Source organism: Magnetococcales bacterium (genome assembly GCA_015228815.1).
In the GTDB taxonomy this organism is placed as follows: domain Bacteria; phylum Pseudomonadota; class Magnetococcia; order Magnetococcales; family UBA8363; genus UBA8363.
In genome coordinates this window covers 1-57,671 of record JADGCV010000003.1, presented here as the reverse complement: position 1 = coordinate 57,671, position 57,671 = coordinate 1, and the positions used below count along the sequence as shown (strand labels likewise).

Annotated in this window: 34 protein-coding genes (1 of these 34 running past the window's edge); 2 read left to right on the top strand and 32 right to left on the bottom strand. The window is 55.1% G+C overall.

Features of this window, described 5'->3' with window-relative positions; all coding sequences use genetic code 11:
* The 32 genes from HQL76_01945 to HQL76_01790 form a co-directional block, all read right to left on the bottom strand.
* Positions 1 to 33, bottom strand: partial view of a response regulator gene (locus tag HQL76_01945; GenBank protein ID MBF0107926.1) — the 5' end (the start) only. 1,902 nt of this gene lie to the left of the window's left edge; 33 of the gene's 1,935 nt are visible here — the first part of the coding sequence; it begins with the start codon at positions 31 to 33; the stop codon falls past the left edge of the window.
* A 169-nt stretch (positions 34 to 202) separates the two neighbouring features.
* On the bottom strand, positions 203 to 622 hold the full coding sequence (locus HQL76_01940) for a cyclic nucleotide-binding domain-containing protein (protein MBF0107925.1): 420 nt from the start codon (positions 620 to 622) through the stop codon (positions 203 to 205).
* A gap of 36 nt (positions 623 to 658) precedes the next feature.
* Entirely contained in the window at positions 659 to 2,002 is a 1,344-nt protein-coding gene (locus HQL76_01935) for a hypothetical protein (protein ID MBF0107924.1), read from the bottom strand.
* Positions 1,999 to 2,961 (bottom strand): MBL fold metallo-hydrolase, encoded by a 963-nt coding sequence (locus tag HQL76_01930; protein ID MBF0107923.1) that lies wholly within the window; start codon positions 2,959 to 2,961, stop codon positions 1,999 to 2,001. Before HQL76_01930 ends, HQL76_01935 begins: the two co-directional genes overlap by 4 nt.
* 22 nt (positions 2,962 to 2,983) lie before the next feature.
* Positions 2,984 to 4,795 (bottom strand): DNA helicase RecQ, encoded by a 1,812-nt coding sequence (gene recQ / locus HQL76_01925; protein ID MBF0107922.1) that lies wholly within the window; start codon positions 4,793 to 4,795, stop codon positions 2,984 to 2,986.
* A 499-nt stretch (positions 4,796 to 5,294) separates the two neighbouring features.
* On the bottom strand, positions 5,295 to 6,401 hold the full coding sequence (locus HQL76_01920) for a hypothetical protein (GenBank protein MBF0107921.1): 1,107 nt from the start codon (positions 6,399 to 6,401) through the stop codon (positions 5,295 to 5,297).
* Positions 6,402 to 6,428: 27 nt separating this feature from the next.
* The gene (locus HQL76_01915) at positions 6,429 to 8,420 is read right to left on the bottom strand and encodes a hypothetical protein (protein ID MBF0107920.1); all 1,992 of its coding nucleotides are present in this window, start codon (positions 8,418 to 8,420) and stop codon (positions 6,429 to 6,431) included.
* 4 nt (positions 8,421 to 8,424) lie between these two features.
* Positions 8,425 to 8,985, bottom strand: coding sequence for a hypothetical protein (locus HQL76_01910; GenBank protein MBF0107919.1), 561 nt, complete (start codon positions 8,983 to 8,985; stop codon positions 8,425 to 8,427).
* Between the two features lie 59 nt (positions 8,986 to 9,044).
* Positions 9,045 to 9,686, bottom strand: coding sequence for a hypothetical protein (locus tag HQL76_01905; GenBank protein MBF0107918.1), 642 nt, complete (start codon positions 9,684 to 9,686; stop codon positions 9,045 to 9,047).
* On the bottom strand, positions 9,683 to 10,246 hold the full coding sequence (locus tag HQL76_01900; GenBank protein MBF0107917.1) for a hypothetical protein: 564 nt from the start codon (positions 10,244 to 10,246) through the stop codon (positions 9,683 to 9,685). The genes HQL76_01905 and HQL76_01900 overlap by 4 nt, the downstream gene beginning before the upstream one ends.
* Positions 10,247 to 10,340: 94 nt before the next feature.
* Positions 10,341 to 10,937 (bottom strand): hypothetical protein, encoded by a 597-nt coding sequence (locus HQL76_01895; GenBank protein MBF0107916.1) that lies wholly within the window; start codon positions 10,935 to 10,937, stop codon positions 10,341 to 10,343.
* A 109-nt stretch (positions 10,938 to 11,046) separates the two neighbouring features.
* Positions 11,047 to 14,526 carry a hypothetical protein gene (locus HQL76_01890; GenBank protein ID MBF0107915.1) on the bottom strand — a complete coding sequence of 1,160 codons (3,480 nt, stop codon included), beginning with the start codon at positions 14,524 to 14,526 and terminating at the stop codon, positions 11,047 to 11,049.
* Positions 14,523 to 15,566 carry a type II secretion system F family protein gene (locus HQL76_01885; GenBank protein MBF0107914.1) on the bottom strand — a complete coding sequence of 348 codons (1,044 nt, stop codon included), beginning with the start codon at positions 15,564 to 15,566 and terminating at the stop codon, positions 14,523 to 14,525. The genes HQL76_01890 and HQL76_01885 overlap by 4 nt, the downstream gene beginning before the upstream one ends.
* A 4-nt stretch (positions 15,567 to 15,570) precedes the next feature.
* Positions 15,571 to 18,084, bottom strand: a complete 2,514-nt coding sequence (locus tag HQL76_01880) for a type II/IV secretion system protein (protein MBF0107913.1) — start codon at positions 18,082 to 18,084, stop codon at positions 15,571 to 15,573.
* A 35-nt stretch (positions 18,085 to 18,119) separates the two neighbouring features.
* Entirely contained in the window at positions 18,120 to 18,695 is a 576-nt protein-coding gene (locus HQL76_01875) for a prepilin-type N-terminal cleavage/methylation domain-containing protein (GenBank protein ID MBF0107912.1), read from the bottom strand.
* 26 nt (positions 18,696 to 18,721) lie between these two features.
* Entirely contained in the window at positions 18,722 to 19,576 is an 855-nt protein-coding gene (locus HQL76_01870; GenBank protein ID MBF0107911.1) for a hypothetical protein, read from the bottom strand.
* Positions 19,569 to 21,938: a type II and III secretion system protein gene (locus HQL76_01865; GenBank protein ID MBF0107910.1), complete on the bottom strand. Its 2,370-nt coding sequence runs from the start codon at positions 21,936 to 21,938 to the stop codon at positions 19,569 to 19,571. The genes HQL76_01870 and HQL76_01865 overlap by 8 nt, the downstream gene beginning before the upstream one ends.
* Before the next feature lie 680 nt (positions 21,939 to 22,618).
* Positions 22,619 to 23,920 carry a phosphopyruvate hydratase gene (eno, locus tag HQL76_01860; GenBank protein MBF0107909.1) on the bottom strand — a complete coding sequence of 434 codons (1,302 nt, stop codon included), beginning with the start codon at positions 23,918 to 23,920 and terminating at the stop codon, positions 22,619 to 22,621.
* On the bottom strand, positions 23,913 to 25,424 hold the full coding sequence (gcvPB, locus tag HQL76_01855) for an aminomethyl-transferring glycine dehydrogenase subunit GcvPB (protein MBF0107908.1): 1,512 nt from the start codon (positions 25,422 to 25,424) through the stop codon (positions 23,913 to 23,915). Before gcvPB ends, eno begins: the two co-directional genes overlap by 8 nt.
* Positions 25,421 to 26,776, bottom strand: a complete 1,356-nt coding sequence (gcvPA, locus tag HQL76_01850) for an aminomethyl-transferring glycine dehydrogenase subunit GcvPA (protein ID MBF0107907.1) — start codon at positions 26,774 to 26,776, stop codon at positions 25,421 to 25,423. The genes gcvPB and gcvPA overlap by 4 nt, the downstream gene beginning before the upstream one ends.
* 112 nt (positions 26,777 to 26,888) lie before the next feature.
* A complete protein-coding gene (locus HQL76_01845) occupies positions 26,889 to 28,061 on the bottom strand; it encodes a response regulator (GenBank protein MBF0107906.1) in 1,173 nt (390 codons plus the stop codon).
* Positions 28,062 to 28,065: 4 nt separating this feature from the next.
* Complete coding sequence (locus HQL76_01840; GenBank protein ID MBF0107905.1) at positions 28,066 to 32,133, bottom strand: response regulator; 4,068 nt, start codon at positions 32,131 to 32,133, stop codon at positions 28,066 to 28,068.
* A 23-nt stretch (positions 32,134 to 32,156) separates the two neighbouring features.
* Complete coding sequence (locus tag HQL76_01835; protein MBF0107904.1) at positions 32,157 to 34,289, bottom strand: DctP family TRAP transporter solute-binding subunit; 2,133 nt, start codon at positions 34,287 to 34,289, stop codon at positions 32,157 to 32,159.
* Position 34,290: 1 nt separating this feature from the next.
* On the bottom strand, positions 34,291 to 36,618 hold the full coding sequence (locus tag HQL76_01830) for a cytochrome c3 family protein (protein MBF0107903.1): 2,328 nt from the start codon (positions 36,616 to 36,618) through the stop codon (positions 34,291 to 34,293).
* Positions 36,615 to 37,436, bottom strand: coding sequence for a hypothetical protein (locus HQL76_01825; protein ID MBF0107902.1), 822 nt, complete (start codon positions 37,434 to 37,436; stop codon positions 36,615 to 36,617). Before HQL76_01825 ends, HQL76_01830 begins: the two co-directional genes overlap by 4 nt.
* Positions 37,433 to 39,193, bottom strand: a complete 1,761-nt coding sequence (locus tag HQL76_01820; protein ID MBF0107901.1) for a cyclic nucleotide-binding domain-containing protein — start codon at positions 39,191 to 39,193, stop codon at positions 37,433 to 37,435. The genes HQL76_01825 and HQL76_01820 overlap by 4 nt, the downstream gene beginning before the upstream one ends.
* A 1-nt stretch (position 39,194) precedes the next feature.
* Entirely contained in the window at positions 39,195 to 40,460 is a 1,266-nt protein-coding gene (locus HQL76_01815) for a 2Fe-2S iron-sulfur cluster binding domain-containing protein (protein ID MBF0107900.1), read from the bottom strand.
* A gap of 219 nt (positions 40,461 to 40,679) precedes the next feature.
* Positions 40,680 to 40,916, bottom strand: coding sequence for a hypothetical protein (locus HQL76_01810; GenBank protein ID MBF0107899.1), 237 nt, complete (start codon positions 40,914 to 40,916; stop codon positions 40,680 to 40,682).
* Between the two features lie 2 nt (positions 40,917 to 40,918).
* The gene (locus HQL76_01805) at positions 40,919 to 41,155 is read right to left on the bottom strand and encodes a hypothetical protein (GenBank protein MBF0107898.1); all 237 of its coding nucleotides are present in this window, start codon (positions 41,153 to 41,155) and stop codon (positions 40,919 to 40,921) included.
* Between the two features lie 121 nt (positions 41,156 to 41,276).
* Positions 41,277 to 41,585, bottom strand: coding sequence for a DUF1640 domain-containing protein (locus HQL76_01800; GenBank protein ID MBF0107897.1), 309 nt, complete (start codon positions 41,583 to 41,585; stop codon positions 41,277 to 41,279).
* 55 nt (positions 41,586 to 41,640) lie between these two features.
* Positions 41,641 to 42,654 (bottom strand): hypothetical protein, encoded by a 1,014-nt coding sequence (locus tag HQL76_01795; GenBank protein ID MBF0107896.1) that lies wholly within the window; start codon positions 42,652 to 42,654, stop codon positions 41,641 to 41,643.
* A gap of 106 nt (positions 42,655 to 42,760) precedes the next feature.
* Entirely contained in the window at positions 42,761 to 43,897 is a 1,137-nt protein-coding gene (locus HQL76_01790) for a hypothetical protein (protein MBF0107895.1), read from the bottom strand.
* A 342-nt stretch (positions 43,898 to 44,239) separates the two neighbouring features.
* Here HQL76_01790 and HQL76_01785 point away from each other — a divergent pair, with 342 nt between their 5' ends.
* Positions 44,240 to 50,755: a FecR domain-containing protein gene (locus tag HQL76_01785; GenBank protein ID MBF0107894.1), complete on the top strand. Its 6,516-nt coding sequence runs from the start codon at positions 44,240 to 44,242 to the stop codon at positions 50,753 to 50,755.
* Between the two features lie 180 nt (positions 50,756 to 50,935).
* Positions 50,936 to 57,671, top strand: a 6,736-nt coding sequence (locus HQL76_01780) for a pre-peptidase C-terminal domain-containing protein (GenBank protein ID MBF0107893.1), incomplete at its 3' end; no start/stop codon positions are given.

The following is a 57,671-nucleotide window of genomic DNA, read 5'->3' as shown; positions in this document are numbered from 1 at the left end:
ATCGACGATCAAGACGCGAAGTTCGGTTTCCATGTCACAACTGCCTTCGTTGCCCGATCCCCCATTGAGAAAAACGCATCGACACGGCAGCAACGCCGCAGCCCAAAAAAACGATCGATCCCGATAAAACACAAAAACAAAACCAGGGCCTGTCCCCGGCGAACCGCAGTATACCGTCAAAGTTTCGGTAGTGCCATGAGCCTCAACGGATTCTCGCCACCTTCTGCCTGAGTTCCCGCACCTCCCGCCGCAACGAGACCAATTGCCCGATCAGGGTCCGGATCCGTTCGGACATTTTCAGCAGAATCCGCAAAGCAAAGGTCGGATCTTCCCCCAACCATTGCAAAAAGCCCCGCTTGTCCACTGAAAGGAGACGCACCCGTCCGAGAGCACGAGCGGTGGAAATCCTTGGCGAATTATCGTAGAGCGAAATTCCACCAAAAACGTTATCCTTCTCCAGGACCGCCACCAAAAAAGGTTCCTTGTCGCCGTCATCGACCCATATTTCGACGCGGCCTTCCAGGATGATGAACATCGAACCGGGAGGATCGTGCTGTTTGACGATGATCTCCCCGTTCTGAAAGGTCTTGCCCAGAGAAGGTTTGTTTCTGTTGAACAACATGCGCCGTTCACCTTCGATTGGAGTCGCGACCCCCGGTCACACCTTCATCCGTGCCCCGCGTCCCGACAATCGCCGCAGGAAGGACACGACAAACCGCCTGACAACCCCAGGATCGATTACACTGGTAATAATAGTACGATACGAAGCGCTGCCGGTGAAGGTATCCCACAGGGCGCCGCTGAGTTTTTTTGGATTTTCCGGATCGCTCTGTTCCTGGCGGACACAGTCCAGGAGGGTATCCTGGATGATGGCCACGGGACGCAAGAGTCGGTCCAGGGCGAACATGATGCGTCCGAGAAAGTTGTCATGATCCAGTTCCCGGCAGGCGGGAGCGAAATACCGTTGGAAGGCCTGTCGTGAAATTCCATGGACAACGGCGGTATAGGCACACGCCTTGGCCAGTTTGTACGCAGCGCCGATACCATCCTTGAAAAGGCGCGATGAACTGCAATCACCCACCAGGACAATCCGGTCGGCAAAGGGGTGACGCGGGGGACCGATGTGAATCCGCGGCTGACAATGACAGGTCTGAACCGGAATCCGCCATCCCGGAGGCAGACACCGGGCCACCTCGGGGGCCTGGAAAATCCGGTCGAGCATTTCCTTGTCGATCTCATCGCCCAGGACCACCAGTGTGGCATAGGGACCCTTGGGGGTCAGGGCGAGAAATTTCAGCCGGGGAATATTCAGGAGGAAGATGTGCATCGACTTGCCCAGGAGCCGTCCCACCTCCCGCGATCCCAGATAGAGTTCGGCAATGTAGGCACGGGTATGTCGCGGCGGTTTGTAGCCGAACCCCAGTGCCTCGAACAACGACATTCCCGAACCATTCAATCCCACTGCCCCCACCACCAGGTCGTAGGTTCGGCATTCTCCGTCACCCCAGGTCACCCGGGGCCGGTCTCCATCCCAATCCAGTTGTTTGACCCGCGCGGAAATATGGTTGACCCCGTGTTGCCGCGCCAGTTCCAGAAGATAATGATCGAACGCACGCCAGGGCAGCGGTTTTTGGTGTTCCGCCCCTCGGGGACCGCCGCCGCGAAAGATACAGGCGATGCGCATTTCCTCGCGGTTGGCCCGGATGCGGGCGTTGCCATGATCGGTATGCAACGTATAGGCATCGATGGTATCCATCAGGACATCGTTGGGCAGATGAATCCCCGAGATGGCCAACTTCTGAACCAGCGATTCCGAGACCACCCCACCGCACATGTTGCATCCCGGCGGTCCGGTCTGGGTAAAATCCCGGGGTTCGAACACGTCCACATCGATCCGAAGGTCGATTCTCCGTGCCAGATCCATGAGGAAATAGGCAGTCATCGAACCCGCCGGTCCGCCACCGATGATCCCAACCCGCGAATGGGGTACAAGTTCGATCATTCAAGGTCGTCCTCGACCCGGTCAAGCCAGTTGTTCAATCCCTGGACATTGATTTCCCAATCCATCGCCAGGACATCCGCCTGTTGTTCCCTGCTCAAGGGACAACCGATGGCCTCCAACCGTTCCCGACTCAAGGAGCGAATCTCTTCGAGCAATCGGGATTCCTTGTCGGGCAAGAGATCGGCACGAATGCTCCACGCCCGTTCGGTGTATTCCTGCAACTGCTGTTTCAGGTCCGTCATCAGGGACCCTTCGAAAGGGATGGAATCAAAATGGGTCAGGTGCAGACGTTCGGGCTTCAAGGCAATCATCCGGTCGATCGATTCCAGATTCGCCCTGGGATCGAGTTGCACCGGAGTCGTCGCCGGAAACAGAAACCGCCCGCCCGGTCCATCGAGTTCCCGATAGGAAATGCCCAGGGCATCCCCCGAGAAAATACCACGGCTCGTCGGATCCCAGACCACCAGGTGATGGTTGGCATGTCCAGGTGTATGCAGGAACACCATCTCCCGCCCCGAGAGGAAAAAACGTTCTCCATCGGCAGGCGTCACTGTCCGAGCGGCGGGAGCAGGGGTCAATCCGCCAAGGATCATGGAAAACCGTTCCTCGCCATAGACCGTTCTGGCGCTGGCCAGGAGCCTGGAAGGATCGATCAGATGCCGCGCCCCCTTGGGATGAACGTAGAGACGTGCGTTGGGCAGATGTTGCAGCAACAATCCCGCCCCCCCGGCATGATCGAGGTGGACATGCGTCACCATGACCGCCTCGACGTTTTCCCTGGAAATTCCCTTTCGGGCAAGGGCATCGAGTATTCGCGGGACGGCCAGTTCGGGACCCGTCTCGATCAGGGCGGCCCGACCATTCTCGATCACCAGCCAGGAACCGGCGAGGCCTGGACGGATATAATGGGTATCGATACGGGTGATTCCGTGACCAAAATCCTTGATGTCGCCAGTCATGAATTTCATCCTTTTCTTAAAATCATAAATGCTCCATCACGAGACGCAGCACGCGCTCGCCATAATTTTTCAGCTTTCGCGATCCCACGCCCTGGACCCGGCCCAGCTCCTCCAGTGTCGTGGGCATTGCCTCGATGATCTGGCGCAGCGTCGCATCATGAAAGATGACGTAGGGTGGAATGTTTTGTTCCTTGGCCAGTTCACTGCGCATCGACCGCAGCGCCTCGAACAATTCCCCCTGCCGCACCGTGGCAAACCCTTCCGTTCGCGAACGTTCACGCTCCAACGGTTTGACCTTTTCCCTGGCGGCCAGTTTTGGCGAAATGACATCCTTGCGAAATACGATTGGCTGCGCTCCGCGCAAAATAGGACGGCTCGATTCACACAGACGCAACGATCCATGTCCCTCGAAATCGATTTCAAGATACTTTCCCGCCAGCAACTGGCGAAAGACCGAACGCCACTGACTGGCGTTCAATTCCTTGCCAATACCGAAGGTACTCACCTTGTCATGACCGAACCGCAGCACCTTTTCGTTCTTCTTGCCGGTCAGGACATCGACCAGATGCGATACGCCAAACTTCTGTCCCGTCCGAAAGACACACGACAAGGCCTTCTGGGCCACCACCAGTCCATCCCAGGTTGCTACCGGATCAAGGCAGGTATCACAATTGTTGCAGTTTTCCGGAGCGTCGTCCCCGAAATATCCGAGAACCACCCGGCGGCGGCAATGGACCGTTTCACAGTAACCGATCATCGACTCCAGTTTGCGCAGGGCGATTCGTTTGATCCGGTCCTCCGCCTGGGATCCTTCGATGAATTGCCGCAACAGGACGACATCTTCAAGCCCATAGGTCAGAAAGGCGTTGGCGGGAAGGCCATCGCGTCCCGCCCGTCCTGTTTCCTGATAATAGGCTTCGAGGCTTTTGGGCATATCAAGATGGGCGACGAAGCGGACATCGGGTTTGTCGATTCCCATGCCAAAGGCGATGGTCGCCACCATGATCGTGCCGTTTTCGAAAAGGAACCGCTGCTGGTTCCGGCGGCGTACCTCGTTGTCCAGGCCCGCATGATAGGGAAGCGCGGGAAAACCGTTATCCACCAACCAATCGGCAGTCTCCTCGACCCGGGCCCGGGAAAGACAATAAACGATTCCGGCATCGAGGGGATGTTCCTTTTCCAGGAAGCGCAATAATTGCCGCTTGGGATCGTTTTTGACCGTGACCCGATAGCGAATGTTGGGTCGGTCGAACCGGGCGATGAACGGGCGCGCCCCTTCCATCCGCAGTCGCGCCAGGATCTCGGAACGGGTTGGCGGATCGGCGGTAGCCGTCAAGGCCAGGCGAGGAACTCCCGGGAAACGATCCGCCAGGATGTCAAGTCCCAGGTAATGGGGACGAAAATCATGTCCCCACTGGGAAACGCAGTGGGCCTCGTCGATGGCGAACAGGGCCAGGGGGATGCGGCCCAGGAGGTCGAGAGAAGATTCAAGGAGGATCCGTTCCGGGGCCATGTACAGGAGATCCAGTTCTCCTCCCCGAACCTGATTGACGACCTCGAAAACCTCCGCCCCACTGAGGCTCGAATTGACGAACGCCGCCCGGATTCCATTCTGGCGCAACGCCCCCACCTGGTCCTGCATGAGGGCAATCAATGGGGAAATCACCACCCCCACCCCAGGTCGAAGCAGCGCTGGAATCTGGAAACAAAGCGATTTCCCGCCGCCCGTGGGCATGATCACCAGCGCATCGCCCCCCTGCATCACATGCTTGATGATCTCCCGCTGAAACCCGCGAAACCGCTCATAGCCGAAATAGCGCCGCAGCACCGCCATGGCGGGATCGGAATCGTCACCGGAAATCTCTGGTTCCGTCAAAGTCAAACAGGCCCCTCCCGCAGTTTCACCTTGATGCGCTCGACGCGGTCAAGGGATCGGTTCACCCAGCGTCCGATCATAAACCAAACCCGAGGCGCGATCATCCACCCGATGTAAAAATCGGATCCCCTCCGGTAAATAACGATCGCCATAAACCATCAGTAACAATAACACCACCCCCCCAATGACCAGTCTACGCACCCCCGACCACAGCGCATGAATCATCGCCCTTCTCCCACGACAGCCCGATTTCACCAAGAGACGAACCCACCTCACCCCTCGCCTCCACCACCCATGGTGGCGGCAACTGTTGATGAAAGCGCAGAAAGCGTGCCAAGGATTGAGTGATTATAAATTATTGTTTATTTATATCATTCGACACTCCGACGTTAAAAATATTTTACATGTGTAAATATTATCAAAAAACCATTCCTCTAAATCTTTTACATGACATCACTTATAGCACATCAAGGGGAGGAAGCAGCAGATAATCGGGATAAACATTATCCTGGCGAAAAAGAACATGTCCTTTCGGATCTATGGAATAAACCAGAAGGGAACCCAGGTTTGAAAAGGCGGTTCCATTCTTGTGGAAGGCATTTCGTGGGAACCGTTCACCGGTGCGGTAGGTCACACCATTGATGTCAACCTGACCTTTATCATCAATGATTTCCAACCGATCTAATTTATAATAACCAGGAATTTTCAGGTAATTCTCGCCCATATACCTGATATATTCGTGAAATGGATTCCTGAACTCTACAGGGACGTCTGACCGTTTTTCCTCGGAGCTGCCTGCAATTGAAGCGTAGAATTTCTTCTGGCTCTTATTGAATGTTGCAACCTTGGCCAATTCAGAGAATAGAGTACCAAATACGCTTGGCACACTGCCCTTTGGAAAGGAACCATCTGCATACTTTAATTTTTCAAGGTCAAACGTGCATTTTTCACTTGTATACTGAGGGAGAAAGCCTTTCTCTATATTTTCAGCCGAAGGATCAATGAATTCACGTAAATCATTTGGAACTTTTTCGAAATCGTCTCGGATGTGAAATGTGGGGAAATTGGCCCGTTGCAATGAAAATTTTATCGCAAGTGCGTCGATATTACCCTCTTCGTTAACCAACTCAAGCGATGCATCGGAAAGTTGATGGCCTGAGCGTTCCAACTCTTTCACCATCAGGAAAAATTTTTCAAATGTTCCAATATAGTTTACCTCAATCATCTCCTTGTTTTTTCCCTTAACGAAAACCCTAAGATTCTTTAATTCATTGATACGCGCGCTATTCGCCGCCGTCTTTACACTTTGGATCAGCAGGGTTGTTTGATCATCTTGGGACGAATCTTTCTGGTCCTTCATAAAGATAAAACCATACTGAGTCCCAGAACAAAGTTCCCTATCAAGCGATTCCCTTATGGAGTCAATTTTGAAAAAGTTCGTAAGCAAAGAAATCCCGCATATCCAAATAATGAATAACATAACAACAAATGCAGGGACTGTATTTAATTCAAAAAACCTCCTTGGATGCTTGACGTGCATCTTTACATCATCAATCGAAATCATAGAAAGGGTCTCCTTGATTAATATATTTTATAGATCGATTCTTTTGTGAATATTACTCTCTATAATCGTAACGATAAAACCATATCCCTTATGATCCTGCTCCACGATTTTCAACTCATCGATCGTATAGTTCACAAACTCTGTGGACATAAATAGGCGGCGCAAATATTCTTTGAAACTTCCACTCCAGGTTTTCGCGTCCTCGTTTTTATCTGGTTTCATACTAATTCCGTTAAATTCTTTTTTTGTTCCATCGCCTTGAAGCTCATTGAGAAAAGTTCCTTCCAAAGTCATCTTGTACTTTCCCTTCTCCAATTTTTTGACATGGAGGCGCTTAAGATTGATCCGTTCATCTCCTCCAATCAGGCGAAACAATCGACTGCTCAAAGATGATCCATAATAAGATCTGTATTCATTAAGTTCATCAGAATGCTTTTCATTAACTTTTGATGCTTCTTTGTATGTATTATATATTTCATCATAGACACTATTATAGTGCCAACGAAATAATAAAAACATGACAACCGACACCACTACAAGACCACCGAACAATAAATTTTTCTGTATCGACATGGGAAACTTCTCTGGACCAGAAACAGCCGGGGGTGGCTTGGGAGTAGTCTGAATACTTATGAAAGATTCCGGGAATGCAGTGGCAATTCTCAACGGGGTATGATTAGCCGGGGTGTTCCCAGAATAATATAAATCTTTTTCAGAGTAATATTTCTCTATTTCTTCATCATCGTCCTTCCCAGGAACCTGCCGGAGGTCAGGTTTGGCAAAATAAATTCCACCAATTCTTTGCATCTCTTTCGCGGAGAAAGAAAACGGATTCGTAACGCCATCAACGAAAGGAAGCACTTCCGGATCGAATCCGAGAATCTGAACCACCCTCTTCCCCAACTCTAAAAAAAATTTCCAATCTTTATCGGTATTTCCCCCCATGGAGAGGGAAAAACCTCCGGCAAGGAAGAACTTTGTCTCTTTAGGAAGAGACCTTCCTTCTTGCAGGCTATACTGTTCCAGAACAAGACGTAGTGATCCCAACAGATTGGAAAAGAATCTTTGTATCGCCAATCTGGGAACCGGGTAAGAGTGCATCAGCCGCAACAACTCGTCCTGGTCGATGGGCAACAGGCTCTTGACACACTCCTCAAGATTATCAAGGCATCCCAAATCCAAGACAATATCCATAACACCAAATGTAACATCAAAAGCAATGCATTCCAATTTTCCATGTTCAATCAAAAATATACGGGTTCTTCGCCCTTCCAGATTTAAAATCACGACTGGAAACTTATCGCTTAATCGTTCTTTAACATTTTTGTGATGCACAAGGAGGTTATCCATGGGGAAAACCCCGGCAATCTTCCTACTGAATAACTCCATGAAACCCAGGCCCGCGCTGGAATAAAAATCGTCGAAAACTTTTTTCCGCACACAGGCGTAAGAGCCAGGGAAATCGGTGGCCAACGGGCAGGAAAGGGCCTTGGGAATTCGATAATTCGTTCGGATCCAATTCCCGCGGCGAACAAAATTGTTCTCTACAGGCATTGTAATAATACTGCTTATATCACCCAACACCAAATATAGATTATTAAAATTTTGAGAATTTTCGTTGGTGCCAGGATGATTCCACCAATCAGAAAGGGCCTTACGAATAGCTTGCAATTGGACAGCCTCATTCTGTTGCCGCGATCGCTCGACAGATTTCTGAAAGATATTTCCACCTTTCTCATTTTTATGTTCTTTTAATTTATTAATATCACTTATGGTAAAAACATTCTTTTCTACACGATCCCCTGGACCAAACTGCAACCAACCCCAGGAATTCAGTATCAGAATCACATCCCCACTTGCGAGCCTTGGTGAGGGATTCGTATTTCTTGATAGAATTAAAATAAATTTCTTCTGGAAATGAGCCATTCTCTCCCGTAACTGATTATTATAACCATATGACGGCGCCCCCCGTAGCCCTTCTTGCTGTTTTTTCTCAGTAGCGTTCACTTGTTGTGACATGCCATCATTCCCGAAATTCCGTCAATCGAACCGATGCAGATTGTCCATTGGCACCATCCAGTGCAAAAGACACCTGCAACCCGTTGCCTGCGATCAGTCGAGACTGTAAAATTGGCCCATTGTCGCCTGCCGCACCTTGCGCCAGGGAAAAAAGTATGTCGCCCACGCCGTTCCCTCTTGAAACCTGGATTGGAAGTCGATATCCCGGTCCATAATCCCAGACAAGAATATTTTGCGCCTCATATGGAGCCACTTCATCCCATATACAGCGAATGATCATAGCAGCATCAATGGCAGTTGCACACTCCGAAGGAACCTGTTGATCAAAATCAAACGTTGCCAAAGCAGTTTGAACGGCTGAAAATTGAGGAGTGCTCGCTTCGTCAAGTGTTCCGACGCGCCATTTCAGACGGCTCAGAAAATAATTTCCCTGTCCCGCCATGGCCCAATAGATCCGCACTCGGGCCAAAGACGTCTCAACGGCCATGGTCTCCAAATAGAGCAGATGATCAAATAAATAGGCGATCAATCCGATCGTCGCGGTTATGACGACCAGTATCATCATAAGCACACCTCCCGCATTCCTCCCGGCGATCTTATGGGCATGCACAGGTACATGACTTATCATGGGCTACCCGGAGCTTGAGCAAGCATCAGACCCACGGAAGTCCAGAACCGTACCATATAATCAGGTTGATGATAGGAATCATAGATTCCACGGGGTACCAGATTGGGTTCGAATATCCGGTAGGAGACATCAACAGTCCGGCCACGAACCGCCAAAGATTGCGATGTATTGAAATCAAGGACCATCCCTTCACCCACGATATGTTCACCTCCCGCTAAACATTGTGGTAGAGGATCACCTTCCTTCTGGCAAACAATGTCGTAGGGGGTGACCCCACCTTCAAATATTCCGGTTCCATTTCCCCAATTTCCCAGCCAGATACGCCCTCCGACATGACTCAGGTCCCTGCCCGTAGGATCACTTTCATGACCGTGAATGCCTGGAAAATAGAGAACGCCTTCCCTGCCCCCTGAAAGAAGAAGAAAAAATATTTCACGCGCTTCCTGATTCATCCGGGTGGTCGCCAAAAACAAGGTAACCATCTTTTCGATTTGAAAAACGGTCTGAATCACGACCATGCCAATCAGCAAAGAAATGAAAGAGGCGACCATCAACTCCACCAGTGTAGACCCGGATTGCCGCAGGCCAAATCCAGACGACCTGTACACAATTAACCTTCCAGACACAACGCCGCTCATGACCACTGTCCAATCAGTGTGTCAAGACGCAACGTATCGATACCGTCCGGGGAGGGACGCAGTTGTAAAACCGGTCCGGTTGTTTCGACCCAATAGGGATAGTCTAAAAATAATTGCAACTTCTGACAATTCACTCCGGGAAAACAGTTGGCCTGACCAACATTGGTCAGCACCCAGCTCACAGTGCCTGCCACGCCATGCTCCTGATCAATCCAGACCACATTTCGATCCGAGGAGGATCGACCGGGCACCCCCATATCCAAATAAAAGACAACTCCCAATATAAAGTCGTTCACTTGATCTGTAACCAGTTCGTTATCACTGTCGGTCAAAATGGAATGCTCCGAATCGGGATGATGGGCATTGTAGCCGGTAGTCCCACCATAAGTCCGATAAGTTCCATCGTCCTCCCGGTAAATAGCGGTTAAACGTTCCATCTGGCCATGAAGGACAAACACAGCCTGCTGGCGAATGCTGTTTCGAACAAGCCGTCCCTTCAATACCGACCAAAACTCCGATACTCCGATGACAAAAAAAGAAAGCAGGACGGTCCCCATCATCACTTCCACCAAGGAAAAACCACATTGCCCCCTCCGCAACCAATGTCCCTCGGGTCTGGACCGACGGTCACCCCCATGCTTTCTCCAATACATGTCAGAACAGGGCGTCATGAAAGGTAACTCCGTTTTCCCAATGCAAATCAGTGCTACGCCCGGCCCGTTTGGCAGGATCCAATCCGAACGCCGGTTGGGGATAGCGAAGCGAAAGAATTCGGCCTTCCCCCCCGACATCACCACCATCGACGCCGACAAATCCAGTGGCGTGAATTTTTTCATCGGCGGTGATGCAAGAAACTCCCGCCATGTTGAAGGAAGTCACACTGTCGTTTTCCGGCGTCAGTCCAGAATAGGAATCATCCCGCAGAAGCGCCCACACCTCAAATTTTGCCCTCCCCTCCTCACCGCTCGCGCTATCTCCCGAAGAACTGATATAATTTCCATCACCCACTCGAACCAGAAAACAGAAATCGCCAGCCCCACTCAGGTCTACACCCAGGGTATCCTCCAGGTCCTGCTCATCATTATTCGGTGAGAGATAATAGGATCCATTCATCTGGTAAAAGGATCGCTCCTTGGCGGAAATCTCCATCAGGTAGGGAAGCGCCGATTGAAGATTTCCACGTAAAATATATGGTCTTAGATTTGGAAGGCTCAGAAGACCCAAAATCCCGATAATCACGACCACCATCATCAATTCGACCAATGTAAATCCGTTCCCGGAACCGCTCTTCACATAAACCTCACTCAGATTATCTCTTATGTTAACTGTGAAACTGAAACAAACAAGATAAATAAACTTATTATTTTATCCTTTCAATCACATAAACCTTGATTCCATCCGTTAACTGCTCAGGATCAACTCTTACCCCCTTTCCGACTTTCTCAGATTCACCATTAGAATACTGATCCGCAACAAGAGAGAACTGGTTTCCCGATCGGTCTACAGAGGCAATGAGAACAGCGGAATAATTTTCCACGAATTCCTTGCGTTGCTTGAGGAGGTCCACAACCACATCGCTGGCCAAAATAACCGCTCCCTTGTGGAGTTCCATGATCCGGGCCGTCAAGCCAACATTCACCCCGAAGATGTCTTTAATTTCGGTATCGATAAAAATCGGACCATTATGTAACGATGCCCGAATTTTTATTCCAGAGTCACCAGTCTTTTGTTGGAGTTGATAACTATAGTTAAGCGCATCATAAGCATCGGCAAACAGCAGAATAAATCCATCACCCATATTCTTGACCATATACCCATGATTTGGCTGGACCAAGGCATTAGCCTGTGCAAAATGCTTTTTCAATGCCTGGTACCACCCAGCCTCCTTCCGCTCCTTCAGGAGATTCATCGAACCTTTAATATCAGTAAATACCACCGTCAACTGATCGCACTGAGGATAATCGAAAGCGAAATTTGTATCACTCATCAACCAAGTAAAGAAATCAGGCCCACCATTACCAAGTTCGGCTTTGGAATCTTCTCGAAGGATAGTCTTCTCGAATTCTTCAATATTTTCAATAAGATCCAATCGAATCGATGCACCACAGCCACACTTTGCCCGCAAATTATTTTTCTCACGAAGATCTTTAGCTTTACCACGATCCAACCCCTCGGAACTACAGTCTCTGTTTGTACAGAAAAATCTTGCAACACGTCGAGCGATACTCCCTCCATTTGCTTCCACGTCACTCATAGAATCGTAAACCCAACGGCGAAGCAGTGTCTCGACCTTTTCCTGGAACTGCTGCCACATGGAAGGTGGTATGTTCTCATCCATGCAAAATAAGTTGAGTTCGACAAGACCTCCATTTTGTTCCTCACAATATTCGCGCCGTCTTTGATATGTGCCGAAGTAAAACCCAACAGTCCGCTTTTCACCACCAGGTGTGGTAAACATCAGACCTCTCTGCCAGAGGGCATCAATCTTGTTAATAGTAAAAGATCTTTTCATCGCAAAAACAAGATGATGAAAGAGGTCATCTTCAGATGCAGAAAAATAATAGGTCACTTGAGGCGCAGGCAGGTATCCCCCTGGAGGAAATGTGTGCCCACTGGCCAAGGAGGGAAAGACGAACTTTTTGGGGTGGAGCAACGTCTCATTTTCCTTGACCTCCTCAAACGTCGCGGCCACCTTTTCCCGTTCACACAAACTCCAGACCCAATCCTGCAGTGCCAAGTGATACGCTTGTGAAACAAGTCCATCAGAGTCCCGCTCGAGACTCTCCAACCATTCGTTCCAAAGTACAGTACCATCCTTATGTCTATTGTCTACTGCGCTCTTCAAAAGATGCACCAACATCGCATCAAGTACACACCGATTGATCAATATTTGATCTTTGTCTGGCGCTGTTGCCATCCATCCGCTTTGAGTGGCAGGAAGGCGAAAACTTTTAAAATGTTTTGTCAGTTCATTGATTCTAAACTGCTCCGTCCCAGGTGTTATTCTGCTGGCCTCCATTATAAATTCCTCGGTTGAAAAAATTCGTCTTCCAGAATGGAATTTTTCTCTCATGAGACCCCGAAAAATGGGAAATGAACTATTTCTAACCCTGATATTTTCTGTAGTCGAAGCCCTCAAGGAAGTAACAATCTTTTCCCTTACTGTTTGCATACTCCAATCGGAATGCTTATGGAAGTCAACGTTTACCACACCCTGGCATCCCCAGGATGAAAGCAAATCATTCGCCCCAGAATTTCCACCTTCCTTCGTCACCAATAACCAGGGTATCTTTGCATTAGATTCATCATTTTTATTGCCCCTTCTTGGAGCCGCATTTTTAAGCAATCTGACCCAACGTTGCAAGTTTCTGGAAACGCTACCGGCTCCAGTCTGGATCTGGTCAGATATTGGAGTATCGGTCACGTAGACCAGCAAATCGGTGTTCTGCATGTAAACATTCAGAAGTAACTCCCCGATAGAACCATGGGAAGAAGTTTTATCCAATTTTGGAAGTCGGCAAAGAAATATTTCACGCCACACATCTGCATCCTTGCCCCACCTGGAGAACAATTCTTTCCAATGATCGTCTGTATTCTCGATTCTAATTATATTAACATTTCCAAGACTATCTCCTGAATCATTAGATGATGAATTTCCGGATTTCATGAATTTATTAAATAGTGTTGACGTCAAAGACTCCATGCCGATAAAGAGTACCTTAAAGGTTTGCAACTTGGTAAACTTTTTCCTGGATGCAATATCATTTAAATCAATCAAGAAATGGCTGATTTTGTATTCTTCCACATGATGCGCGACCAGACAGGGATCCTTGGGATGAAAGGCCATCCTACCTATCTGTTCTCCAGCAGCATAGCTGACAACCCAATAAGCGTCATAGTCCGGTCTCGCTTTCGCAGAAGAACGATCCGTACCTCGATTCCAAAGGCATAGAGATCGATTATCAGAAGAGGAAACCATATACTTCTCTTCACAAAAAAAATGGATTCCATGGACCCTTCCAGCCCCCACACCATATCGTTCTGTTTTTCTAACCCACCCATCTTTATCGTTGACAAATGTTATAATCCGGTGATTGGTTCCCCCAACATACAAAACGGTCGCATCCCCATTAAACACCAGACAGGATACGGAAAAACCATAACCTAAATTCAGATCCTTTTGACATATGACACCATTCACCCACCATTCCTCCCCATCATCAAAGGGAATGGGCAAAACAAAGACCCTGGAACCATTATCGAAGGTCTGAGAGTAGGCCAACCATTTTTTATTCGGGGAGATGACCGCCTGTTCAAACGGTCTATTAGGCTCTGGCAACAGTTTCCAATCCGTCTCTGATCCATAGGGAAAATAAAGGCCAATACCACCACCATCGGCAGGAGCGACCAATAGTTTTGCATCATCGGAAAAACTCGGCAGCCAACTTCCTCCCGAATTCCACATCAACGCCTTGCCAACCTGAATCTTCAGGTCATCGAGAACCAGGCAGGGAAGAATCATCCCCCGGCGATCTACCAGGATGAGGCGATTGTCATTACCAAAAACAATGGTACTAAAGGTCCCAGAAAGGACCGGTTTCCACGACGGGTCATCCGAGCTAGAAGAATTCGCACAACCAGTCTCTACTTTTTTTAGGAAAAGACCTTCATCAGTAGCAACAGCCAGCAAAGTTCCTTCACGATTCCAGGACAGGCAATGTACCACGCCGACCACCCCATCCCTGATTATAGGTATTTCCTCGGATTTAAACGGCTCTGGATCGAAAAACAGCCCCCAACCAGGCAAAGTCCAAGGATTTCGTTTCGGTAGAAGGGTCATGACTGCAATCCTCCCAACTCGAATACGGGCAAAAAGGCAGCAACAAGCATCCCGGTAATGATCATCCCAAGAATGATGGTCAAAATTGGTGTCACCAATTCGGTAATGATTTGCAATCGGCTCTGAAGCAATTCGTTAAAATGCTCCGCGGTTGAAAGCAACGGATCGGCCATCGAGTCACTTTCCTCGGCTGCGCGAATCATTTGAAGGGCAACCCCTTGAAAAATAGCGTGGGGAGAAAAAGACTCCGTTACTGAAGCACCGTTTTGGATACTTTCTTGCACCCGACGAGAAATACTCTCCAGGAAAAGATTATTGGCAGCACTCCCGGCAAGAGGAACCGCATCCACGATAAGTATGCCATTTTTTACCTGAACGCCAAGGCTGCTTAAAAAACGGTGCAGCGCCGACAGTCGCCACAGAGATCCCAGTAAAAGCCAATTCAGTTTGTGCATGTCCCACCACATTCGCACCCCCGGGCTCATCCGGGTAGTAAAAAACATTAGGACGGGAAGAGCTAATACCGTCATGATAATTCCAAAATGTTCAAGATAGAAATTGCTGAACGCGAGAACCCACTGGGTCAGTTTCGGCAGTGGTTTATCAAATTCCTTGAAAATATGATCAAATCTTGGAAGGATAAATAGTACCATAATATGAAACATGCTTATAAATATAACAAAGATAAACATAGGATAGGAGATGGCGGTAAGAAGCCTGCTGCGATTTTGATGCGCATTATAAAGGTACTTTGTCAGATGCTCCAGGGCCACACCTAACTGCCCGGACTGCACTCCAGAGCGAATAATGGAAATATAATCCCTATTAAAGACCTCGCCATGTTTTTCCATTGCCCGATCCAGATCCATGCCCCGATCCAGGTCATCGTACAGACATTTCAAAATTGGCCTCATTTTCTTGTCAGTGCTCAGGTCCTTGGCCATGGTTTCCAGAATCTGCCGCAAACTAAGATGACTGTTGACCATTGAGGAAAACTGCCGGGTAAAGAACAACAAAGATCGAGGACTGATGTCGGCCATGGTCCTATAGTCCCATGATCCGGATGATTTCTTCAAATGTCGTCACCCCTTGCCGCATCAATAAATGCCGCGCATGTGCCCAAAGGGTCTTTTCCCGCCATTTCGCTCCGCGCGCAGCCAGCCACAAATCCTCGGAATCGGTTACGTTGGCGTGGATACGATCGCGTACCTCCCGGCTCATATTGAAGGTTTCGAAAATGGCCATGCGGCCCCGGTAGCCACGATTGAAACACTGGGAACAACCATTCGGATCCGCAGTATAAAAATGATCATTTTGCGGGATTTCCATTCCAAGGGTCTGGGTAAAACGGCGATAGTCAAAACCATCACCTTCAATTTTTTTCCTGATTTCCGCGCCGGAGATCAATTTGCGGCAGGAAGGGCACACCCGGCGCACCAATCTTTGCGACACTGTAAGATTCAAGGCAGAGGTGATCATGTAGGGTTCCACACCCATTTCCAGCAGCCTGCCAACCGCCTGTGGCGCAGAGTTGGTATGAATGGTGGAAAGCACAAGATGCCCGGTCATGGCCGCCTGAATGGCCGTTCTTGCCGTGTTCTGATCGCGGATTTCCCCTACCATGATGATGTCGGGATCCTGCCTGAGAATGGTCCGTAAACCCTTCTCAAAGGTCAGATCAATATCGGTTCTCACCTGCATCTGGTTGATTCCATGCAGCCGGTATTCCACCGGTTCCTCAATGGTCATGATATTGCTGTCGGTCTTGTTCAACTCTGAAAGGCAGGCATAGAGGGTCGTTGTCTTCCCCGAACCCGTGGGACCACAGATAAGGATCAAACCATTGGGACCGTGGATGTTGGTTCGCAGAAGCTGCAAATCAAACGGGAGCATGCCCAGACGGTCGGTGGACGTGACAATGCTCTCCTGATCCAACAACCTCAGAACAAATTTCTCTCCCTTGACGGTCGGATAGGTGGAGGCACGAATGTCGGTCCCAGACAAATTCAAACGCCCATCCTGGGGCCGACGCTTCTCGGTGACATCCATCTGGGTCCGGACCTTGAAATGGGAAATAATGGCGTTGTGAGTCTCCTTGCTGTAGTCGGCATAGTTGTGCAATACGCCATCAACCCGAAAACGAACAATGCTCTTGTCCTCGTCCGCCTCAATGTGGATATCGGAGGCCCTTTGATCCTGGGCATCTTGCAACATTTTTTGCATTCGGGCCGGGATGGCTTCGTACTGCACCGCCTGGCTTCCATCATCCACCGATACCTCATTCTCCGGAGCTCGCCGTTCATTCTGACGTGTGCCCATATCCTTCATGAAACGATCGTAATCAACGATATCGATCATATTCAAATACTCCGATTCATTGGGCTGCCGCAACGCATCCAGGAAAACCCGCCACCCCAGATCAAACGGGTCCAGAACCGCCCAATAGATCCGGTCTCGGTGAATACTCGCAGTCAGGGGAATAATCCCGAATCGGTCCAGAACATCGTGTGGATATTTGTCCCAATATTTTAGATTTGTCCTCTCATAGACAATCTTCCCCCAAAGTTTTACTGGTTGAGTACTATTTTTTACATTCCCCGATTTTTGGCCGGAACCCGCGCCGCCTTGGATAACCCCTTTTTTTTCCCCCTCCCCGTTCCTGTAAAGCGGCATTCCGAATTTCCATCCAGCCCATTGGTTGATGCTGGCTCGAACATCACCTAGACCATATCGCTGAAGTAAACGCATAATGAAACGGAAAAAAGACGTTAGATCGGGCACGATACCATGGACGACATTTTCCCTCAGATGTTCACCCTGATCCCCGTTCTCGAATAACCATGCGGAAGAAACTCCGTAGGTTTTCGCGATTATTGCGTCCAGATTTTTGAATGCTTCATACAGAGCCGCTTCTCTCTTATCCTGTTTGAAGAAGGAAACTTTTTCACCATTTTTTTGTTGTCGCAATAAGTGAAAAACTTCGTATAACCGCCTACCAATCTTCTCGGGCAACAGATTTTCCCGTTGGAGATCGTTGATCAACCATGGGTAATTAACCGAGTCCCCAGACTTGGTCCTCTGATCATCGGTCTTGGTATCACCTAAAGAGGAAGCGGTCACATTGTCTTCAGATCCGCCATGAAGCGTTTTCAGTTCGATGACAGGGACAGGCAAAGTACTCCCCGCTTCACGGTGCGGAAACCGAATGACAATTTTATCGTCCTTTTCCACCTTGAGGGGTTCATAACCAACCCGTACCGGAGAATGTCCCTTCTTTTCCAGAAAGCACCTGGCAGTTCCATACTCCCCCTTGGGCACCAGATCGAAAACTTCCCAAATCATCTCATTTGTTTCATCTTTCTTCATGTGCCGCGACAGGAGGCAAAGCCGAGAAGGAAGTGGCAATTCCGGGTGATCCAATGTGATATCGTTGCATTTCGGACTCAAGGAGCCCAAGCCACCGAGAACAAACGACCTGGCATCCCCCATAGGCACGAATGATCGCTTTTGGCTGCCGTCGATCAGGTGATAGGTTACCAGAAGATGACTCTCACTCATGACAAAAATCACTCTTTACGTTCCAACATCCTCAATCAATCCTGATCCGCTACCGCCCCACCATTGGCGTCACAGTTGCCGCCGGGTGTCGCAGTAATGGTCACATCCACAAACTTGGCCAAAAAAGCGTGTCCCTGCCACAGAGGATTGCTGGATTCCGCTCCCGAGTAGAGAACATAGGCATTGGAATCCGCACCCGCCTCTTTTTCCCAGGCCCGAATACAAATCCAAACATCGCGGTTATCCTGCACGACGGCATTGATCTCATACTGGAACTTGACACCGCGAGGAGCCGTCAAATGCGGAATCAAACTGGAAATTTCCTTATCCGGGGTATCACCGTTAAGATTACCCTTGTTCCCCGGTTGAAAGAGAACATTCAACTGATCGATGGAGGTACTGGTTTGCGCATCCACATACCCATGAATCGCCCTAACGATCCTGCCTGCAACTTCTAAAGCTTCAGTCGCCGTACTTGTTCGAACATAGTTATTCAGCCTGGGAAGTCCAATGGCAGACAAAATCGCAATAATGGTCACAACAACCATAAGCTCAATCAGTGTAAAACCTTCCTCACCCCCAGACCAACCAACCCTTCCCTTCCTCTTCATGATCTGTCTCCTTCATATCGTTAGAATCAGTTTCTGTTCGGTTCCATAGGAAGAGCCATTGTCCCAACTGTTTCGGGAATACTCGCCTTCTTATCACGCTTATAAGGATGATGGTATTTGATCAAAACCCGCGTAGCTACCTCATTATCACCGTAACGGAATTCCATCCGCGCATAATTATTGATCTCGGGACAATACCACCAAGTTTCATGCCCGCTCCAATTACTCTGAAGGGAATCGGTATTCCACTCAAGTATCCAACAACCATAATCATGGTCTGCGACCGTCACTTTTGGTTGATATCCGGTCACCCGCCAGGAACTGCGATGTTTAATGAGTTCTCTGTTCCGTAAAAATTCGCGATCATAGTTAATGACCTTTCCAACAGCCAACGGAAACAGTTTATCCAGCTTCTCGGAGAGAAAGACATTTTTTCGATGCTCGTCACCAAACTTCGACTCCACTTTAAAAAATCCCTTGCAAACCATCCAGAAATCGCTCCATGACTCCTGAGGAAATCCATAAGGCGGGGTCACCTTGAACCGAGTCAACCGCTCCTCGGGTGGATAGGATTCATGATCTCCCAGGGAACTTCCGTCCGGCCTAGAAATACTCTCAACCTCCAGTACATAACCATCGCTGTACTCCCATCTTTCACCAACAGTCCATACCGGAACGCCTGTATCGACAGAAACGACTTCTTTTGTATCGTCCTGTTGAACATCTGGTGTAATTTCGACCGCAGGAATACCGCAACCGAACAAAACAAGAACCACAAGAGAGAGAATCCATGTAAAGATCAAGCAAGTATTCTTTCCGCGATTATTCATTCCCATTCCTTGCTCCCGATCACCAATTAAATAAAAAAAAATGCTATTCATCTTCTTTCCACGGATTGACGATTGTGAGCAGTCTGCTGTTTTCGATTACGTTCTTTTGATCCCGAGCAATCTCGTCTTTTTTCCGCCGCACATAAGCCCCCATTTCCGCTCCTCCACTGAGGGCAGCCAAACCTCTCTGGGGAGTATCTTCAAGACTGATAGAATGAGAACGGGGCGTAATGAAAAAAATGGTCTCCCTGGTTCGATCCTCGGATTTATTTTCCCTGAACAACCCCCCAAGAATGGGAATTTCCTTCAGATAGGGAACGCCGGTCTCTCCTTCCTCCCGAACCGTCTTGAAAAGTCCCCCGATAATGAACGTCGAATTCACCGGAACAATCACGGTACTGTCCATTGTTTGCGCATTTTTTGAAAATGATGCAATGGTCTGTGGATTGACCGAACTGTTTACCGCATGAATCTTCAACTGAACAAAATTATTTTTATCTGATTGTTGATTGCCAACGATCACGGTTGGAGTGATATTGATCTCAACACCTGTATCCACTGTTTGATAACTGTCGCTGGACGGAGGATTGCTTAATGCGTTGCCTTCAACCCTAAAACTTTGTTGGTCGGTACTCTTGATCACCGCCGGCCTTCCGTTGAGAACAACGACCTTGGGCGATGCCACCTGTTCCAGGAGGTTGTCGCGGGCAAATGCCGACAGAGTCGAATCCAATAAATTGCGCGATCCTTGATAAAGAAACCCCAGGGAGGCCCCACTGGTCAGAGGAGAAACCATGCTGGCATGTTCCCCGGTGTCGTGGCTAAACAAGTTGGAAATATTAGAGGTGTTGGTTGTGTCCTGATTAATGACACTGGGATAGGCGCTTCCGCCCAATTTGGTGCCCAGAGAACGCAAAAGATTTTTCTGCGCCTCCACAATCATCACCTCAATCTCAACCAACTGAGCCGGATGATCCAAATTATTGATCAACGTCTCTATTGCAATAATATGATCGATATTCATCGCGTATACGATGAATCCATTGACTGCCGGAGACCTTACAACTAAGGGAAACACGGGATCATTCTTTCCCGGAAGTGGTGGGGCAAGCTGAAATGTGATCGAGGTAGATTTCGAGTCTGTCGTGGAATCGACCTTTTCCGTTTCTTTGACATCTGTCGGTTCCTTTTGCTCCGCTCCCTTAACCTCCACATTACGATAAACCTTGTCGATCATACTCTGAACAGAATCAAGGATCGTGTCGGCAACCGCTTTTCGGAGCAAGACCTCTTTTTTGAATCCGCACACAGTATCACTTTGCCAGAATACAACAGATCCTGGTGATTGCGTTGAATCACTGTCACATTGATCACTAGCTTGTTTCTTGGACTTTCTTTTCTTTTCAATGTCATTTTCTGGTACTTCAATTAGCTTGTTCTCTCTGGCAGCCACCTCCTTTCTGGCCTCCCTGTCCGCTTCGAACTCTTCTTCCTCCCTCTCTCTAAGGCCATTAATAATATTTTCAATATCATCAATTATTGATGCAGGCCCCTGGAACACGACCGTTCTCTCATCAACCACCTGAGACACAATCCGATCCATCCGTATTCTCATTCCAAGGAGCAAAACCTTCAATTTTTCAGTCGTTCCAGGGAAAAGAAACGTGCGGACAAGTACCTTATTATCATCCTTTGGTACAGCCACGATCTTCTCGTTTCCCTGGGCCTCTTTTTTTCCCTGAGCCTCTTTTTTTCCCGCAATCGCGTACACCTGTTCCCTGGCGATGTCGATTCTGTTCTGTTTGCCATCGTACATGTAGGTCAAATGATGTCTTTTAATAAGTCTCTCGAAAGCCTCCTTCACCGTTAATTCCCGTATCTCGTAAAAGACCCGCTCATCCAAGGATGTACCTAGACCATCACCTTCCATCAGTTTGTTTTCAATGTAGACAGTCACACCGCTTATGGTGTTGCCAGAAAGCAACTGCCACAGGAGTGATCCAAGCTCCGTGTACGATACCCTTCCAGTCTTACGATTGGCCTGAGAATCGTTCCAAGGAATATTTTGCCCAGAAGCATTTTGATCTGAACCATCGACCACTGTGTTACTCAATTTTTCAGCAGAAAATGTCTTGATGTCATCCATGAGTATCGAAGTGCCATTGTTAGGTTCCGTTGGATTCAATTCCGGTCGGGTTTCTCCGATCGAATGAATCGAGACCAGCAGAAAGATCGACAACAATCCCATGTACAGCATCATCTTGACCCAGGTCAATCGCCCCAAGCCACCCCCGATCGATGGATCCGTACCCGGTGCAGTCCCATCATGCGATTCTGATTTGGAATTTGATTTCATTTCATCACGTTCAAGGAAAATAGATCCCAGCGAAAATTTACCGAACCGATAGACCAAAACAGCTCATACCCCTACTCAATCATCATGGAGAAACAGATCCTCCATCTCCTGAGCCATCACAGCGCCCGCATCGTGCGGATATCCATGAACATATAATTATGACCTGTAATATTATCACAAGTCAGATCAGATCATCGATAGAGATCCAAAAACGTGTACGATCACGATAAACTGAATTTTAGTCAAGAAATCATACCAATGATCAGAATCCTACGCATACACGGAGTCTGTGTCAATCAATAATTTTATATTATTAATATAATTATTTGTTTTTGCATGCCCGCAAATTTCATAGGCGTTTACTGTTCTTAATAATAAATAAAATTATATACGATTTGTTTTTACATATGAAATATTATATTTTATTGGTTATTTCACCAGAGTGAATTTTCTTAATGATTTTCATTGCGAATCGGGTGCATTTCGGCAAATTTAATCTTTATCATTAAATAACATGTGAATTTATATAATGTAATATTCTATATATCAATCATAATCTATCAATTATAGACAGCAATTCGCGTATCGCAAAAAATTTATCTGACCTTTCCTTTTGCCCGTCTTGCCTTATTCCCCCCCCAAAAAAAAACGCCCCCCATAAATCCGGGGGGCGTGATCGGTCTTCAGAGCGCCACGGCGGCGCTCAAACCTTCAATACCTTCAGGCAGCCTGGACGATCAGGGCTGGCCCGCGGCAAGGTTGTAGAAGGCCTTGATGCCGGCATAGCGGGCTTCGGCGCCAAGTTCTTCTTCGATGCGGATCAGTTGGTTGTATTTGGCGATCCGGTCGGAACGGTTCATCGAACCGGTCTTGATCTGCCCGGCATTGGTACCGACGGCAATGTCGGCGATGGTGGCATCCTCGGTCTCGCCGGAGCGGTGGGAAATGACGCAGGTGTAATTGGCCCGTTGCGCCATCTGGACCGCATCCATGGTTTCGGTCAGGGTGCCAATCTGGTTGACCTTGACCAGAATGGAATTGCCGATCCCTTCACGAATCCCCTTGGCGAGAATCTTGGGATTGGTCACAAACAGGTCGTCGCCGACAAGCTGAATCTTGTTGCCAAGGGCCTTGGTCAACTTGCCCCAGCCGGTCCAGTCGTTCTGGTCGCAGGCATCCTCGATGGAGATGATGGGATACTTCCGGCACAACTCCTCGTAGAAACCGACCATCTCGTCAGGGCTGAACTTACGTCCCTCACCGTGAAGGTGGTAAATGCCGGCATTTTTGTCGTAGAACTCGGAAGAAGCACAGTCAAGGCCAAGCATGATGTCTTCGCCCGCCTTGTAACCCGCCTTGCCGATCGCCTCCATGATCACCTTGAGGGCATCTTCGTTGGAGGCCAGGTTGGGGGCGAAACCACCTTCATCACCGACGGCGGTGTTGAGCTTCAACCCTTGAAGAACCTTCTTCAGATTGTGAAACACCTCGGCGCCCATCCGGACCGCCTCGGCAACCGACTTGGCCGATACCGGAAGAATCATGAATTCCTGAATATCGACGTTGTTGTCGGCATGGGCGCCGCCGTTGATGATGTTCATCATCGGAACCGGCAGGACATGGGCATTGGTGCCGCCCAGGTAACGGTAGAGGGGTTGCCCGGTGGCCATGGCGCCCGCCTTGGCAGCAGCCATCGAAACCCCCAAAAGGGCATTGGCCCCAAGACGCGATTTGCCTTCGGTGCCGTCAACCTCCATCATGCGGGTGTCGATGGCACGTTGTCCGGTAACGTTCATGCCGATGACCGCCTTGGCCAGCTCGCCATTGACCGCAGCCACCGCCTTCATCACCCCCTTGCCGAGGAAACGGGATTTGTCTCCGTCGCGCAGTTCCAGCGCCTCGCGCTCACCCGTGGAGGCACCGGACGGCACCGCCGCACGGCCCACGGCGCCGTTGGCCAGCACCACATCGACTTCCACCGTCGGGTTGCCCCGGGAATCAACGATCTCTCTGCCTTTGACGTGTACGATTTCATTCATGATCCAGCGTCCTTCTCCATATCAGGTCAGGTTTACGTGCCGCACGGGTGTCGTCCAGCCTTCCAAGCCCCCCACCGGGTACCGGTACATGATGGGGAGCGCCTTTCACAAGTTCAGGGTCGGTTTGTGCCTCCCGGCGAATGGCAACCAGGGCCTCGGCAAACCGATCCAACTCTTCCTTCGTTTCCGTTTCGGTCGGTTCGATCAACAGACATTCCGGCACCAACATCGGAAAATAGATCGTCGGTGCGTAAAAGCCATAATCCAACAACCGCTTCGCAAAATCCAGGGCTGATACGCCCCATTCCTCCGACTCGCGCTTCAAGGTCACGATGAATTCATGGGTGGCACGGCGTTCGGGACAGGCAATCCGAAATCCCCCCTCTTGCAGACGCGCCTTGAGATAGTTGGCGTTGAGGGTGGAAAAATCGGCAACCCGGCGCATCCCCCGCCCGCCCAAAAGACGGATGTAGACATAAGCCCGGAGCAAAATGCCAATATTCCCGGCAAAAGCAGACAGCCTGCCAATGGAACGGAGCGCTTCGTCGCTATCGAGCCAACGGTATCCCGTCCCCTGTTCATTGCGCACCACCCGGGGAACTGGCAGATAATCCAGCAATCGCGCCGACACCGCAACAGGACCCGCCCCAGGACCCCCACCACCATGCGGCGTGGCAAAGGTCTTGTGGACGTTGACATGAACGGCATCAAACCCCATGTCCCCAGGTCGGACCCGACCGGTGATGGCGTTCAGGTTGGCCCCATCATAATATAAAAGCCCCCCCGCCTGGTGAACCAGATCGGCAATCTCCCTTATTTTTCGTTCGAACACCCCCAGCGTCGAAGGATTCGTCAGCATCAATCCCGCCGTCTTCGGACCCAGAACCTTTTTCAGCGCGGCAATATCGATGTCCCCCTCGGAAAGAGTCGGAATCTCCCGAACCGTCAGGCCACACATGGCGGCAGTGGCAGGGTTGGTCCCATGGGCGGCATCGGGAACCAACATTTCGCTGCGTTCGTGGTCGCCACGGTCCAGATGGTACGCCCGGATCATCGCCACTCCGGCAAACTCCCCCTGGGCCCCCGCCATCGGCGTCAGGGAAACCCCGGCAGTCCCCGTGATTTCCCGAAGATATTCCCCCAATTCAAACAGACATTGCATCACCCCCTGCCCCTGGGCCTCGGGGGCCAGAGGATGGCGTTCGAGAAACTCCGGCAACATCGACAGGGTATGACAAACCCGTGGATTGTATTTCATCGTGCAGGATCCCAGGGGATAAAACTGGGTATCCACCGAAAAATTATGCTGCGACAGCCGGGTGAAATGGCGTACCACCTGAAGTTCCGACACCTCCGGCAACAACGGCGGTCGGGAACGAAGAAAACGGTCGGGAATGATTCCAGGATTGTTGACCCCTTCCCGCCAAACCACTCCCCCACGACCTTGCCGCCCCTCCTCGAAAATCACGGCGGGCCTGGAATCGAATCGTTCGTCGCGCTTCATGACAGGACCTCCCGCAATGCATCCCGAAACCGTTCCATCTCCCCTCGCCCCACCGTTTCGGTGGCGCAGACAAGAAGGGTATTTTCCAACATGGGATATGCCCGCTCCAATGAATGGCCCGCAACGACCCCCATCCCCCGAAGCCGTTCGAGAATCCCGGACACCGGCCCTGGCAGCCGCAGCGCCACCTCATGAAAAAAAGGCCGCGAAAAAACCCGGGTCACCCCTGGAACCTGCAACAGAAGATTCATCAGTTCAACGGTGTTGGCATGACACGTCCGGGCCGTGTTTCGCAATCCCTCGGGTCCCAGAAGCGACAGGTGAATCGCCGCTGCAATCGCCATCAACCCCTGACTGGTGCAAATGTTTGATGTGGCTCGGGAACGGCGTATGTGTTGTTCCCGCGCCTGTAGCGTCAGCACAAATCCGGAATGCCCCTCCCGATCGGTCGTCCGACCGACGATGCGACCCGGCATCTGCCGGATGTGCGCCGAACGACAGCATAAAAATCCAAACCCCGGCCCCCCCGAGGTCAACGGAGCGCCAAAAGGTTGCCCCTCGCCACAGGCAATATCGGCCCCCTTTTCACCCCAGGACCCGGGCGGCGCCAGCATTCCCAGGGCCACGGGATTGACCAGGCCGATCACCAGCGCCCCCGATCCCTGGGCCCGCGTCGTCAAGGCATCCACCTCTTCCAACACGCCGAAAAAATTGGGCTGGGGAACAACCAGCGCCGCATACCCTTCACCCTCCCATGGCGCAAGGGCCTCGGGAACAATATGACCATCCGCGACACAAAACGGCACCGGTATCACCTCGATCCCCTGGTAACGCACCAGGGCCCGGACCGTTTCCAGATAACGGGGATTCACGGTGGCGGGTATCAAGACCCTCCGACCACCCGCCCCCCCCCGAAGGCGAACCGCCATGAGCACCGCCTCCGCCAAGGCGCTGGCGCCATCATAAAGGGAGGCATTGGAAACATCCATCCCCGTAAGGGAAGCCATCATCGTCTGAAATTCATAGAGAATCTGTAACGTTCCCTGGCTCGCTTCCGCCTGATAGGGGGTGTAGGCGGTATAAAATTCGCCCCGCGAGGCCAACTGCCAGACTACGGCGGGAATGTGGTGGGCATACGCCCCGGCACCCAGGAAGGAAACCATTCCCGCATCCCGTGACGCCCGTTCCCGCATCAGACGCACCACGTCCCATTCGGCGAGCGGAGGAGGAAGATCGAGCGGTTTACCGCGCAGCTCCGGATCGATCTCATCGAACAATGAATCCAAACCATCCACGCCGATGGTCGAAAGCATCTCCCGGATGTCCTCATCCGTATGGGGAATAAAAGGCATGAAGGCCTCATCAGGCAAAAAATTGGTTCATGAAACCCGTTCCAGGGTGACCATAATCCTGGAAAATGCAAAAGGCAAAGGGAATGATTCAAATCCCCATGCGCCTCGATGATTACGCGACCAGAGACATCGGCAGAATCACGGTCACCGACGTTTCTCCAGGACGACGGGTATCCAGTTCGATCCGCCCCTTCTGGGTCCTGGCCGACAACCATGCGGAATAGGTCCCCAATCCAGTCCCCCCCTTCTTGCCCCAGGTCACGTATTTCTCGAAAAAGCGATCGCGAATGGGTTCGGGAACCTCGCCACTGTTGGTAATTCCGATCCTTCCCTCCCCCTGGCCACGAGAAAGAAGGATATGAATCTCCCCCGGTGTGACCGAGGCCTCGATGGCATTCAGGATCAAGTTGAAAAACAATGGATGGCACAACATCCGCTCACCGATCACCAGAAACGCCCCACTCGGATCGGGATCATTCCGCTCGGCACACTCGATGCGAACGTCGAGTCCCTTCGACCTGACGTGCCGTTTCAGGTCGGCGACGATCCGTTCCAACACCTCCAACAGGTCGAATTCCTCCGGTTGCAAGGGATAGGTCCCGTTTTCCATCTTGTACAGATCAAGAGAACGGTTGATCATTTCCAGCATCGCATAGCCACTTTTTTCCATGGCCCCAAGGAGGGTTCTTTGTCCCTCGGTAAGATTATCCGCCTCCATCAAAATTTGCGGCACGCCGATGATCCCCGTCAATGGCCCCTTGAGGTCGTGTTGAAACAGACGCTCCATGTTTTCCCGAACCATCAACGCCTGTTGCAATTCCATGTTTTTCCTGTCCAATTCTTTTCTTGCCTGCCGATGGGCGACAATGGTGGCGCAGCGGAGTTGTACAATCCAGGGATGGCCCGACTTGCGGATGAAATCGACCGCCCCAAGCCTCAGACCGATGATCTCATCCTCCTGGTCCTCCTTGGAGGTCAGAAAGACGATCGGAAGATCCGCGGTCGCCGGATTTCCCTGGAGACGGCAGCATACCTCGTAGCCGTCCATCCCCGGCATGAGAACATCGAGCAATACCAGATCGATGCCCCCCTGTTCGGCGATCCGCAGCGCCAATTCGCCCCGGGTCGCGATCCGCAGCGAAAAATGGTGCTCAAGGGCCGACTTGACCCGAAAAATGCTTTCGGGTTGATCATCGACCAGCAGGATCACCCCTTTTTTTTCCGCAACCGGTTCCTCGATCATCCCCAGCGTCGCACCCCGCCAATTCTGTTCTTTCCCGGACACGACCTCATCCGATCCGCGCCATGCACCGCCGGACCTCTTCCAATGCCCCTTCAAACTCGTATTGTGCCACCCTGGCGGCGATCCGATCAATATCCCGGATCATCTCCTCCGAATGGGGCAGCCGCTTCAGCCGCTCCATCGACGTCTCGACCGCGGCATCGAACGCCTCCAATTCACCGACAATGCGCACCAGAAGCGCCCGGGTTTCCTCCATGCCGGCCTGGGGATCTCCACAACCGGGTCCATGCCCCTCCCGAGGGTCCGCCTCGACCCGAACCGATTCCCGATCCGCGAAAAAAACATCGATCGCCCGCAAAAGAGCCGCCAATTCACCCGCGACCTTTTCAAGGTCCTCATTTGTCCCATCCCCAAGATCGCCATGCCTGTAGAGCGCTTCAAGACGGGCCGCCAGCGCCGCCAGGGAATCGGCCCCCAGGGTCGCCGACACCCCTTTGAGAGAATGGGCCAGACGTTGCGCCGTCTCCAGGTCCCCCTTGTCGCAAGCATCCCGAATGGCGTCCACGATCCCTTCCTGGTTGGCGCGAAAGCGCGACAGCAATTCGATGTAGCCGTTCACATTGCCCCCCATGTACCCGACCCCCCTGGCGACATTCACACCGGCAATAACGGGAAAACCGACCTCATCCACCGCCAATCGAACACCCAAAGCACTCTCCCGCCGCTTTTCCCAATCACCATGCGAGGAAGACAAAGACGCCCTCCGATCCCCGGACCGAATCCAACGGGCCATTGTGGCATACAGTTCCCTGGGATCCACCGGTTTGGCGATATGGTCCTGCATCCCCGCCGCAAGACACGCCTCGCGGTCCCCCGCCATCGCGTTGGCGGTCATTGCCAGAATGGGAAGATCGGCCAATTTCTTGTCCTTGCGAATCTCCCGGGTTGCGGTCAGCCCATCCATGAACGGCATCTGCACATCCATCAGCACCCCATCGAAGGATTCCTCCCGAACCCGTTTCAGGGCAAGGTCGCCATGAGCCACCACGACCACCGTCATTCCCGCCTGTTCCAACAATTCCCGCGCCACCTGTTGATTGATCTCATTGTCCTCCGCCAACAGAATGTGCGCCCCCACCAACCCGGGAAACCGCAACCGTTCTTCTTCCCCGGTCAAACGGGGTTCATCGTCCGCCCCATGCTCCGACTTGCCGAAGACCTCCATGATCGATTCGAACAACAGGCTCTGACTGACCGGTTTGACCAGGAATCCATCGACATGCGCCTCCCGGGTGGCGCGCCGGACAACCTCCTCCTCCCCATAGGCAGTGGCGATGATGATCTTCGGCGCCGGAATCGATCCGGGCATGCGACACAACTCCATCGCCGTGGTGATCCCATCCTGGTCGGGCATCCGATGGTCCATGAGCACCAGGTCGAACGGATCCCCTGCCTTCATCGCCTCCGCAACCGCTCCGATCGCGGCCCTGCCGCCATGAACTCCGTCCACCCTGAATTTCAAGGCGGACAGATGCTCCATCATGACCTCGCAGGCACTGATACTGTCATCGACCACCAAAACCCGTTTCCCGACAAGATCCGGAGCGCAAGCATGGTCGAACGACAACGACCGCCCACCGACTCCAAAGACACCATCGAACACGAACCGGGTTCCCCGACCCGGTACACTCTCCACGGTGATCCCTCCGCCCATCATCTCGATCAGGCGTTTGCTGATCGCCAACCCCAGACCCGTCCCGCCATAACGGCGCGTCACCGAGGTGTCCGCCTGGCTGAACGCCTGAAACAATCGGCCAATCTGTTCTTCGTTCATGCCGATTCCGGTATCCTGGACGGCGAATTCCAATCGAACCCCGTCCTCCAGACGTTCCAGTACCCGGACAGCGACGGAAACTTCCCCTTCCTGGGTAAACTTGATGGCGTTTCCCGTCAGGTTGACGAGAATCTGTCCCAGGCGCAGCGGATCTCCGACAAGGGCGGAAGGGATGTCCGACGCCGCCTTCATGACAAATTCCAATTGTTTCTCATGCGCCTTGAGGGCAATCATGGAAGACAGGTTGCCCAGCACCTCCTCCAGGGTGAAGGCGATGGATTCCATTTCGAGGCGTCCGGCGTCGATCTTCGAAAAATCGAGAATATCGTTGATGATCCGCAACAACGACGTGGCGGAACCGTGGACCTTGCGAATGTAATCCTTCTGTTTGGCGGACATTCGGGTTTGCAGGCACAGGTGACTCAGGCCGATGATGGCGTTCATCGGCGTCCGGATTTCATGACTCATGTTGGCCAGGAATTCCGATTTGGCACGGCTGGCCAGTTCCGCCTTCTCCAGGGCCTGCCGCCGTTCCTCTTCCAATCGTTTGTGCTCGGTGATGTCATCCTTGATCGCCAGATAGTGGGTGATGGTTCCATCGCTGTCCCGAACCGGGGAGATGACCGCATACTCCCAGAACAGGGTCCCATCCTTCCTTTTGTTCTGTAGTTCTCCCCGCCACGTCTGGCCACTGGTGATGGTCCCCCAAAGATCCTGATAGACCGCCAGGGGGGTGTTGCCCGACTGGATCAGGCACGGATTCTGCTGCATGAGTTCTTCGCGGGTATATCCGGTCGATTCGATGCATCGGGGATTGATGTAGATGATGCGCCCCTCCCGGTCGGTGATCACGATGTCCGAGGAACTCTGATCCATCGCCTGCGACAACAGACGGATGCTCTCCTGGGCGGCATGACGATCGGTGATGTCCTGGACCGTGCCGATGACCTCGGTGACCCCCCCCCGGTCGTCACGGATGAATTCGGCCAATTCCCGCATCCACCGGATCTCCCCCCGGACGATCACCCGGTGTTCGACATCATAGGGGGCAACCCCCGCGAACGCGGCTGCCCACGCCTGCTCCACCCGCGCCACATCGTCGGGAAAAATGCACTTGAAAAAAGACGATGGATCCATGGAGGTGTCGGGGGGAAGGCCGAACAGGTGATAGACCTCCTCGGACCAGAAAAGACGCCTGCTCCCCTTGTCCAGACGCCAGCTTCCCAGACGGGCGACCTTCTGCGCCCGATTGAGGGTCTCTTCGCTGCGTTTGAGTTCCGCGGTACGCTTTTCGACCCGGCGTTCCAATTCCCTTTGAATGTTTCCCAGGTCCCGCGTCCGTTCGTCGAAGGCAAGGGCCAGGAGTTCCAATTCATCGTCACTGCCCACGGGATAACAGTTTTCCCCTTCGGCCACGCCAGCCCGGCGCACCCGATCGCTCAGCAGGAGAATCGGTCGGGCGATGCTGTTGCCGAGCCAGATGGAGGCAATCACCGCCCCCACCAGCAACACCAGCCCCAACAACACGAAATGGGCGATCGCCTTGCGGATGGGCGACAGAAAGGCATCGACCGGCGTCCCGACCTCCACCCCCGCGTCAAGTTGCATCATGTATGGCGCGGCCCCGTTGGCCACCACCCGTTCGGTCAGATATTCCACCCCGGGTGATTCATCGGAGACAAACAGGTTCTTCCCATCGACCACCAGGGCATGGTACATCCCCTCCTCGCTCTTCAGCAGGCGTTTGGAAATTTTTTCCAGATCGAAGGTCACCACCACCGCCCCCTGGGTGGTCTGATAGTAGTGAACCGGGGCCACCACCAGAAGCCGATGGTCGGCAGGGGTCAGAAACACCCCCGGACTGCCCATCCCCAATGCCAGACGCAGTTCCTCGGAGGCATTGAAGTCGGGTGGTCCCTCCCCCTTGACGAACAGAGGCCGACCATCGAAATCGACCAGAGAAAACGACACCACATCCCGGCCCGCGGCAAAATTGTCGGCGGTCCGGCGCAAATAGGTCTCGCGTCCCTGGGTATCGATCAATCCATTGATGATGAAATGATTCTCGGTCAGTCGTTCGGTATTTTCGACGAGTTGGCCGATCTGCTGTTCCAGGCGGAGCATTTCATGCCAGGCCTGATTGGCCATGTTGGCCCGCCTTTCCCGCTCCAGATGGCCATACAAAAGCAACGAAATGAACAGCGTGGACACCCCGACGCCGACCACCATCACCAGCGAGATGTATTTGATCAGTTTGGTACGGATGCCCTGTTTTTTCATGTCGCGATCCGTTGGCCGGTCCGTCATGGAGATTCGACCGTGACCAGACGTCCCCAAGGGTCGAACCGGGCCAGGAAATAATCCTGTTCCGTCAGGGCGTCATGGTCTTCCGGAGAAAAAGGCGGGGCATACCTCTTGACCAGCCCCGAATGGCTTTCCAGTTGTTCCAGGGCCTCCCGTACCGCGGCCCGTTCGGTGGTTTGCGCCCTGGCGATCGCCTGGGCCAGAAGATGGACCAGATCATAGGCATGCGCCATCCCGATCGAGGGGGGGGCTTCCGCGGAATGATCCGACATATCGCCGGAAAAAGACATCGTTTGCAACACCTGAAGATCGATTTCGGAGTTCAGAGGGGCGACCAGAGGCCAGAAATCGCCGCCGACAATCCCCATATGGGCAATGATCGGCAACGACCTTTTTCCCCGCTCCAGGTCCCGGACCATGGTTTGCACCAGGGCCGCCCCTTCGACCGTATTCAAAACCAGAATGATCCCACGCGCCCCCGAACTTCTGATCTCCTCCAGGATCGCCGGTCCGATGATTTCTCCGCGGTTGATCCAGGCGACATGCGCCGGGGTGACGCCAACCCGGGAAAAATGCCGGCTCATCGACTCGAAGTTGCCCCGCCCCCAGAGCGAGTTTTCCAGAACCAGCGCAACCCGGTCGAATCGTTTGAGCGCTTCCCGGGCCAGAAAAGGACCCGCCAGACGATCGTTGGCGGAAATCCTGAACGTAAAATTCGGTTTCTCTCCATGCTCCACCACCGCCGCCGCGGTGGACCAGGGGACAAGAAAGGGAATGCCAACCCGTTGCGCCTCCCGGGCCTGGATCTCGGACACGTTGCAAAACGTCCCACCAAGGATCGCGACCACCTCGGGGATCACCGCCAATTCCTTGAAATTGGCCAATCCACACGAGGGCATCCCCTTGTCGTCCCGGCGCAACAAGGTCAGCCTCCGGCCCAATACGCCGCCGCGATCGTTGATTTCCTTCATGGCCAGAAGGACGCCACTCTTGATCGCCTGGCTGCCACGAATGCCGATGCTGGAAAGATCACCCTCGAAGCCAATCACGATCTCCTGTTGTCGCTCGCTCTCGGGCCTGCTGAAATACAACACCTCCTCGATCCGGGAAAGAATATCCGGGCCGATGCTCATTTCGAACCGATTCGCAATCGGCGCCGCCTGACGGATGAATTCCGCCCGTTCCCCATCGGTCAGGGTATGTACCGTAACCCCCGCCTTGCGAATCGTATCCAACCAGATCACCTCACGACGTTGGGTCTCGGCGCGTTCGAAGGCGACCAGATCCCGTCCCGTCTCCTTGAGCAGGGTCCTCGCCTCCACGGGCAGGTTGCGAAACACCGCAGCGCTGATCGAAAGAACATAACCCAGATAACCATGATTGCTCAGGGTCAGGTGGGATTGCACCTCGTGGATTTTCAGGCCGACGATGGCCACCAGCGGATTTTCCTGGCCATCCACCACCTTGTCGGCCAAGGCCTGGCGCGTCGCGTGAAAATCGATCAGAATGGGCATCGCCCCCATTTCTTCGAAATGGTGCATGATGATCCGGCTTTTCATGGTCCGGATCTTCAGACCCTTGAAATCGGCAGGCGACCGGATGGGACGATTGGCGGTGAACTGTTTGAACCCGTTTTCCCAGAAGGCCACCCCTTCCAGGCCGATGAGACGAAGTTTTTCCAACAGCAACCGTCCCGGTTCGCCATCCAGGACCCGATACATCACCTCCCGCGAAGGAAAGAAGAACGGCAGGTCGGCATAGTGCATCGCCGGGACCGCGACACTCATCTTGGCCGTCGGCGTCAGGAGAATATCGAGCCGTCCCTGTCGCGCCATCTCCAGCATTTGATCATCGTTGCCCAGTTCCTGGAACGGATACACACCGACCACGACCCTGCCGCCGCTTTTTTCTTCCACCTCCGCCGCAAACCGCAGCGCCGCCAAGTGCAAGGCGCTGTCCCTGGGCGAGTTGTGTCCAAAACGAAGGACGATTCTCCCTTCGGAAATTGTACGTTCCTTGATCTCGGGAAGCACGACCAGCGACGAACGGGCCAGCCACCAGACCAGCGTCACCACGGCCACAAGCGCCAACAACCCCAACAGAACACGTTTGAAGGAGACCATAATGGACATCTCAAAACTCAGGCCCCATTTCCCTCGGGTGTGGACGCGCATGATAGGCATGGCATTGCAGACAATTTTCTCCCGCGCGTTGGGCGGTATGGCACGCCTGGCAGGATTTTTTCCGCAACGGAATGAAACCATGGGCAGGCGCCGGAAAAGATGCCGTTGCCGCAGTGGAACCCTCCACGTCCGCGGCGCCCAGAAGGTGACATTCCTGACAATTGTTCGCCAACGCATCAAGATGCGGTTTGTGGGAAAACCGGGTCAGGGAATGGCGATCAAGTCTCCGATCGGGCCAAACCTTTTCTTCCTTTCCGGCTTCGCTTTGATTTCCCCGAAGACCCATGTGACACTTGCCACACACCCCAGGGGCGTCTTTCGCCGACAGCATCCCAAACAATGGTTCGGCCCCCGGCATCGATCGAAGTCGTCGCCACCAGGAACGCAAAAATTCATCGTCATGCCCTCCCGGTCGGTAATACAGCCAATACCCCATCCGGTACCAACCACCACCCCGACTCCACTCCTCCTCATTCACCGCCAGCATCCGGGATGACTCAGCCACGACGGCCCCCTCCGGTTCCCGCACCGTCTCCGATTCCCCGTCCAACAATCCCTCCTCCTCGATCATAGGTTTTGGCTGCGCGACCGTTGTCTCCCCCGAGGCCTCAGGCGCGGCAACCTTGGGCGATTCCTCCAGAAGGGATTCCGCGCCATCATCGACCAGCAGAAGGCTTTCCTCCTCCTTGACTGCCGTTCCTCCGCCGTCCCCCCCCCTGGAGACCGGTTTTTCCCCCGCTGTCGCACCCGTTCCCCGCGAAACCACGCCTCCCGGCGCCGGAAAGAGGACCCTCTGCCCCTGGTCATGACGCGGCAGTTCCGCCGAAAGATCGGGAAACCAGGCCGCCACCGCCCCCTTCAACGTATCCCCCTCCAAGCCACCGTTGATCGCCCCCCATTCATCCCCCGGCGGCGGAACCTTCCCTTCCCCGAAAAACCGTTCAGCCCAGGCCGCATGTCCCCCCGCGACCAGATCACCCAGGAGTCTCTTGATCGCCCAGGCCAGATCCACGACAGCAGACTCTTCCTCCGCCGACAGAGTTTTCAATTCCAGGAGGTCCCGATCCTTCAAGCGCTCCCACGCGGCATTGAAGCGCGCGTCGTCGCGCAACATCCAGCGCATGAAGGGTGTCGGTTCCCCTTCCGCGGCATCCGGCCATTGACCGGTTGCCAACGACCGCGCCCCGAGCAGTCGTGTATCGAGGCCCGGCACCCCAATGACGGGAAACCCTTTGGATCCCGCCCGGAATTCCCCCCGAATCTGATCGATATGACAGGACGAACAGGCGCCGTTGAATCCGGCATGCAGCATCCGACCCGTTTGCGCCTCGATCGTATGACACTGGCCACAGCGCGTCGGCGCCTTCTCCTTGAGCTTCCCCTGGAAATGCCTTTTGAAATGGCTCGAATGGTCAAAATTGATCGAAGACTTCCTGTCCCTCGTTGCGCCCACTGCCGCTCCCGCCCCGATCGCATCCCTCGCTTTCTCTTCAATGGAGGCGGAAAATTCAGGATGATCCACCGCAAAGACGGAAATGGTGGTCCGATGGCAACTGTTGCACAACATCGAATCGCGAATGATCGGGGCCTTGGTCCCCCCGGTATGTTCCCGATGGCAGACGGAACAGGTCGGAGCGGCATGGGCGTTCGGGTGTGGCTGGATGTCGTCGGTACCGGTCGGTGATCCCCTTTCGACACGGACCAGGGCAGAAGGTTCCAGGTTGTGGGGCCAGCGGGCCTGGGCCACCCTGGGGTGACACTTGAGACAAAGATCCGAATCCCTGCCGCGCACGACGCGCCCCATCCCTTCCACCAGCCAGTTGGCCACCCCGCCCTCGAAAGCGCTGTGACACCGGGCGCAGGAATTCAACGCCGCATGCGGCGGACTCAGGTCTCCGGGGGCCACCAGTGCCAGGCGGTGGGAACCGTTCAGGAACAGAAGAAGGACCGCCAGGGCAAGCCCGGTGGCCATCCAGGTCACCCGACCCAGAATGGCGCGCGGACTGGAAACCGGAACACAGGGCGGCTCGGGCTGGCCACACGAGCCATCCGGGAGCGGACCGTTTTCGCAAGGTCCGCCAGCCGTCTCGGGACGGGTGCAGTGCCACCGGTCCCCCCGCTTCACCGGATCGCAGGCGCCATGCGCCGAACATTGCCCGCGGTCGTCGGGGCCGCGGCGGCAGGGACGGCCCTGGGCCTGACGGCCACACACCCATCGGGGCGTTGGCCGTTCATAATCGCTCTCCTTGTAGCCGGTCGGTTGCAAGGAATATTTCATGGCACACCTTCACGAAAACCATACGCCATGATCACATGTAAAACAATGAACAGCCACAAGGCCCAGGTCAACGGGGCATGGAACATCACCCAGCGCCGCAAAGCCCCCTGCAACGCCTCGTGGACATCCAGAATCTCCTTTTTTTTCACCAGAACGATCATTTTTTCAAGAATGGCCCGTTCCCGTTCGTTGAGATACCGGATCAAATCGTTCATCTCCGTCAAAATGGCAAAGCGCGGTCGTCCCGAGGCGATCCGATGGGTCCAGAGGTGACGGGTTCGCGAAAAATAATCGAAAAGACGCGACGTATAAAAATTGGCCAGGGTCGTGGAACCGTTTTCGTTGATGCTTTCCATCACCAACCGTTCCACCTCGCGCCGCAGTTGTTCCCTCAAGGCGGGGATGCGCGACAGAAAGACCTCTTCCCCCTTGAGGGTAAGGCGCCGGGGAAAAATCTGGATGATGACGAACCCCGTGATACCGCTCAAGGCCAGCAGACCAAACAATACCGCCAACACTGTTTCCAATCCACCCGAGGGAAACCGCCACGGCAGATGGAGAAAAAACAACACCACCGACAACAAACCGCACACCAGATGAATCCGATACCACAGAAACACCGATCCCAACGAAGGGACGATGATCTTCTTACGCACCGGGAGCGTCGTCACCAGCGCCAGCGCCACCACGAGAAACCAACCGGTCACATAGGCGGGGACTTCCAGAAACGACAAAAACAAACGTTCGCTCACCCAAACCGCCGCCACCGTCGCTCCGGTCAACACCAACGACAGACCAAGGAAAAAACGGGAATTCATCGGTCGGCCATCCATCGACGCAGGCCCCGGGTATCGCGCATGTCGGCCCGATACAGGGCATCATGCGGACAGGAGCGTTGACACAGGGGGGCGCTGGGATATTCCAGGCACAGATCGCACTTGGTCGCCTTCTGGCTTGGCAGTCCAGTGGCGGAGTCGGCGATGATGGATCCATCCTCCCGACGCAGGGTCACCATGCGGATGGCCTCGTAGGGACAGCTCTGGGCACAGGAAGAACAGCCAATGCAGATCGATTCGTTCACCACCACCTGCCCCCCGGCGGGGGCGCGCTGGATCGCTCCGGTGGGACAACCGATCATGCACACCGGATCCTGACAATGCATGCAGGCCGCCGCCACCATGATCGAACCGTGACGTCGCCCATGACGGACAAACCGCGGATTGCCCTGGTGCAACGTGGCACATACCGCGACGCAATCATCACAACGGACGCACCGTTCCAGATGAATGAGCATGGTCGCGGTCCCATTGATGATCCGATGCTCGACGAAAAACTCAAGCAATCCCGCCTGCAATCCTTCCCTCCCCCCAGGTTTGCCAAACATTCCGGCCCACGAAGGGAAAAACCGCCGTTTCGGTTTGCCCCGCCCTCCCCCTCTCGATGGCAAAAGATGCGCCGGCATTTCCGGAAGAACCATGGAGCGCATGATCTCGGTCGGCACCTTCAGCGCATGAACATATCCCAAGGCACGGAGGGAAAATTCATAACGTTCCTTTTGTCCCTCCGTCCCTTTTCCGATCACTTCGGGCAGGCCGAAATAGCGATTGCGACCAAGGAATCCGACTGTTTTGTGTCCATGGTTCAAGCGCTGGCTGATCCGGGCAAACCCCGAGACGATCATGATCAGATGGTCGGCCCATTCCCGCTCGCGGGCGATCAGCGGCTCCGATTCGATCCGTTCCCGCGCCGAACGCAGCGACAGCCGACGATGTTCCGCCCGCCAGTCCAAATCGCCATGGGTTTCGAAAACGATGTGCTTCTCCAGACGGTCCTGGGCCGCGGCATCCAGATGCTGAAACAAATAGGAATCCTTGATGAACGCCTTGATGGAACGTTCCCGGAACAAGGTGTCGAGCCGCTGGCGGAAGTCCTCGTCAAACTTTCGCAAATCGCGCAACCCCTGCCAGCGAATATCGACAAGTTCCGAGTCCTCCTCGGTGAAGACGCTGACATTCCGGGGAAAACGGGTCAAGGCGCCGATCTCGCCAAAGAGGGTGTGGGGTTGAAGTTCGATCGTCTTGTAATCGCGCAAGGCCTCCTCCAGGGAGGGAAGGCGGATATGGACCCCGCCATCGTCCTCCATGGACGACAGTTTCCCGATCCCCCCCCCGTCCTCCTCGATGAACCGCCGCACCTCGGGATAGGAAGGGGGACGTTGCCACAACAGTTGCATCAGGTCCCCGATTCCCTTGCGACGGGTGGTCATGCGCCCCAGCATATCGTCGGGCAGACCGGGTGGGAGAACGATGCGCAAACGACCGGAAACGGTATAGAAGGCGGAATTGCCGTAGGCCCCGGCACGGACCACCAGGACCCCCTTGGGAAAACTCAGCAACCGGGTATGCCGCCGGATGATCTGCCGCAGGGAATTGGAAGGGGGAAACGTCGATGGATCCATCCGCGCGAACAGGTCCTGCGACAGGATTCGCTCCAGGGTCTCCTGCGTCATGAAAGGATCGAAGGCATCCTCCATCACTGCCATTTCGGATCCCCGGGATACGGGTTGGGCATTCATGTCAGGCATCCACTTCAAGGTCGCTCCTGGGTATGGCGACACACGCCAGGACCGTTCCCGGTTCGGGTGGGGTACACGGCTCGGTCTGGTAGGCGACCTCCCCCTGTTTCAACACCGTTTTGCAGGCGCCGCAATGCCCGACCCGGCAGCCGCTGTCCATGGGAACCTTGTGCGCCTCGGCAAGGGCAAGAAGGGTCTGCCCTTCCTCGGGCCAGGCGGCCTCCTTGGCTGAACGGAGAAAACGGACCTTTTTCGCCGCGACCGTCCCCGCCGCGGCATGTGGAGCGCTGGCGGGGTTGAAGGTTTCGAAATGAACGCGCCCCTCCGGGACCCCCCACCCCTTGAGGTCGGCGACGAGGGCATTCATCATGGCGGCGGGGCCGCAAATGTAGAAATCAAAATTGTTCGATGGCAGAAGTTGCTTGAGCAGCGCGATGTCCACATGCCCCCGATGCTGATAGTCAATCCCTTCCCGATCCTGGGGATCGGGCTGGCTGTAGCAGACATGAAGACGGATGTGTTCACGGGCGGCGGTCAGGGTGGCCAGATCGTTTTTCCAGATGTGTTGTTCACCGTTTCTGACGCCGTGGAAAAACCAGGTCTCCCTGGGAATGGCCGCCCTGGCCAAAACGAGAAGCATCGAATAGACCGGAGTGATGCCGACACCACCACTGATGAGAACGACCGGCCCCGGTCGGGTGTCATCGAAATAGAAATGGCCCGATGGGGCGCGGACATCGACGGTATCCCCCTCGTTGAGATGATCGATGAAATAATTGGATACCAGTCCCGGCCTGCCCTCCATCCCCGATGCGACACGCTTGATGGTCACGCGGTAATGATCGGTCTCCAGGGGTGAACCGGACAGGGAATAACACCGGGTCACCGACTTGCCCCCCTTGTTGGGCCAGACCTGGAACGTCAAGAACTGCCCCGGATGATAACCGGGCAGCGCCCCCCCATCCTCCGGCTTGAGATGAAAGGAGACCAGGTCACGCCCCTCGGGTTGCTTTTTGACGACGCGAAATTTGCGCAATCCCGACCAGACGGAACGTTGCATGTCGATCCGCCCCTGAAGCCGCTCCGAGGTCAGACGCACCTGGCGTTCAAGCAGCCGCAGTTCCTCCCGCGACAGCCGCGACTGCAACCGCTGCCGGGCCAGGAGCGACACCACGGAAAGTCCACCCTGGACCGCGACGACCGCGACGAAAATGAAACCAGCCAACCAGAACAACTGGGATGGATCGGGCAATTCCACCAAAGTCATGCGTCAACCTCACGAAGTCAATACCGGATCCCTTGGCAAACACACATGGAAACGTTCACCATGTCGCAACACGAACCGTTCAGCCCCCCCGGACTTTTTCCCCTCTCCCGCAAAATGTGGGGCAGTCGCATCACACTTTGTCCAAGAAAACGTCATCCAGTGACTGGACATCGAAGATGCGAAGGCTCCATTCCTCCAGAGAGGACAGATCTGCTTTGGCTATTTTTTATTGGCCCATGAGGGCAAATTGCCAAAGCGTCGCTGTAACTGGCGGGTCAGCATTGACGCAGCCTCTTTTTGACGTTCCCGAGCCAAACGATGCTCAAATTTCGGCAGCGAAAAAAGTTCTTTCTCCGGTGTTGTGTCCACCAGAAAATCAAGCCATTCTTTTCCAAGTTGCATGACGTACTCCGGCGTGATTCCTTCCATCTCTGGACTATTCAATGAACTTTTCATTTTCAATCTCCATAAACCGACAACAATTTTGCCAAATGCCACAGAGAAAGATCTGCTACAGGTAGGGCAGGAACGACAGGAACTTCCACGCGCACCTCAATGCCAACAGGCTCCAGCAACACTTTCAATGTTTCGCCGACCAGGCGGTGCCAATAGGTTTTGCCCTCTTTTTCCAAGTTGATCAATTTCCATGTCGATTGTTTGTAAACCAAGAGTCTGTCAGAAACATAATCGTTCACCCTCTCCGTAACGATTCAGATCCCTCTCTGATTTAAATCTTTTCAAATAGTTGCGTGCCAAGAACAAAAAAACTTGAACATCGAGTGAAACGAAGACGCAACCTGACCTTAACGTCTTGACCTACCCAATCAGCGATTTCAGGGCAGGGAGCACGGTTGCCGTGATCACCAGGGCCAGCATCCACTTGATGAGCAATATGTCGGCACGAATCGACGCAAGGTCCTTCTCTAGTCTGGAATCAATACGCATCTCCAATTCCTTGATGTCACGCTTGATTTCCTGGGTATCCCCCTTGGTCGCCAAGTCCTTCAATTGCGTGTCTTGGATTTCTCGAAGAGCCTCGGATAACGCCTCGGCCTGCTTCTCTTCCACTCCGGCATCTCGGAGTCGGCGAACAAACTTGAGCGTGTCAAAAGTGATGGCGGTCATGACGAAATCTCCGAGCAAAATTGATGACGGCAACAGCGTACCACAAGACCAGCCATCAGGGAGAATAGGGAATCATCCCATCAACCGCCGCCCACGCAGTCCCGTCATAGGTCCGGGCCACGGTTTTCGTCGCCGTCCCGACGGAATCGGCCATCTTGTTGAGCGACGCGCCATTGTTGAGTTTGAGTTCCTTTTCGATGGCGGGAACCGCCCCGAGAAGAGACTTGACCTCCTTGATGTCAATCGTCTGCGACACCGATTGCAACTTGTCCCAGGCGGTTTTGACCCGGCGGGCCATTTTGGTGGCGAAGACATCCTTCTGCGTCGCCTTGCCGATGGCGCGCAAACCGAATTCGATCTCGGTCATCAACCCGACCACATAAATCAAACGTCTCCGTTCGACGGAAGCGGGCTTGTTGTCCTTGGAGTAGAAGACATTATGGCGGATCGATCCCGCCTTTCCCGGTTTTCCCTGGGTCCAGGAGACCAGCTCAATGTTGCTCCCCGCCGTGTGCCCGCCGACATTGACCAGTTTTTCGTCGTGCCCCAGGTGACAGGAATAACAATTGCGCACCCACAAATACAGATCACCCGGTGGAATCAATCCCCCCTTCGCCGACTGCTCCAGGCGCATGGCCTTGTGTTCCGGGGTTTCATCCCCCTTCTTGACCTCTTTTCCGCCATAGTCGCCATGAATCTTGATCCAATCCCGCCCCGCGCCGTGGCACGATTCGCAGGTGGGACCAGCCGTGACCTGGGTTTTGTTATCGACAACCATTCGCGTAAAGTGACAAAAAGCGCACTCATCGGCGTTTTTGGGCCGGGTCACCGCCATTTTTCCGGCAATTTCCTTGCCCTTTTCGCTCGTCTCCATCTCCTTGAAGGTCAGGGCATGCCGGGTTTCCTTCCAGATTGCCACCTCCTCCTTGTGACACTCGTTGCCACAGGCATCGGGACCGGAAAATTTCGCCGGATCCGGAAACTCCCCCCCGAAACCTTCAACCGCCCACACCCCCACCAGCACCATCAGGACCCACGACAACCATCGTCCCATTTTACTCCCGATCATAACGCTTCCCCGGAAAACAACTCGTTGACATCGCCCCGGTAGCCAATCGCATCCCGGACCACCACCCGACACTGCCGCCAATGACGAACCCCCGCGCCCTGACGCATCAGGGCGCCGCCGCTTCACCAGACACAAGCCTGACTTCGCTCCGAGCCGCCAAGAGCCCCTTGGGCAGTTCCCTCTTGCCCTCGGGGAGCTTTTCCAACCAATCCGGCGCCAATGGCAGGATGATGATTTCCGCCCGAACCAGCGCCACATCCGGTTGCCGCAGCCGATAGACCAGGGTCCTGGCTTCCCCCACCTTGAGGCGGCTGTCCCCGGCGGGTTCGGTCACCAACCCCTTCGGCGGGGCCGGATGCCCCAGTTCATCCGCTCCCGTCAGCGCCAGCACCGCCTTTGGATCCTGATCCATTTTATTTTTCGCGACATTTTCCCACAACACGGCACCCCGCGAATCCAGAAGCGTCAGGCGCAGCAATCCCATGGCAAAGGGACCGCCGTTGGGAAAGGGATGCGGCAAAAGATTGGTCAGCCGGACCTTGATGTCCAGGTCCTTTCCATCCGGACGCGCCTGGACCTGGAGCATCGCCCCCCGCTTGACCATCCGCAACACCTTTCCCGCCGGGGTCGCATGATCGGCAAATCCATCGGCGACCGGCATATGGCAGTTCTGGCACGCCACGGGAAAGGCATTCGGGTCGCCTTTTTTCTTCGGATCATGACATCCCTGACACGCTACCGCAGTGCGAAACACCTCCGGATTGGCATTGTGGAAAAATGGATTGCTGGCCGGTTCCTGATCGCCACTGCCCGGAGGAACCGCCCCCTTCGCCCCCATCCAGGCGCCGTTCGGTCCCTGGATGACACGCTCGTTCGTCCGATAAGCGGCAAGCCCGATCTCCTTCCCTTCGTGACGGTACGATTCAAGGGTATGGCAGAACACGCAGGGAATGGCGCCATCGTTTTCAAAAATTTCCTTCTCGCGCGCCGCAGGGAAATGACAGGCGTCACACGCCCCATCGGTCCGCCGCAACGCCTGATAGAGCGTTGATGGGGACCCGGATTTTCCATGCGCCGATTGCCGCCACTGTCCATGGATCGCCTTGTGACAGGTTTCACAGGCCTCCGAGGGGGTCTTGAGAAGACTGGGGGCACTGTCGGTCCGGAGCGGGGCGGCCCACACGGACAACGTCCACGAAAGACAAAACAACACACCCGCGAAAACAACCGTCGAAAATTTCATGGCCCTCCACCCACCCACCAATGCCCGTTGTCCCGACCATCAATTCCATCGGCGAACGTATCATAATACCGTATCGGGAAAAACCGGGAAAAACAGTTTCAGTCCCCCTCGGGCGCGAATCGCCACAAAGTTGATCGACAACCATTCAGATCCGGGCCATTCGCCGCCAACCGGCCTGGGGACGAATTTCCGGGGGCGGGACGCCAAATCACAGTCGTTCTCGCGTAAAAATTAAAAAAACACTTCCAGATTTTATCAGGATCGCGGATAATTGCAGTATGGCCGTATTATTGCAATCGCCTCTCTTGACAACGTCCCCATCGATCGTCCGGGAGTACGTCAATGATCACCAGACCCCTTTCAAACGATTGGCCAACCGCCGCCACCGTCCCGCCCCCCGACATCGACGCAGCGCGGTCCGATGCCATTTTGTCTGATTCCGGCTTGGAAACGGAAATCATCCTTGCCGATGTCGCGACGCTTCTGGATGGCCGCTACAGCCGCCAGGGGGACGATCTGGTCATCACGGCCCCGAGTGGTCAACCTGTTATCGTGGAAGGATATTTCACATTTCTTCAACCGCCTGTCCTCAGGGCGCCCAACGGCGCCCTGCTGATGCCCGAGACGGTATCCTCGCTTCTGGTGGCCCCATCCCCCCCGGCATCGACCCTGGTTGCCGGTCCGACGATGGTCGGCCCGGAGGGCGGCGCTTCCGCCGCGACGCCAGAGTCCCCGGCAACAACTGCCGCCGCGGCAGATTCTTCCTCCGCCGTCCCCCTTGCCATCGGCAAGGTCGGGCAACTCCTGGGAGCGGTCCTGGTCAAGGGGGCCGACGGGGTGGAGCGTCCCCTCAAGGAAGGAGATCTTGTTTTCAAGGGCGACGTACTGCAAACCAAAAAAGGGGGACTGGTCAAACTGACCTTCGGCGATGGCACCACCTTCCAACTGGGCGAAGGGGCCCAGGCGATTCTCGACAAGTTCATCTACAACCCCGAGGCCAAACAAGGGGGCTTCGAGGCGACGGTCACCAGGGGCATTTTCAGTTTTCAAAGCGGCGCCATTTCGGGCCTGAACGCAGGCCGTCATTCCACCATCAAAACCCCCACCGCCGTCATCGGCATCCGCGGCAGCGAACTCTCGGGCGAAGTCGGCGACGACGGCTCGACAACCGTGGTCCATACTTCGGGCATTCTCGACATCTCCGACGCCAAAGGTCAGGGAACGGTCACCCTCATCGAACCCAACACCGCGACCCAGGTGCAGTTCGGCGCCGGCGCTCCGACCCCGGTCTTCAAGGCCCCCGACGCCTTTCTCAACCGCTTGAACGGCCAGTTGGACATCGACAAGGCCAGGGAGGAACGGGGCAACGAGAACAATCAGGAAAACCAGGGGACCAACGAAACCCAATCCTCGGACCGCCCCCAGGGCAACGCCAGCGATGCCGCCCCGGAAACCCCCGCGGGCGATGCCGCCCCCAGGGAACAAACGGAAGCCCAGGGCGATGAAGGGGTCGATGACGACCCCGCCGACCCCCAAGATGCGGCCAACGAGCCGGAAGGGGTCGAGGATGTCCCGGACGCCCCTGGTGAAAGTCCGACTGCCCAAAACTCCACACAACCTGGAACCGATCCCACCACGTCGTTCACGGGGTTGGCCGATCTTGGCAATCTGGCCGATCTTCTCGGCGCCGGCGGGACCTTCGAAGGGGAAACGATCGCCACCGAGGCCATCGGTGACCTGCCGCTGACCGCATCGGGAAACGATCCGCTCGATCTGGCCGGTCTTCTGGGTGGCACGGAATTCACCGCATCCCCGGAACCGGTTCCGGAACCGTTCATTCCCGCTTCGACATCACCCGCCAACGACCTGGGCACGATTCTGGATCCCACCCCCGACACCGAACCGGAACCCGAGCCGACCCCGGAACCTGGGCAACAACCGGAACCCGAGCCGACCCCGGAACCCGTCCCCGAACCCACTCCCGAGCCAGTCCCCGAACCCGTCCCCGAACCGACGCCCCTGCCCGAACCGGTTCCGGAACCAATCCCCGAACCTGTGCCCGAACCGCCACCGGTGACACCACCCGTCTATACCCCCCCGGCGCAAACCCGTTGGCAGGTCGCGGCCATCGAGGATACCCGGCACGTTTTTTCTCCCCTGGAACTGGGTTTGGATGACATCGATCTTGAGCATCTCACCCGCATCCGTATCCTGAGTGGCGTCGCGTCGGGGCAATTGTTGCTTGACGGCCAGACCGTGGCCATCGGAGACGAAATCGCCATCGACAGGATCCAGGCAGGGTCATTCGCCTACCAGCCTGGAGACAACCGTCATGGCGAGAATGACGACACCTTTTCCTTCCAGATTCGGGTTGCCGGAGAAACGGACGTTCGCGCCACCGGCTATTCGGTCTGGCTGGATGTCCGCCCGGTCAACGATCTTCCCACGGGAGGGGATCAAGCCGTGGAGGTCATTGGGTCCCGAACCTTCGCCATCGGCGATTTCGGCTTTTCGGACCCGGACGGCGACGCCATGATCTCGGTGCGGATCGTCGCGCTTCCGGAGACAGGCCACCTCCTCCTCGATGGCCAGGCGGTCGCAGTGGGAACGGAGGTTTCCGCCACGGACATCGCCACCGGGAAATTGCTTTACGCCGCCACGGTCACCGACACCACCGTCCACGTTGGTTTTCTGGTCAACGACGGCACGGACCATGCCACGACCGCCAATACCCTGAGCCTCGCCATCCCCCACGTCAATCATGGACCGACGGGATCGATCATGATTTCCGGGACTGCCGTCACCGGGGCGACGGTGACGGTGGTCAATAGCCTGTCCGATGCCGACGGATTGGGGGCCATGGCCTACCAGTGGTGGCGTGGCGAAACGGCGATCGCAGGGGCGACCGGCGACAGCCTTGTCCTGACCGATGACCTTGCCGGCCATGAACTGAGCGTCCGCGCCCGGTATACCGATGGCCATGGTACCGAAGAAGAGGCCACCAGTCCCGATTTTGGGCCGGTGGTTCATCTGAACCGTTCTCCCACCGGATCGGTTGTCATCAACGGCATCGCCACCATGGGCGAAACCCTGAGCGCCACCCATTCCCTGACCGACGCGGATGGCCTGGGAACGGTTCATTATCAATGGCAGGCGGATGGCCTCGACCTCGAAGGGGCCACCCAGGATACGCTCCTCCTGACGTCGGCCCATCTGGGTCACGTCATCCGCGTCATCGCCTCCTTCACCGACGCCTGGGGTACCCTGGAACGGGCGCCGAGCGGTCCGACCAACCCGGTCAGCGAACCCGATCGCCTGGCCGTCGATGCGCCACCGGAAATCGTCGCCCCCCTGCCGATCCATCATACCGATTCTCCCGCCCCCGATCGGTTCATTCCGGTCACCGGCGCCCTGACGGCGACCGACCCGGAGGGCGAACCCCTGACCTATGGCATCAGCGGTGGCGAAAACGGCCTCTTCATTCTGGATTCCCGGAACTACACCGTGATGAAGGAGGGAACCCTCGGAACCTTGTACCTGAACGGGCAGACCGGGGCCTATGTTCACGTTCCCGGCGACCTCAACCCGATGGTTCACGATGTCAGCGAAAGCTTCACCCTGACCGTTTCCGACGGCAGCCTCGATGCCACGACCCTTCTCGTCATCGACCTCGCCGCCGCGAATGATCACCCCGTGATCGTCCCTCCCGGAGTCATCGGTTATTCCGACACCCTCGGTACCGATCTTTTCGCCAACACCACCGGCACCCTGACCGCCTCGGATCCCGAGGGTGCCCCCCTGACATTCGGGATCGTCGATGGCGAACATCATGTGGCACACATCGACGGCCTCCCCTACGATACACGGAAGACGGGAACCTACGGCAACCTGCACCTTGACAGCACGACCGGCGCCTACGTTCATGTCCCCGGAGCGATCAACGGCATCGCCACCAGCACCTCCGAACCGTTTGTCCTGACCGTTTCCGATGGTCACGAGACCCGAACCACCCCCCTCGTCATCAACATCACCGCCATCGACAACGATGCGCCCATCCTGGGGTCGCTCGCCGCCATCGAACTCGTCGATACCCCCGCCACCGACACATTCGTTTCGATCTCCGGCGTCCTGGTCGGAACGGATGCCGAGGGCAGCCCGTTGCGCTACGGCATCCAGGGCGGCATCGACGCCAGCACGACCATCGATGGCCTGACCTTCGACCGGCTCATGGTGGGAACCCTTGGCCGTCTTCATCTTGATTCCGTCCTCGGGACCTACCTTTTGATCCCCGACGAAGAGGCGATCAACGGCCTGACCACCACGGCCAGCGAACAATTTTTCATGACCGTTTTCGATGGCGACAAGAGCGGCGCGACCGCGCTCGACCTCATCGTCCTGGCCAGCAACGATCTGCCCACGATCGGCAGCAACCTTGGGATCACCTTCGCCAGTGGCGCCACGGTTGCGATCTCCCCTTCGCATCTTGGCGCGCTCGACAAGGATTCCCCAACGACCGCGCTGCTTTACACCCTGACGTCAACGCCCACCCACGGCAACCTGACCCTGGACGGCAACCTCCTGGCCATCGGCGACCACTTCACCCAGGCGCAGATCGACCAGAATCGGCTCGGCTACACCCATTCGGGCATCCTCGATCCCAACATGATCGATAATGATGACCTGTTCACCTTCACCGTGCAGGACGAGGAAAGTGCCGTCACCGGACAGGAATTCCTCCTTCATTACAATCTTCCCCCGACACTGGAAACCAATGCCGGAGTCACCCTGTTCGATGGCGGCCACGCCGTCATCTCCGCTTCACGATTGTTGGTGGTCGATTCGGACACCCCCGCCGATGCCCTGGTCTACACCCTGTCCACCACGCCAACCCACGGCACCCTGACCAAAGGGGGAATAATCCTGACCCCGAGTGGAACCTTCACCCAGGAAGACATCGATGACGGAATCCTGTGGTACAACCATTCCGCCGATGGAAGCACCGAGGACCACTTTACATTTTCCGTGTCCGACGGTGACAACGACCTGAATATCGAAACCTTCGCCCTGAACATTGAACCTGCGGCCTCCCTGGCAGGAGTCCATCACGCCACCGTCGCTGGTGAAGTGTTCCTCGGAGGTGATTATATCGAACTGGGCATCTCCTCCCTGGGTTCCTTCGGCACCGGCGGAAGCAAACCCTTGGGCTTTTATGGTACTACCGCCGACAACCGCATCGGCATGACCTTCGATCATGATGGTTTCAACCAGGGGCTCGATGCGGCGATCGATTTTTTTCTTCCGGGAACCCCCGAGGAACGCTGGACCGTCGGCTACTACGATGATTCAGTCCCCCATATCGGCACCAATTCCCTGCTGCAATGGGATTCGGACATTGCCATCACCGCCATCACCGACACCTCTTCGGGAAGCACCCTCTCCGCCGTCATCGATGGAACATTCAACGATGTCCTTCAGATTCAACAATCGATCTGTTTCAGTGTCGATGCCCTTTTTTTCCGCAATGTCGTCACCCTGACCAACCTGGGCGACACAACCCTGGATTCGGTGCGCTACATGCGCAGTTTCGATCCCGACAATACCGAATACTTGAACGGCAGCTTTACGACCATCAATACCATCGTCCATCAGCAGGCGGACAAATCGATGGTTCAGGCCTTGAGCCTTCCCAATGATAATTATCATGAATTGACAGAGACCCAAGCGGCGGTCCTGTATTACTCCGACGATGCCCGCGCCCAGGTCGCGGCCTTTCCCTACAGTTACAGTGGCCCGGTCACGGCGGGATACGGCAACGACGGGTTCACGATCATCAATCTTTTCGACCCCGGGGTCTACGAATCGGCCCCGGTGGCAGGCACCATTCATACCGCGGACCAGGGGATCTCGATCACGTTCGACGTGGGATCCCTCGTCCCAGGGGCCTCGGCAACCTTTTCCTATTATACCAGCCTCGACAATCGCGATTCCGGGAGCGTTCTGGCGAGTATCGCTCAATGGGGGGGCGATCCACTGGTCCTGGATCTCGACGGTCTGGGCATCGAATTGACCTCCATGATCGACGATCCCCACCTTTTCGACATGAACGCCGACGGCACCCCCGATCGGACAGGGTGGGTCGGCGGCAAGGATGGACTGCTGGTACTGGACCGGAATGGCAACGGAACCATCGATGACATTCGCGAAGTGTTCTCGGAATACTTCGCCCCCGGAAGCCAGGGCAGTCTGGCGTCGCTGGCGACCCTGGACGACAATGGCGACCAGCGCATCGACGCCAACGATATGGGTTTTTACGATCTTAAGGTGTGGACCGCCGACGGCACCCTTTCGCGTCTCGATGCCCACGGCATCACCGCCCTGGACCTCGATCCGGTCGCGAATCCTTCCGTTTCCGACCTTTCCGGCAACACCTTGAGCGCCCTGGCAGGATTTGCAAGGGACGACGGGACGACCGGAACCATGGCCGAGGTTCATTTTTCCTATCGATCGGGGGCGACGACCGCGTCCCCTCCCCATGACGCGACCACGGAAACAAATGCCCTGGCCCCTCCCGAAACCATTCAGGATCCCGTCGAGGCCTTCGCGCAGGAGTTGATTGGACTTATGGAGATGTACACCACGAATGATGGGTCACCGCCGCCGGGAATCGTTCTTCTCCCCGACCATGGCGTTTGGGAATCCCTGACGATGGAACCGACAGCGACCTTGGAATCGAACGCACACCCATGGGCGCTCATGGAATCGTTGGACACATCCCGACTGGCGGTGGACCCATCACCAGAGCATCATGGTTTGCCGATGGTTGATGTCCTTGACTTCTCCGTGCCAATCAACGGGTAACATCACTGAATCAAATTCATGACATGTGCGTAAAACGAACAATCACGAAGAGTTTATGATTGCTTGTTCATCGTTTATCGATACGATTCCATTGGTAAGATGGACATCTGTCATGATAAAATTGGGGTTGAAACATTGCGACTCCAATAATCAACGACACGTTTACCTTCTGGATGTGCCATGAGCATTCATTCCCCTTCCCTGAATGTTTCCCCCCCCGCCGACGATGCCGTCTGGAATGAGGTCGATCTTTCCCCTCTGGCGGATGAAATCATTCTTCCGGACGTGGAAACCCTCCTGGGTGGACGGTACATGCGCCAGGGGGGGGATCTGGTGATCGCGACCGCCGATGGCAACGCCCTGACCCTGGAAGGATATTTCGACGCCGCCATCCAGCCGATCCTCAAGGCCCCCAACGGCGCCCTGTTGATGCCAGAAACGATCCACGCCCTGCTGGTGGTCGATCCCGCCCAGGCGGGCACGGTGGTCGCGGGACCGACGATGGTCGCGGCGAACACGACCGAGGCCGCTTCCGGGGCAACGGCGCCCCCGGAGGCGACGCCCCCCGCCGGGGCATCCGCCGCCATCGGCAAGGTCGGGCAACTCCTGGGCGAGGTCCTGGCCAAGGGGGCCGACGGCGTGGAACGGCCCCTCAAGGAAGGTGATCCCGTCTACAAGGGCGATGTGCTGGTCACGAAAAAAGGAGGCCTGGTCAAACTGGCCTTCCCCGATGGCACGACCTTTCAACTCGGCGAAGGGGCCCAGGCAGTCCTCGACAAGTTCATCTACAATCCCGAGGCCAAACAGGGCGGTTTCGAGGCGACGGTCACCAAGGGCATTTTCAGTTTCGAAAGCGGCGGCATTTCCGGTCTGAACGCAGGACGACACTCCACCATCAAGACCCCGACCGCCGTCATCGGCATTCGCGGCAGCGAACTCTCGGGCGAGGTCGGCGACGATGGTTCGACGACCGTCGTTCACACCTCGGGCATTCTCGACATCTCCGATGCCACGGGACAGGCAACCGTCACCCTGACCGAACCCAATACCGCCACCCAGGTCCAATTCGGCGCCGGCGCCCCGACTCCGGTCTTCAAGGCCCCCGACAGTTTCGTCAACCGATTGAACAACCAGTTGGACATCGACAAGGCCAAGGAGGAACGGGGCAACGACAACAACCAGGAAAACCAGGGGACCAACGAAACCCCGCAGTCAGACCGTCCCCAGGGAAACGCCAACGAGGCAGCCCCGGAAACCCCAACGGGCGATGCCGCGCCCAGGGAACAAACAGAAGCCCAGGGGGAAGAAGGGATCGATGAGGATCCCACCGAAGAGGCTACCGCGGAACCCCAGGAAACAGCCAATGAGCGGGATGGAGTGGATGAATCCATCGACCCGGCGGCGGATGGACCGGCCACCGACGGGCCGGGAAGGACCACCGAACCCACTGCAAACATTCCTGGAATCGTGGATGTAGGCAATCTGGCCGATCTCCTCGGCGCCGGTGGCGCCTTTGAAGGGACCGAGGTCGTTCAGGAGGCCATTGGCGATCTGCTGCCGACAACCCCCGGCGAAAATCCGATTTCCCTCGCCGAGCTGGTTGGAGGAAACGAATTCACCGCCATCCCGGAACTTGTGCCCGAATTGTTGGTCCCCACACAACCACAAGCCCCCACCGATATTCCCTCCCTGTTGGATCCCCAGATTGAGCCAGAACCAACCCCGGAACCGACTCCAGAGCCAACCCCGGAACCAACTCCAGAGCCAATCCCGGAACCGACTCCAGAGCCAATCCCGGAACCGACTCCAGAGCCAATCCCGGAACCGATTCCAGAGCCAATCCCGGAACCGACTCCGGAGCCAATCCCGGAGCCAATCCCGGAACCGACTCCGGAGCCACCCCCGGAGCCACCCGCGCCGCCGCCATTCGTTTTCATTCCCTCGGCACAAACGCGCTGGGACATCGCGTTGAACGAGGACAGTGGACATTCGTTCACCTTCCTTGAGATGGGTCTGGACGCCGATGATCTGCAAAATCTGGAACGGATCAAGATTTCACGGAATGTCGCCTCGGGAACCCTGATGCTCGGCGACGATGTGGTCACGATCGGTCAGGAAATCGATCTGGATGACATCGGTTCCGGAAGACTTTCTTATATCCCGAGTGAAAACCATAACGGGGAAGATTTCGACCATTTCAAATTCCAGGTCCAGGTCAAGGAGCAACTCCAGTATGAATCCACGGAATTTTCCATCTGGCTGGATGTCCACCCGACCAACGACCGTCCCGAGGGGATCGACAACAGCGTCTCTCTGAGCGAGGATGGTCCGCTGACCTTGAGGAAGGATGATTTCGGGTTTCATGACCTGGACGGGGATGAGCTGGCGGCGATTCGTTTGACCGAACTGCCTGCTTCCGGGTATGTCACATTCGATGGAGACCGGATCACTTCGGGACGGGAAATTTCCGTGGCGGCATTGAACGCCGGTCTTGTCCGTTATGTCCCGGCGCAGGATGTCCATGGGACGGTCACGATGCGGTTTGAGGTCGGTGACGGCAGCGATTTTTCAACCGCCGCGAACACCCTGACCTTGAACATTGCCGCGATCAATGACCCGCCCACGGGCAGCGACCGCACCATTGCCACCGATGAAGACGTTCCCTATGTGTTTTCAGCCAGCGATTTCGGCTTTTCCGACATCGACAGCGCACAATTGATGGCCGTTCGGATCGTTGGCAACAACAGCGGCGGTACCCTGACCCTGAGGGACAATCCATTCTCCGCGATGCAGGAAGTCTCGATCGGCGAACTCAACGCCGGACTGGTCCGCTTCACCCCGACCGCCAACGCCCATGGCGACGGTCTGGCCCGCTTCACGTTCCATGTCGGTGACGGCCAGGACTTTTCGACCCGGTCCAACACCCTGACGTTGAATGTCCGCCCCGTCAACGATACCCCGACAGCAACCAGTGGCACCGTGACCCTGGCCGAGGATTCCACCCGTGTGTTCACCAGCCAGGACTTCGGTATCGTCGGTGTCGATGGGGATGAACTGGTGACTGTTGGTGTCGATTCCTCGTCCCGCGCGGGCGTTTTGCGCTTGAACGGCGTGGAAGTGACCGGCACGCACACCATCGCGGTCGCCGCCCTGAATGCCGGCAGCCTGTCCTATACCCCCGCCGCCAACGCCCACGGCGATGGTTATGCCCGTCTGGAATTCACCGTCGGCGATGACACATCCTTCTTCCCGACCCGGTACACCCTGACCTTGAATGTCACTCCGGTCAACGACACCCCGGTCGGGGCCAACACAACGGTCACCACCAACGAGGATACCTCCATCACCTTTCGCAGTTCCGACTTCGGTCTTTCCATCATCGACGGCGATGAACAGGTGGCCATCACCATGAGCAGCCCCGGTCATCTGCGTCTCGATGGCGTGGCGGTTACCGCGGGCCAGGTCATTTCCGCCAGCGCCATCAACGCGGGAAAACTGGTCTACACCCCAGGAGCCAACGGCCATGGTACCGCCTATGCCGTCCTTGGCTTCACCGTCGGCGACCCGGTGTCGTTTTCGACCACGGCCTATTCCCTGAGGGTGAATGTCCTGCCGGTCAACGACCTCCCCGTCTCCTTTGACACGACGGTGACGACCCCGTTCAATACCCCCTATATTTTCCAAACGAGCGATTTCATTTTTATCGATCCCGAAAACGATCCCCTGTCGCGGATCCGCATCACCCCATCCCCCGGCAGTGGGTCGCTGCGACTGGACGGCAGTCTCATCAATTCCACCCAGGATGTCACCGCTGCCGACATTGCCGCGGGAAAACTGGTGTTCACCGCGGCGACCAACGGTTCGGGCGCTGGTTATGCCACCTTTTCCTTCAAGGCGGGCGACGCAGGCGGCTTTTCCGACAGTCCCGCGACCCTGACCCTGAACATACCGCCCAATACCCCCCCGGACGGTGGCGCGGACCAGACGATCACCATCGATATTACCCATATCTTGCAACCGACGCCCCTCGAAATCGCCGTGTTCGACAATCCATCCCATGTCGATACCGGTGGTACCGCCGATGCGGAATCGGACACGGTTCAGGCAACCCTGTCGCACCTTGACCATCATGTTTCGACCTTTACCGGATTCACCGCCGCGGAACTCACCACGGCCTTGGCGGGAAAAAATGCCCTGGTCATTCCCCATCTTGAAGTGTCCGCGCTCACCCTGTCCGAGGATGCCCAGTCGGTCATCGCCAATTTTGTCCACAACGGCGGCATACTCGTGTCGATGTACGACTCTGCCCATCTCAACGATATTTTTGATTGGAATCTGACCGCCGTCGTCTCCAACACCCTGATCTCCGATGGCACCATCGCCAACGCCCAGAATATCGCCCGCAACAAGTTCGGGTATGCCGCGGACCCGGAATTGGGAAACCAGGCGCTTCCTTCCGTCAAGATCCAGGGGTATCTTTCCGCCAGGACCGATGTCGATTTCTACAAGTTTTCCCTGAATGCCGGAGAAAGACTGATTCTTGACATCGACCATGCCATGAACGATGTCGATACCATGGTCTGGATCTATGACGCGACCGGGAACCGGATGACCTACAATGATGACAACAGCACTTCCTATGGAGGTACCGGAAGCGTCCATAGCTATGATTCCTATCTGGAATACACGATCCCCTCCTCGGGCATCTATTATGTCGCGGTATCGGTTTACTACAATGACCCCATGAATTTAAGTTCGAATACCTCCTACGATCCCACCTTCGGCAATCGCGATTATACCCTGCACACAAGCATCAACCCCTTGTCCGGGGCCACCGATTTCGGAACCACCCGGACCGTGCTTCACGATGGCGACGCCACGATTTTCATGGGCAGCGACGCCCAGGGAACCGTTTTCGCCAACAACAGCACGGGAATTCCACCCAATGCCGACACCGTGGGCCTGGCGACCGCATCCCTTCCCGCGGAGGCGCTCAGCCTTTACGAATACACCACCACCGGCGACAATGGACAAACATTGAGCACGGTAACCGCGATTCCATACGGCAGTGGCCACGTCCTGCACCTGGGATGGGACTGGCAACAGGCGGCACCCCTGGGAACCAATGACAATGGCTGGATCGACATTCTCGGTTCCGGACTCCGGTTCATCCCCGGAACCACAAACGGGATCCGGATGCGCCCGATCGATTTTCATACCCCTACCGATGCCGACAACGACGTCATCAGCATCACCCTCCGGGAGCTCCCCGATCCCGAGGTCATTTCCTTCACCCTCAATGGGACCACGCTCCAGGTCGGCAATACCATTCAGGTCGCGGACCTGGCTCATGTTTCCGGGATCATTCAAAACCCGTCCGCCCTTTCTCCGGGATCCATGAATTTTTCCTATGAGATTACCGATGTCCGGGGGGCGACCGATACCGTCACGATCACCATCAATCTTGCGTCATCCCAGCAAAAACTCACCCACGAATCCCAATACAGTTGGGACCACTCGGGATCGAGTATCGCCCTGAACCAGGAATTCCTGCTGACGGGTGCCCCGAACGCGGATGGCAATGGAGCGAACGACTCATCGCAATACGACGCCGGAAAGGTCTTCGCCTTCAGACTTGGAGAAAACGGTCAATGGTCCTCCATGGCCGAATTGCATCAAGGTTCCGGCACCGGATATGATTATTTCGGGAGTTCGATCGACATTGACGCCACGACCGCCGTCATTGGGGCACCTGGTTATGACAATCTTAATACCAATGATGGTGGTGCGGTTTACATTTTCGACCTTCATGATGATACGACCTGGTCGGAAACGGTTCGTTTGACCTCGATCGGTAATGCCGTTCAAGACGGTTTTGGCCAGTCTGTCGGCATTTCGGGCGATTACGTGATCGTCGGCGCGCCACGAGCGGATCGGGAAACGGGGGGGACCGGATATCATGACACCGGGGCTGCCTATATCTTTCACAATGTCGCGGGCACCTGGACTCAGGAGGCCCGACTGAACCCTTCCGTCACTCAATTGGAAGGCTATTTTGGGAATTCCGTCGCCATCGATGGCAATCTGGCGGTCGTGGGCATGCCCTATTATGACGATGCGTCCGGAAACGATGCCGGAGCTGCCTTTGTCTTCGAGCGGCAAAACGATGGTACCTGGACCGAAATTCAAACGTTGATCGCCCCCGATGGCGCATCCTCTGACCATTTCGGCACGTCCGTGGCCATCGATGGCAACACGGTCGTCGTCGGCGCCCCTTATGATGATCATGCCATCAGTTCCAGCCAAACCGCTTACGATTCAGGTTCGGTCCATGTTTTCGAACGCCAATCATCGGGAACCTGGTCGCATGCGACGTTGACCCATGTTTTCGACGGCGGCGAGGGCGGACTGGGGACCTCGGTCGCCATTCAAGGAACGAAGATCGTCGCGGGCGGTCCATCCGCTCTCAACGGCGATGATTACGGCGCCGGAACAGCCCTTGTTTTCGAAAAACCTGCGAATGGCACCTGGACAGAATACACACAACTGCTTCCAGATACCGCAAGCTCGGATGATCGATTCGGAAGTTCCGTTGCGATTTACGGTGACTATGCCGCCGTTGGTTCCCCGTATGTCAACTTTCAAAACAACTCCGGTTCGCAACTGACCGATGCCGGCGCCGCCTATTCCTTCTATCTGCCGCTGCTGGTCGATCCCCTCGTGTTCGACCTTGACGGCAACGGCATTGCCGCGACCCGCTTTCCTTCACAGGCACAACCCTTCGCCATGTCCCCCGAGGGCGATCTGATGGCGGCAGGATGGATCGACTCCGGTGACGCCTTCCTGGTGATGGATCGCAACGGCAACGGACAGGTCGATGATGTCACCGAAATGTTCTCCGAATTCTTCCTCGAAG

Coding starts and splice junctions, on each gene's coding strand:
- HQL76_01940 (MBF0107925.1), bottom strand. CDS start 622: ATGTTGTTCAACAGAAACAAACCTTCTCTGGGCAAGACCTTTCAGAAC.
- HQL76_01935 (MBF0107924.1), bottom strand. CDS start 2,002: ATGATCGAACTTGTACCCCATTCGCGGGTTGGGATCATCGGTGGCGGA.
- HQL76_01930 (MBF0107923.1), bottom strand. CDS start 2,961: ATGACTGGCGACATCAAGGATTTTGGTCACGGAATCACCCGTATCGAT.
- recQ (MBF0107922.1), bottom strand. CDS start 4,795: ATGGCGGTGCTGCGGCGCTATTTCGGCTATGAGCGGTTTCGCGGGTTT.
- HQL76_01920 (MBF0107921.1), bottom strand. CDS start 6,401: ATGATTTCGATTGATGATGTAAAGATGCACGTCAAGCATCCAAGGAGG.
- HQL76_01915 (MBF0107920.1), bottom strand. CDS start 8,420: ATGTCACAACAAGTGAACGCTACTGAGAAAAAACAGCAAGAAGGGCTA.
- HQL76_01910 (MBF0107919.1), bottom strand. CDS start 8,985: ATGATGATACTGGTCGTCATAACCGCGACGATCGGATTGATCGCCTAT.
- HQL76_01905 (MBF0107918.1), bottom strand. CDS start 9,686: ATGAGCGGCGTTGTGTCTGGAAGGTTAATTGTGTACAGGTCGTCTGGA.
- HQL76_01900 (MBF0107917.1), bottom strand. CDS start 10,246: ATGATGGGGACCGTCCTGCTTTCTTTTTTTGTCATCGGAGTATCGGAG.
- HQL76_01895 (MBF0107916.1), bottom strand. CDS start 10,937: ATGATGGTGGTCGTGATTATCGGGATTTTGGGTCTTCTGAGCCTTCCA.
- HQL76_01890 (MBF0107915.1), bottom strand. CDS start 14,526: ATGACCCTTCTACCGAAACGAAATCCTTGGACTTTGCCTGGTTGGGGG.
- HQL76_01885 (MBF0107914.1), bottom strand. CDS start 15,566: ATGGCCGACATCAGTCCTCGATCTTTGTTGTTCTTTACCCGGCAGTTT.
- HQL76_01880 (MBF0107913.1), bottom strand. CDS start 18,084: ATGAGTGAGAGTCATCTTCTGGTAACCTATCACCTGATCGACGGCAGC.
- HQL76_01875 (MBF0107912.1), bottom strand. CDS start 18,695: ATGAAGAGGAAGGGAAGGGTTGGTTGGTCTGGGGGTGAGGAAGGTTTT.
- HQL76_01870 (MBF0107911.1), bottom strand. CDS start 19,576: ATGAATAGCATTTTTTTTTATTTAATTGGTGATCGGGAGCAAGGAATG.
- eno (MBF0107909.1), bottom strand. CDS start 23,920: ATGAATGAAATCGTACACGTCAAAGGCAGAGAGATCGTTGATTCCCGG.
- gcvPB (MBF0107908.1), bottom strand. CDS start 25,424: ATGAAGCGCGACGAACGATTCGATTCCAGGCCCGCCGTGATTTTCGAG.
- gcvPA (MBF0107907.1), bottom strand. CDS start 26,776: ATGCCTTTTATTCCCCATACGGATGAGGACATCCGGGAGATGCTTTCG.
- HQL76_01840 (MBF0107905.1), bottom strand. CDS start 32,133: ATGAAAAAACAGGGCATCCGTACCAAACTGATCAAATACATCTCGCTG.
- HQL76_01835 (MBF0107904.1), bottom strand. CDS start 34,289: ATGTCCATTATGGTCTCCTTCAAACGTGTTCTGTTGGGGTTGTTGGCG.
- HQL76_01830 (MBF0107903.1), bottom strand. CDS start 36,618: ATGAAATATTCCTTGCAACCGACCGGCTACAAGGAGAGCGATTATGAA.
- HQL76_01825 (MBF0107902.1), bottom strand. CDS start 37,436: ATGAATTCCCGTTTTTTCCTTGGTCTGTCGTTGGTGTTGACCGGAGCG.
- HQL76_01820 (MBF0107901.1), bottom strand. CDS start 39,193: ATGAATGCCCAACCCGTATCCCGGGGATCCGAAATGGCAGTGATGGAG.
- HQL76_01815 (MBF0107900.1), bottom strand. CDS start 40,460: ATGACTTTGGTGGAATTGCCCGATCCATCCCAGTTGTTCTGGTTGGCT.
- HQL76_01810 (MBF0107899.1), bottom strand. CDS start 40,916: ATGAAAAGTTCATTGAATAGTCCAGAGATGGAAGGAATCACGCCGGAG.
- HQL76_01800 (MBF0107897.1), bottom strand. CDS start 41,585: ATGACCGCCATCACTTTTGACACGCTCAAGTTTGTTCGCCGACTCCGA.
- HQL76_01795 (MBF0107896.1), bottom strand. CDS start 42,654: ATGATCGGGAGTAAAATGGGACGATGGTTGTCGTGGGTCCTGATGGTG.
- HQL76_01790 (MBF0107895.1), bottom strand. CDS start 43,897: ATGAAATTTTCGACGGTTGTTTTCGCGGGTGTGTTGTTTTGTCTTTCG.
- HQL76_01785 (MBF0107894.1), top strand. CDS start 44,240: ATGATCACCAGACCCCTTTCAAACGATTGGCCAACCGCCGCCACCGTC.